The organism is Mangrovimonas sp. ST2L15, from assembly GCF_001280515.1.
Classification (GTDB): Bacteria; Bacteroidota; Bacteroidia; order Flavobacteriales; family Flavobacteriaceae; genus Mangrovimonas; species Mangrovimonas futianensis.
This window is the reverse complement of record NZ_LBIQ01000035.1, coordinates 346,029-403,699: the sequence shown is the minus strand read 5'-3', so window position 1 is coordinate 403,699 and position 57,671 is coordinate 346,029. Positions and strand designations below refer to the sequence as shown.

General features: G+C 37.4%; 54 protein-coding genes. 23 read left to right on the top strand and 31 right to left on the bottom strand.

Annotated features, from left to right (window positions below):
* The first annotated feature begins 90 nt into the window (after positions 1 to 90).
* Both ZA07_RS14895 and rlmH read left to right on the top strand, forming a co-directional pair.
* Positions 91 to 894, top strand: a complete 804-nt coding sequence (locus ZA07_RS14895; RefSeq protein ID WP_157492164.1) for a hypothetical protein — start codon at positions 91 to 93, stop codon at positions 892 to 894.
* A gap of 16 nt (positions 895 to 910) precedes the next feature.
* Positions 911 to 1,384 (top strand): 23S rRNA (pseudouridine(1915)-N(3))-methyltransferase RlmH, encoded by a 474-nt coding sequence (gene rlmH / locus ZA07_RS14890; RefSeq protein WP_053972548.1) that lies wholly within the window; start codon positions 911 to 913, stop codon positions 1,382 to 1,384.
* Position 1,385: 1 nt separating this feature from the next.
* On the opposite strand, the gene hpf is transcribed toward rlmH, so the two are convergent.
* On the bottom strand, positions 1,386 to 1,685 hold the full coding sequence (gene hpf, locus ZA07_RS14885) for a ribosome hibernation-promoting factor, HPF/YfiA family (RefSeq protein WP_053972547.1): 300 nt from the start codon (positions 1,683 to 1,685) through the stop codon (positions 1,386 to 1,388).
* A 160-nt stretch (positions 1,686 to 1,845) separates the two neighbouring features.
* On the opposite strand from hpf, the gene ZA07_RS14880 reads away from it, so the two are divergent.
* The 3 genes from ZA07_RS14880 (at position 1,846) to ZA07_RS14870 (ending at position 5,174) form a co-directional block, all read left to right on the top strand.
* Complete coding sequence (locus ZA07_RS14880; protein ID WP_053972546.1) at positions 1,846 to 2,430, top strand: non-canonical purine NTP diphosphatase; 585 nt, start codon at positions 1,846 to 1,848, stop codon at positions 2,428 to 2,430.
* Between the two features lie 119 nt (positions 2,431 to 2,549).
* Positions 2,550 to 4,307, top strand: a complete 1,758-nt coding sequence (locus tag ZA07_RS14875; RefSeq protein WP_053972545.1) for a DEAD/DEAH box helicase — start codon at positions 2,550 to 2,552, stop codon at positions 4,305 to 4,307.
* An 87-nt stretch (positions 4,308 to 4,394) separates the two neighbouring features.
* Positions 4,395 to 5,174, top strand: coding sequence for a carboxypeptidase-like regulatory domain-containing protein (locus tag ZA07_RS14870; RefSeq protein ID WP_053972544.1), 780 nt, complete (start codon positions 4,395 to 4,397; stop codon positions 5,172 to 5,174).
* 34 nt (positions 5,175 to 5,208) lie between these two features.
* On the opposite strand, the gene ZA07_RS14865 is transcribed toward ZA07_RS14870, so the two are convergent.
* Together ZA07_RS14865 and ZA07_RS14860 are read right to left on the bottom strand one after the other, a co-directional pair.
* Positions 5,209 to 5,583: a VOC family protein gene (locus ZA07_RS14865; RefSeq protein WP_053972543.1), complete on the bottom strand. Its 375-nt coding sequence runs from the start codon at positions 5,581 to 5,583 to the stop codon at positions 5,209 to 5,211.
* Positions 5,584 to 5,607: 24 nt separating this feature from the next.
* Positions 5,608 to 6,276 carry an RNA methyltransferase gene (locus tag ZA07_RS14860; RefSeq protein ID WP_053972542.1) on the bottom strand — a complete coding sequence of 223 codons (669 nt, stop codon included), beginning with the start codon at positions 6,274 to 6,276 and terminating at the stop codon, positions 5,608 to 5,610.
* 57 nt (positions 6,277 to 6,333) lie between these two features.
* Here ZA07_RS14860 and ZA07_RS14855 point away from each other — a divergent pair, with 57 nt between their 5' ends.
* Positions 6,334 to 7,011: an NAD-dependent deacylase gene (locus ZA07_RS14855; RefSeq protein WP_053972541.1), complete on the top strand. Its 678-nt coding sequence runs from the start codon at positions 6,334 to 6,336 to the stop codon at positions 7,009 to 7,011.
* Position 7,012: 1 nt separating this feature from the next.
* Here the strand turns inward: ZA07_RS14855 and ZA07_RS14850 are convergent, their stop codons facing one another.
* Positions 7,013 to 7,657 (bottom strand): sterol desaturase family protein, encoded by a 645-nt coding sequence (locus tag ZA07_RS14850; RefSeq protein WP_053972540.1) that lies wholly within the window; start codon positions 7,655 to 7,657, stop codon positions 7,013 to 7,015.
* 172 nt (positions 7,658 to 7,829) lie between these two features.
* On the opposite strand from ZA07_RS14850, the gene ZA07_RS14845 reads away from it, so the two are divergent.
* Positions 7,830 to 8,912 (top strand): endonuclease/exonuclease/phosphatase family protein, encoded by a 1,083-nt coding sequence (locus ZA07_RS14845; RefSeq protein WP_053972539.1) that lies wholly within the window; start codon positions 7,830 to 7,832, stop codon positions 8,910 to 8,912.
* On the opposite strand, the gene guaB is transcribed toward ZA07_RS14845, so the two are convergent.
* From guaB to ZA07_RS14810, 7 genes are all read right to left on the bottom strand, one after another.
* Positions 8,896 to 10,368 carry an IMP dehydrogenase gene (guaB, locus tag ZA07_RS14840; RefSeq protein WP_053972538.1) on the bottom strand — a complete coding sequence of 491 codons (1,473 nt, stop codon included), beginning with the start codon at positions 10,366 to 10,368 and terminating at the stop codon, positions 8,896 to 8,898. The genes ZA07_RS14845 and guaB overlap by 17 nt on opposite strands.
* A 92-nt stretch (positions 10,369 to 10,460) precedes the next feature.
* Positions 10,461 to 11,180, bottom strand: coding sequence for a hypothetical protein (locus tag ZA07_RS14835; protein ID WP_053972537.1), 720 nt, complete (start codon positions 11,178 to 11,180; stop codon positions 10,461 to 10,463).
* A gap of 92 nt (positions 11,181 to 11,272) precedes the next feature.
* Positions 11,273 to 13,693, bottom strand: coding sequence for a TonB-dependent receptor domain-containing protein (locus ZA07_RS14830; protein WP_053972536.1), 2,421 nt, complete (start codon positions 13,691 to 13,693; stop codon positions 11,273 to 11,275).
* Positions 13,674 to 15,044, bottom strand: a complete 1,371-nt coding sequence (locus ZA07_RS14825) for an HTTM domain-containing protein (RefSeq protein ID WP_053972535.1) — start codon at positions 15,042 to 15,044, stop codon at positions 13,674 to 13,676. The genes ZA07_RS14830 and ZA07_RS14825 overlap by 20 nt, the downstream gene beginning before the upstream one ends.
* Positions 15,045 to 15,104: 60 nt before the next feature.
* The gene (locus ZA07_RS14820) at positions 15,105 to 16,223 is read right to left on the bottom strand and encodes an imelysin family protein (RefSeq protein ID WP_053972534.1); all 1,119 of its coding nucleotides are present in this window, start codon (positions 16,221 to 16,223) and stop codon (positions 15,105 to 15,107) included.
* Positions 16,224 to 16,286: 63 nt separating this feature from the next.
* Positions 16,287 to 17,492 carry a DUF4856 domain-containing protein gene (locus ZA07_RS14815; protein ID WP_053972533.1) on the bottom strand — a complete coding sequence of 402 codons (1,206 nt, stop codon included), beginning with the start codon at positions 17,490 to 17,492 and terminating at the stop codon, positions 16,287 to 16,289.
* Between the two features lie 134 nt (positions 17,493 to 17,626).
* Complete coding sequence (locus ZA07_RS14810) at positions 17,627 to 18,490, bottom strand: hydroxymethylglutaryl-CoA lyase (protein WP_053972532.1); 864 nt, start codon at positions 18,488 to 18,490, stop codon at positions 17,627 to 17,629.
* 89 nt (positions 18,491 to 18,579) lie between these two features.
* Between ZA07_RS14810 and ZA07_RS14805 the strand changes: the two genes are divergently transcribed.
* Positions 18,580 to 19,071, top strand: coding sequence for a GNAT family N-acetyltransferase (locus ZA07_RS14805; RefSeq protein WP_197276753.1), 492 nt, complete (start codon positions 18,580 to 18,582; stop codon positions 19,069 to 19,071).
* Here the strand turns inward: ZA07_RS14805 and ZA07_RS14800 are convergent.
* Positions 19,068 to 20,102: a quinone-dependent dihydroorotate dehydrogenase gene (locus tag ZA07_RS14800; protein ID WP_053972530.1), complete on the bottom strand. Its 1,035-nt coding sequence runs from the start codon at positions 20,100 to 20,102 to the stop codon at positions 19,068 to 19,070. The two genes, ZA07_RS14805 and ZA07_RS14800, sit on opposite strands and share 4 nt — an antisense overlap.
* Positions 20,103 to 20,175: 73 nt before the next feature.
* Between ZA07_RS14800 and pepT the strand changes: the two genes are divergently transcribed.
* Positions 20,176 to 21,417, top strand: a complete 1,242-nt coding sequence (gene pepT, locus ZA07_RS14795) for a peptidase T (protein ID WP_053972587.1) — start codon at positions 20,176 to 20,178, stop codon at positions 21,415 to 21,417.
* 64 nt (positions 21,418 to 21,481) lie between these two features.
* On the opposite strand, the gene ZA07_RS14790 is transcribed toward pepT, so the two are convergent.
* Positions 21,482 to 23,857, bottom strand: a complete 2,376-nt coding sequence (locus ZA07_RS14790) for a TonB-dependent receptor (protein ID WP_053972529.1) — start codon at positions 23,855 to 23,857, stop codon at positions 21,482 to 21,484.
* Positions 23,858 to 24,023: 166 nt separating this feature from the next.
* Here ZA07_RS14790 and ZA07_RS14785 point away from each other — a divergent pair, with 166 nt between their 5' ends.
* Positions 24,024 to 24,629 carry a YdeI family protein gene (locus ZA07_RS14785; RefSeq protein WP_053972528.1) on the top strand — a complete coding sequence of 202 codons (606 nt, stop codon included), beginning with the start codon at positions 24,024 to 24,026 and terminating at the stop codon, positions 24,627 to 24,629.
* 53 nt (positions 24,630 to 24,682) lie between these two features.
* Here the strand turns inward: ZA07_RS14785 and yajC are convergent, their stop codons facing one another.
* From yajC to ZA07_RS14765, 4 genes are all read right to left on the bottom strand, one after another.
* Positions 24,683 to 24,973 carry a preprotein translocase subunit YajC gene (gene yajC, locus ZA07_RS14780; protein ID WP_053972527.1) on the bottom strand — a complete coding sequence of 97 codons (291 nt, stop codon included), beginning with the start codon at positions 24,971 to 24,973 and terminating at the stop codon, positions 24,683 to 24,685.
* A gap of 4 nt (positions 24,974 to 24,977) precedes the next feature.
* A complete protein-coding gene (locus ZA07_RS14775) occupies positions 24,978 to 25,469 on the bottom strand; it encodes a DUF1573 domain-containing protein (protein WP_053972586.1) in 492 nt (163 codons plus the stop codon).
* A 49-nt stretch (positions 25,470 to 25,518) separates the two neighbouring features.
* On the bottom strand, positions 25,519 to 26,430 hold the full coding sequence (nusB, locus tag ZA07_RS14770; protein WP_053972585.1) for a transcription antitermination factor NusB: 912 nt from the start codon (positions 26,428 to 26,430) through the stop codon (positions 25,519 to 25,521).
* 116 nt (positions 26,431 to 26,546) lie between these two features.
* Positions 26,547 to 27,650 carry a Glu/Leu/Phe/Val dehydrogenase gene (locus tag ZA07_RS14765; protein WP_053972526.1) on the bottom strand — a complete coding sequence of 368 codons (1,104 nt, stop codon included), beginning with the start codon at positions 27,648 to 27,650 and terminating at the stop codon, positions 26,547 to 26,549.
* A 149-nt stretch (positions 27,651 to 27,799) separates the two neighbouring features.
* Between ZA07_RS14765 and ZA07_RS14760 the strand changes: the two genes are divergently transcribed.
* Together ZA07_RS14760 and ZA07_RS14755 are read left to right on the top strand one after the other, a co-directional pair.
* Positions 27,800 to 29,554 (top strand): ABC transporter ATP-binding protein, encoded by a 1,755-nt coding sequence (locus ZA07_RS14760; protein WP_053972525.1) that lies wholly within the window; start codon positions 27,800 to 27,802, stop codon positions 29,552 to 29,554.
* A 120-nt stretch (positions 29,555 to 29,674) separates the two neighbouring features.
* On the top strand, positions 29,675 to 30,049 hold the full coding sequence (locus tag ZA07_RS14755) for a PUR family DNA/RNA-binding protein (RefSeq protein ID WP_053972524.1): 375 nt from the start codon (positions 29,675 to 29,677) through the stop codon (positions 30,047 to 30,049).
* Between the two features lie 63 nt (positions 30,050 to 30,112).
* Here ZA07_RS14755 and ZA07_RS14750 read toward each other — a convergent pair whose 3' ends face one another.
* Complete coding sequence (locus ZA07_RS14750; protein WP_053972523.1) at positions 30,113 to 30,448, bottom strand: tRNA-binding protein; 336 nt, start codon at positions 30,446 to 30,448, stop codon at positions 30,113 to 30,115.
* 48 nt (positions 30,449 to 30,496) lie between these two features.
* Between ZA07_RS14750 and ZA07_RS14745 the strand changes: the two genes are divergently transcribed.
* Positions 30,497 to 31,054 carry a thioredoxin family protein gene (locus tag ZA07_RS14745; RefSeq protein WP_053972522.1) on the top strand — a complete coding sequence of 186 codons (558 nt, stop codon included), beginning with the start codon at positions 30,497 to 30,499 and terminating at the stop codon, positions 31,052 to 31,054.
* Here the strand turns inward: ZA07_RS14745 and ZA07_RS14740 are convergent, their stop codons facing one another.
* Positions 31,055 to 31,600, bottom strand: a complete 546-nt coding sequence (locus tag ZA07_RS14740; protein WP_053972521.1) for a YfiT family bacillithiol transferase — start codon at positions 31,598 to 31,600, stop codon at positions 31,055 to 31,057.
* 67 nt (positions 31,601 to 31,667) lie between these two features.
* Positions 31,668 to 32,600: a peptidylprolyl isomerase gene (locus ZA07_RS14735; protein ID WP_053972520.1), complete on the bottom strand. Its 933-nt coding sequence runs from the start codon at positions 32,598 to 32,600 to the stop codon at positions 31,668 to 31,670.
* Positions 32,601 to 33,370: 770 nt separating this feature from the next.
* Here ZA07_RS14735 and ZA07_RS14725 point away from each other — a divergent pair.
* The 4 genes from ZA07_RS14725 (at position 33,371) to ZA07_RS14710 (ending at position 36,384) form a co-directional block, all read left to right on the top strand.
* A complete protein-coding gene (locus tag ZA07_RS14725) occupies positions 33,371 to 33,862 on the top strand; it encodes a hypothetical protein (RefSeq protein ID WP_053972518.1) in 492 nt (163 codons plus the stop codon).
* A gap of 278 nt (positions 33,863 to 34,140) precedes the next feature.
* A complete protein-coding gene (locus tag ZA07_RS14720; RefSeq protein ID WP_053972517.1) occupies positions 34,141 to 34,656 on the top strand; it encodes a RidA family protein in 516 nt (171 codons plus the stop codon).
* A gap of 240 nt (positions 34,657 to 34,896) precedes the next feature.
* The gene (locus tag ZA07_RS14715; protein ID WP_053972516.1) at positions 34,897 to 35,337 is read left to right on the top strand and encodes a protein-disulfide reductase DsbD domain-containing protein; all 441 of its coding nucleotides are present in this window, start codon (positions 34,897 to 34,899) and stop codon (positions 35,335 to 35,337) included.
* Between the two features lie 141 nt (positions 35,338 to 35,478).
* Complete coding sequence (locus ZA07_RS14710; protein WP_053972515.1) at positions 35,479 to 36,384, top strand: pirin family protein; 906 nt, start codon at positions 35,479 to 35,481, stop codon at positions 36,382 to 36,384.
* 201 nt (positions 36,385 to 36,585) lie between these two features.
* Here ZA07_RS14710 and recQ read toward each other — a convergent pair whose 3' ends face one another.
* Positions 36,586 to 38,787 (bottom strand): DNA helicase RecQ, encoded by a 2,202-nt coding sequence (gene recQ, locus ZA07_RS14705; protein ID WP_053972514.1) that lies wholly within the window; start codon positions 38,785 to 38,787, stop codon positions 36,586 to 36,588.
* 231 nt (positions 38,788 to 39,018) lie between these two features.
* Between recQ and ZA07_RS14700 the strand changes: the two genes are divergently transcribed.
* The 4 genes from ZA07_RS14700 to lptB all read left to right on the top strand — a co-directional run bounded on the left by ZA07_RS14700 (position 39,019) and on the right by lptB (position 41,915).
* Positions 39,019 to 39,936: an SIS domain-containing protein gene (locus tag ZA07_RS14700; RefSeq protein WP_053972584.1), complete on the top strand. Its 918-nt coding sequence runs from the start codon at positions 39,019 to 39,021 to the stop codon at positions 39,934 to 39,936.
* Complete coding sequence (gene tatC / locus ZA07_RS14695) at positions 39,936 to 40,748, top strand: twin-arginine translocase subunit TatC (protein WP_053972513.1); 813 nt, start codon at positions 39,936 to 39,938, stop codon at positions 40,746 to 40,748. The genes ZA07_RS14700 and tatC overlap by 1 nt, the downstream gene beginning before the upstream one ends.
* Before the next feature lie 3 nt (positions 40,749 to 40,751).
* Positions 40,752 to 41,099, top strand: a complete 348-nt coding sequence (locus ZA07_RS14690; RefSeq protein WP_053972512.1) for a carboxymuconolactone decarboxylase family protein — start codon at positions 40,752 to 40,754, stop codon at positions 41,097 to 41,099.
* Positions 41,100 to 41,174: 75 nt separating this feature from the next.
* Positions 41,175 to 41,915 (top strand): LPS export ABC transporter ATP-binding protein, encoded by a 741-nt coding sequence (lptB, locus tag ZA07_RS14685; protein WP_053972511.1) that lies wholly within the window; start codon positions 41,175 to 41,177, stop codon positions 41,913 to 41,915.
* A gap of 259 nt (positions 41,916 to 42,174) precedes the next feature.
* Here lptB and ZA07_RS14680 read toward each other — a convergent pair whose 3' ends face one another.
* Positions 42,175 to 43,047, bottom strand: a complete 873-nt coding sequence (locus ZA07_RS14680) for a DUF808 domain-containing protein (protein WP_053972510.1) — start codon at positions 43,045 to 43,047, stop codon at positions 42,175 to 42,177.
* 188 nt (positions 43,048 to 43,235) lie between these two features.
* A complete protein-coding gene (locus ZA07_RS14675) occupies positions 43,236 to 43,988 on the bottom strand; it encodes a phosphatidylcholine/phosphatidylserine synthase (protein ID WP_053972509.1) in 753 nt (250 codons plus the stop codon).
* A 129-nt stretch (positions 43,989 to 44,117) separates the two neighbouring features.
* Between ZA07_RS14675 and ZA07_RS14670 the strand changes: the two genes are divergently transcribed.
* Both ZA07_RS14670 and ZA07_RS14665 read left to right on the top strand, forming a co-directional pair.
* Positions 44,118 to 45,188 carry a PorV/PorQ family protein gene (locus tag ZA07_RS14670; protein ID WP_082316632.1) on the top strand — a complete coding sequence of 357 codons (1,071 nt, stop codon included), beginning with the start codon at positions 44,118 to 44,120 and terminating at the stop codon, positions 45,186 to 45,188.
* A gap of 12 nt (positions 45,189 to 45,200) precedes the next feature.
* Positions 45,201 to 46,355 (top strand): DUF4105 domain-containing protein, encoded by a 1,155-nt coding sequence (locus ZA07_RS14665; protein ID WP_053972507.1) that lies wholly within the window; start codon positions 45,201 to 45,203, stop codon positions 46,353 to 46,355.
* Positions 46,356 to 46,528: 173 nt separating this feature from the next.
* Here ZA07_RS14665 and ZA07_RS14660 read toward each other — a convergent pair whose 3' ends face one another.
* The 8 genes from ZA07_RS14660 to ZA07_RS14625 all read right to left on the bottom strand — a co-directional run bounded on the left by ZA07_RS14660 (position 46,529) and on the right by ZA07_RS14625 (position 57,477).
* Entirely contained in the window at positions 46,529 to 47,920 is a 1,392-nt protein-coding gene (locus ZA07_RS14660) for an exopolysaccharide biosynthesis polyprenyl glycosylphosphotransferase (protein ID WP_053972506.1), read from the bottom strand.
* 1,177 nt (positions 47,921 to 49,097) lie between these two features.
* The gene (locus ZA07_RS14655; protein WP_053972505.1) at positions 49,098 to 50,105 is read right to left on the bottom strand and encodes a glycosyltransferase family 4 protein; all 1,008 of its coding nucleotides are present in this window, start codon (positions 50,103 to 50,105) and stop codon (positions 49,098 to 49,100) included.
* Entirely contained in the window at positions 50,056 to 51,423 is a 1,368-nt protein-coding gene (locus ZA07_RS14650) for an O-antigen ligase (protein WP_231628691.1), read from the bottom strand. The genes ZA07_RS14655 and ZA07_RS14650 overlap by 50 nt, the downstream gene beginning before the upstream one ends.
* 24 nt (positions 51,424 to 51,447) lie before the next feature.
* Complete coding sequence (locus ZA07_RS14645; protein WP_157492163.1) at positions 51,448 to 52,158, bottom strand: hypothetical protein; 711 nt, start codon at positions 52,156 to 52,158, stop codon at positions 51,448 to 51,450.
* A gap of 191 nt (positions 52,159 to 52,349) precedes the next feature.
* Complete coding sequence (locus ZA07_RS14640) at positions 52,350 to 53,468, bottom strand: glycosyltransferase family 4 protein (RefSeq protein ID WP_053972503.1); 1,119 nt, start codon at positions 53,466 to 53,468, stop codon at positions 52,350 to 52,352.
* 268 nt (positions 53,469 to 53,736) lie between these two features.
* Positions 53,737 to 54,849, bottom strand: a complete 1,113-nt coding sequence (locus tag ZA07_RS14635) for a glycosyltransferase family 4 protein (RefSeq protein ID WP_197276752.1) — start codon at positions 54,847 to 54,849, stop codon at positions 53,737 to 53,739.
* 457 nt (positions 54,850 to 55,306) lie between these two features.
* Positions 55,307 to 56,641, bottom strand: a complete 1,335-nt coding sequence (locus ZA07_RS14630; RefSeq protein ID WP_053972501.1) for a glycosyltransferase family 2 protein — start codon at positions 56,639 to 56,641, stop codon at positions 55,307 to 55,309.
* Positions 56,641 to 57,477, bottom strand: coding sequence for an FkbM family methyltransferase (locus tag ZA07_RS14625; protein ID WP_197276751.1), 837 nt, complete (start codon positions 57,475 to 57,477; stop codon positions 56,641 to 56,643). Before ZA07_RS14625 ends, ZA07_RS14630 begins: the two co-directional genes overlap by 1 nt.
* Positions 57,478 to 57,671 lie beyond the last annotated feature (194 nt).

Below are 57,671 nucleotides of genomic sequence, written 5' to 3'. Positions count from 1 at the left end.
ACCACAAAGTTTAATTTTTAAAAATGTATCTTAGATTAATTTGAAAAATCAAATTACCTTTAGCTACCTCAAAATCTATCAACTTATAAAATGAAATTTTTCTTTAAATTATCCATTCTATTTTTGTCAATACTTTTTACGCGGAATAGCATCTTGCTAGCCCAAACCAACTCAAAAACAATAATTTACCTTGATGAAAATCAAAATCAAACCAATGAATCCATATTTGTAACAAAACGCAAAAACTTTCTATACACTTCCACAACATATAAATCAGACTCTTTAGACATACATCTGTTGGTGAATGCCTATGAATTTGGAAAGTTAAATCAGCAAGAAAACAAGCAAATAAGAAACCTCATCTCAAGAGACAAGGCTCAAGAAATCAATGAGGATAAAAATATCATAATAAGCTACATGGATACCCTGAGAGGGTATAAGCCTTATTATAAAGGAAATTCAAATCAACTGGTTACATCAGAAAAAAAACACACTAATAGATTAGTAAAATTTGATAATAGGCAAGAAAAATGTAAAGAACAATTTAATGTATTTAATACAGAAGTAATATACTATTTCGGGTCAAAAGAAAACTTCAACTATAAGCCCAAACATTTTGAATGGAAACCCATACCGCAACCAATTTTTGACATCTGTTTTCAAACTCATTTTTCTAGACACATCTTATTAAAACCCAATGGAGAATATTTTATTTACCGATATATGCCAGAAAAAATATTGAAAAAGTTAATAGGTACTCCGTGGGATTCTTACTTTAATGATTTTGAAACAGCAAAAAAAACAGGCACCTATAATCGTCCCGGAATTTTCAGTAAAATTGTACCTTCTTACTACCATTCAAATAAAGAATGTTATCGGGATTCCTATTTTTAATTAACTGAAAACTAATATGACTATCAAACTCATTGCCATAGGAAAAACAGACAATAAGAACCTCCAAACTTTAATGGACGATTACCAGAAGAGATTGGGGTTTTATATCAAGTTTGAGTTTGAAATTATTCCCGATATCAAAAATTCTAAAAACCTGAGTGAGGACCAACAAAAGCAAAAGGAAGGAGAACAAATCCTTTCTAGGGTGACTAACTCAGATATTTTGGTTTTACTTGATGAAGGAGGCAAACAAATGGATTCGGTAGGGTTTTCTGAATATTTACAGAAACACATGAATTCCGGCATCAAACAATTGGTATTTGTCATAGGCGGCCCCTATGGGTTTTCACCTGAAGTATATGCCAAAAGCAATGGGAAACTGTCACTTTCAAAAATGACCTTTTCCCATCAAATGATTCGTCTATTTTTTATAGAACAATTATATCGAGGATTCACCATTTTAAGGAATGAACCCTATCATCATAGATAAATTAATGCGTTGAAAACGTATGCTTCCGTTTTTTTAATTGTTTATCCAAATCGCTAATAGTTTCTTTAACGGCCGATTCAAAGTTTTTCTCATTAGATGTAGCAAAAATTCGTGGCCCAGGTAGGCTTAATTCCATATTACAAATATGCCCTTGCTCCTTTTGGTTGTTATCCAACTTGAAAGACACATCGCATTTAATTAACCAATCGTATTTGTCAAAGATAGATCTTAATTTCTTCTCAGTATAAGCAGAAAGAGCTTCACTGGCATCCATATTAACGTATTGAATATGTACAGTCATAATTAATAGTTTTAAAATTATTACTTAATAAAAATACAACCTATTTCACAGAAATCAGCTGATGAAAATCACAATTTAATGATAAAATTCCTTTCTAGAATCAGGAATCTTTAGGTACCTCACTAAATGTCATTATCTTTACTTCAAGAAACATGTTTTTATGAAAATTGTCTTTGCTACCCATAATCTCAACAAACTAAAAGAAGTCCAAAAAATAGTACCTGAGGGCATTGAGTTACTCAGCTTGAACGATATCAATTGCTTTGAAGAAGTACCAGAAACCCAATTAACCATAAAGGGGAACGCACTTCAAAAGGCAGAATTTATTAAACAACACTATCATGTAGATTGTTTTGCTGACGATACAGGTCTTGAAGTTGATGCGCTTAATGGCGAACCTGGTGTTTTCTCTGCTAGATATGCTGGCCCACAAAGAGATTCTGAGGACAACATCCAAAAGCTATTGACAAACCTCCAGGACCAAACCAATAGAAAAGCTCAATTTAAAACAGTGATCGCCCTAAGCCTCGGAGGTGAGATGCACACCTTCACCGGAATCTGCGAAGGAGAGATCACCAAAGAAAAACATGGAGACGGCGGTTTTGGTTATGATCCTGTGTTTAAGGCTACTGGTTATTCACAAACCTTTGCTGAAATCTCTATGGAAGAAAAAAACAAAATTGGACACCGCGGAAAAGCCATCCAACAATTAGTTTCTTTCCTTAAATCATTAGAAGTCAAATAAAAGTGTATCTTTGCGCCTTAATTCCTCAGGGTGAGGATGTGTTACAAGAAGTTTTGGTTATAAGTATGTCGATTCGCTTCTAGGTAACACCTGTTAATAAATCGCATACTTATTATTAAATGAACGCATTCCAAAAACTTGGTCTTGAGGAACCTATTCTTCATGCCATCAATGACATGGGCTTTAAAACCCCAAGTGAAGTACAAGAAAAAGCCATTCCTATTTTATTATCTGAAGACAGAGACCTTGTAGCTCTAGCTCAAACAGGAACAGGTAAAACGGCAGCTTTTGGGTTTCCCATGTTACAAAAAATCAATGTTGATAGTCGTACGACCCAAGGACTTATTTTATCACCAACACGTGAATTATGTCTTCAAATCACTAACGAACTGCAACAATACGGAAAGTACTATAAGGGCCTTAACGTTACAGCTGTTTATGGTGGAGCCAGTATTACCGAGCAAGCCAAACAACTTAAACGAGGATCTCAAATTGTGGTAGCCACTCCGGGAAGAATGAAAGATATGATCAGTCGTAAAATGATTGACATTTCAAAAATTGAATATGCCGTTTTGGATGAAGCCGATGAGATGTTAAACATGGGCTTCTATGAAGATATCAATGATATTTTATCACATACGCCAATAGAAAAGAATACCTGGTTATTTTCAGCTACCATGCCTAAAGAGGTTCACGTTATTGCACAGAAATTCATGGTTAATCCACTGGAAGTAACTGTGGGTAGCAAGAACGTTGGTAGTTCTCAAGTAAGCCATGAATACTATGTAGTAAACGGACGAGATAGATATTTGGCTTTAAAAAGATTGGCCGATGCCAATCCAGATATTTTCTCTGTAGTGTTCTGTAGAACCAAAAGAGACACTCAAAAAGTAGCTGAAAAACTAATTGAAGATGGATACAATGCTGGTGCACTTCACGGGGACTTAAGTCAAAATCAACGTGACCTCGTTATGAAGGCATTCAGAAACAACCAAATCCAAATGTTGGTTGCTACCGATGTTGCTGCAAGGGGAATTGATGTTGATGATATTACCCACGTTATCAACTACCAATTACCAGATGAGATTGAAACCTACACACACAGAAGTGGTAGAACAGGTCGTGCTGGTAAAACAGGTGTTTCTATGGTTATTGTTCCTAAAAGTGAACTTAGGAAGATAAAAGCCATTGAAAAAGTCATCAAAAAAGAGTTCGTTAAAAAAGACATTCCAAGCGGAATGGAAATTTGCGAAGTTCAATTGATGTCCTTAGCTAATAAAGTGCACAACACAGAAATTAATCATGAAATTGATGGTTACTTAGATACCATCAACGATTTGTTTCAAGATACAACCAAGGAAGACTTGATTAAAAAGTTCTTCTCTGTTGAGTTTACAAGATTCTTTGAATATTATAAAGGTTCCAAAGACCTCAATTCCGAAGCAAAACATAGTTCTGAAAGAGACACCAGTAATGAACAATCCACAAGATTTTTCATCAATGTTGGAAAGAAAGATGGCTACAGCTGGACCAGTTTAAAAGATTTCTTACGTGAAATTCTTCAAATGGGACAAGATGATATCTTTAAGGTAGATGTTATGGATAGCTTCTCCTTCTTCAACACGGAATCCCATTTAGAAAAGCAGGTATTGGATTTCTTTACCGACTTTAAATACAACGGTAGATTTGTTAATGTAGAAGTCTCTGATAACAAAGGCGGCGGAGGCGGAAGAGACCGTAAAAGAGGGCGTGGTAAGAGACGTGATGGCAAAGGATTCAAATCTGAAGGAAGAGGTTTTAAATCTGATAAAGGATTTAAAAAAGGAAAAGGGGCCAAAAGCTCTGGATCATCTAGACCAAGACGTTCCAGACGTTAAACCTTTCTGTTAATTTTTAGTCAAAAATAAACAGGAAATTAACGGTTTTCTTTTAGTTTAGTATTTTTATGGCTAACTTATGATAGAATGAAACAACTCATCCTCCTAATAACTTTATGCTTTTGCTCTGTTGTTGTGTTTGCACAAGAACCTACAACGGTGCTGGGTAAAGTAATTAATGCTACTGACGGTTCCACCATGGAAAAGGTTAATATTGTAAATATCAACCAAGTGAAAGGAACAGCCACCAATGGCGAGGGGAAGTTTGAAATACAAGCCAAAGCAAACGATACGCTTTATTTTTCATATTTAGGTTTTAAATCTATCAAGGTGCGCGTTACCAATGACTGGTTGAAATATGGTGAGTCCACCATTGAAATGACAGAATTGGCCTTCGCTCTGGAAGAGGTGGTCATCAATCAGTTTAATCTGACTGGTGTCCTGGAAGTCGATATCAAACAGGTACCAATCAATAATAATTACAGGTACAGCATTTCTGGGTTGCCATCAACAGGATATGAAGCAGGTCGTTCTTCTAATGCGGTAACACGTGTTTTAGGAGCCGTATTTAATCCAGCCGATTTTCTTTATAGCGTCTTTGGGAAAGAACCCAACGAAATGAAAAAGCTAAAGAAAATGAAGCAGGATGATGAAATCAGAAACCTGTTGGCCAACCGTTTTGACAGAGAAATGTTGACAGCTCTTTTACAAGTCGATCGTGTGGATTTAGACGAAATTGTAAGACAATGTAATTATTCCAAAGGCTTTATAGAAACGGCCAACGATTTGCAAATTTTGGATGCCATCAGTCAGTGTTATGAAGAATACAAAGTTCTAAGCCGAACGAAACGTTCGGGACGTTTATAAAAAATAAAAAGGCGAAGTAATTACTTCGCCTTTTTTATGCCCTAGAATGTAAGGCTATTCGATTACCTTCACTATCTATAAATGCTGCCATATATCCATGTTCAGGGGATATTTGTGTCTTTGGTTGGTATATCTTTCCTCCTGCAGATTCGATTCGATCCAATTCTATTTGCACATCATCACTCATAAAATAAATCAACGTACCTTTTTCACTGGGAATGTAGGTGTCCTGCTTGATTAAGGTTCCTTGAGCACCTATAACTTCTCCTCGATCGGGAAACCAGCCCATTAAAAGCCCTCCAAAATCATGTACTGCAATTTCAACGTTAAAAACCGTTTCGTAAAATGTTTTGGCGCGCTCCATATCAGTTACTGGAATTTCAAACCAACCTACCATATTTCGATTCATGACATTTCGTTTAAATTAAGATACTTAAGTTACGGAATTTTTGGATGCCTCGTAACGTTTTAAAATCTCGTCAAAAGTTTTAATGGACTTTTTAGCCCAATCAAAACGCTTCTCTAATTTTTCTTGTTCAGACAATTGCCAAGGAATAGCACTTAATTTTAATTGGGTGGTAACATGTTGCAAAATAATAGCAGCCGAAACCGATATGTTTAAACTTTCAGTAAAACCTACCATAGGAATTTTTAAATAGCAATCGGCCTCATCCAAAACTTCCTGAGACAAACCTTGTTGTTCTCTTCCAAAGAAAAAGCAGGACTTTTTGGTCGCGTCAAACTCATGCAACAAACAATCATTGGTATGTGGCGTGGTTGCTACAATTTGATATCCCTGCTGTTTCATTTCTTTTAAACAGTCCTTTACTGAATGATACCTATGAATATCAACCCACTTTTGGGCACCCATCGCAATTTCCCTATCGATGCGTTTAGCATTTTGCTCCTCAATCACCTGAACATCCTGAATCCCAAATACGTCACAACTCCTTATAACCGCGCTGGTATTGTGTAATTGATAAACATCTTCCGTAGCAACTGTAAAATGTCTCGTTCGTCCTTCCAAAACCTCCAAAAAACGATCTCTTCGAGATTCGGTCATAAAGGATTCTAAATATTCAATAAGTTTTAAATCGGTCATTTTTCAAAGATAATTGAAATTCATAATTTGCAAGGACAATACGCAATAGGAATCATAATGAAACATTTGGTAGTATTAACTGGAGCTGGTATGAGTGCCGAAAGCGGCATTAAAACATTTAGAGATGCAGATGGCCTCTGGGAAGGACATGATGTTATGCAAGTGGCCTCTCCTCAAGGATTTTCACAAAATCCAGAATTGGTCCTAGACTTTTACAATCAAAGAAGAAAACAACTTCTAGAAGTTTCACCTAATGATGCCCATCTAGCTTTAGCTGCACTAGAAAATAATTTCAAAATGTCCATCATCACTCAAAATATTGATGATTTGCATGAACGTGCTGGAAGTTCAAACGTGTTGCATTTGCATGGAGAATTACTGAAAGCCAAAAGCACCAAGGATGAATCCCATATTGTTTCTTGGACCAAGGATATAAACCTAGGTGATCTTTGCCCAAATGGGTATCAAATGAGACCACATGTTGTTTGGTTTGGAGAAGCGGTTCCAATGATAGAAAAAGCGGTAGATATTTGTTTAACGGCAGACATCCTTCTGATAATAGGAACTTCCATGCAAGTCTACCCTGCTGCTAGCTTAATGCATTATGTGGCAGATGATATTCCTATTTATTTTATTGATCCCAATCCAGCCATGACATCCAATAACAAAATTACCGTAATACCTGAAAAAGCATCAACAGGCATGAAACTATTTGAAAAACTGGTAACCTCTTGATTTACCTTTTTTGAGGTTTAGGGGGCATGGTTCCAAATACTTTGTCCCAAAACGTATTAGAAACCCCATAAGCCTTGTCTGGGTATTGGAAATGGTGTAAGTTATGATGATGCCATAAATGCTTAAAACGCTTTGGTGGACGCTTTACATGTATAGCACGGTGCACAAAGGAGTACATTAAATATCCTAAAAAGAAACCTGGAAAGTATCCCCATGTTAAATTAGGAAATCCAAAAATCCAAAATAGCAGATAAAAAATACCAAACAATAAGGAAGCTAAAATCAATCCTGGAACTGGAGGCATCAATAAACGCTCTTCATCTTTAGGATATTGATGGTGTGACCCATGCATGATAAAGTGAAACCTTTTGGTCCATTTCCATTCATTATACCAATGAAACAGGTATCTATGAAGCAAATATTCGGCTAAAGTCCACGACGCAAATCCAATGGCAAATAAACCTAAAAATCCAAGTACAGAAATACCCTTCATAGCAATAGCTACATAGGCTATGGCCGCAATGGTAATTCCATAAACAATGATATTGGAAATGGGATTGGTTTTGGTCAAGCTTTCCAAAAATGGATTTTTAAAAATCTGAGCTTGTCCAGTTTGAAAATCGGTGGTGACCCTATGTGGTTTCATATAAGATGAAATTTTAAGGTGTAAAGATAAAAAAGATGCTTGATACTCAAAAGTAGAATAAGCTAAACCCCTAAAAAAAAACAGATTCTTAAAAGAAATCCGAGATATGGGATATTATGGCATTAAATCGACGAGATTTTGTATTTTACAGCAAAATTAATCCTGTATAGTATTGAATTTAAAATCCTTCTTATACACATTTGGCACATTAGCTGTTGTTATGACATGCCTGCCTTTACTACCTTTAGACGCTTGGTGGATTAGAATGTTTGATTTTCCTCATGTACAACTAACGGTTTTCACCTTAATCGCCTTGGTGTCCTTTGTTACCAAATTTAAAATAGATGATTGGAAAGAATATGTCTTTGTTGGAGCATTGATAAGTTGTTTTATTTATCAAGGCATCAAAGTATATCCTTACACACCTACAGCCTCTTTAGAAGTTCAGGACAGCTCCAAAACTCAAAAAAATCAAGTTTTAAAACTGTACACAGCCAATGTCCTTCAAAAAAACAAGCACTATGATACCATAAACCAACAGATTCACACCTTAAAACCTGATATCATCTTATTGACCGAAACCAACAAAAAATGGCGAAATGCTATAGTTTCTCAACTACCGAGTGACTATAAATACCGAAAGGAGGCTCCGTTGGACAATACATATGGTATGGTGCTTTATTCTAAATTGGAATTAAAAAATCCAGAAACCCATTTTTTGGTAAATGATAGCATCCCCTCTATGAGTAGTGAGGTAAAACTGCCTGATGGAAGTTGGATTCAATTATACACCATCCATCCTACTCCTCCCATGCCACAAGAAAATCCCATGTCAACTGATCGGGATGCTGAAATGATGATTGTGGCAGAAAAATGTAGAAATTCAAAACTACCTGTCGTCGTTTTGGGAGATTTTAATGATGTAGCATGGTCAAAAACCACCAACCTTTTCCAACGTACAGGTGAATTACTGGATTTGAGAAAAGGTCGCGGATTTTATTGTTCCTATGATGCCAATAACATGATTTTTAGATGGCCTTTGGACCATCTTTTCATTTCTGACGAATTCAGACTGAAAAAAGTCATGCTTTGCGATAAAACAGGATCTGATCATTTTCCTTTTTACACAGAGTTAACCTATGAACCCAATTTGGCACATGAACAAACTCCTGAACCTCCAACAGAATTAGAGTTAAAACAAGCTAATGATCAGATTAAACGACTTAGGAAAAAAAGACCTATCGCGAATAATTAGGTGATTCCTTAGTGATGGTCACATCATGTGGATGACTTTCATTGATTCCCGATGCCGTAATTTTCACAAAACGACCATTTTCTTTTAAGGTCTCAATATCCTTAGCACCACAATAACCCATTCCAGCTCGTAAACCACCTACAAATTGGTGAATGCTCTCAAACAACTCACCTTTATATGGCACACGACCAACAATTCCTTCTGGAACCAATTTTTTAATATCGTCTTCTACATCTTGGAAATAACGATCTTTACTTCCTTTCTCCATGGCTTCCAAAGATCCCATTCCTCGGTAAGATTTAAATTTTCTTCCTTCATAGATAATGGTCTCACCCGGAGATTCTTTTGTTCCGGCCAATAGAGAACCTAACATCACACTATCAGCACCAGCAGCAATGGCCTTTGGAATATCCCCTGTATAACGAATACCACCATCAGCAATAACTGGAACACCTGAACCTTTGATAGATGCAGCTACTTCCAATACAGCAGAAAATTGAGGGAACCCAACCCCTGCTACTACTCTAGTAGTACAAATAGAACCAGGACCTATACCCACTTTGACAGCATCAGCACCTGCTTCAACCAAATACTTGGCTGCTTCTGGAGTGGCAATGTTTCCAACGACCACATCTAATTGCGGAAATTTGGTTTTTACTTCTTTCAATACAGCAACCACACCTTTGGTATGTCCGTGAGCGGTATCAATAATAACCGCGTCTACTCCTGCATGAACCAAAGCTTCAACACGTTCAACAGCATCACCTGTAACACCTACAGCCGCTGCTACTCTCAAACGACCAAACTGATCTTTATTAGCCTTTGGTTTTTGAGTCAATTTGGTAATATCTCTAAACGTAATCAAGCCTACCAATTTGAAATCCTTATCAACAACCGGAAGTTTTTCTATTTTGTTTTCTTGTAAAATGACCTCAGCATCCATCAAAGAAGTACCTTCCCCAGCCGTCACCAAGTTTTCAGAAGTCATGACCTCAACAATGGGACGTTGGTTGTTTCTTTCAAAACGCAAATCGCGATTAGTAACAATTCCTTTTAAAACCCCTTGATCGTCAACAATAGGAATTCCTCCAATGCTATGCTCAGCCATGTTTTGTTTGGCATCAACCACCTTAGCACTTAAAGGCAATGTCACAGGGTCTATAATCATCCCACTTTCAGCACGCTTAACACGTCTTACTTTGTTGGCTTGCTGTTCAATAGTCATGTTTTTATGCAACACACCAATTCCTCCTTCCCTAGCAATAGCAATAGCCATCCTACTTTCTGTCACCGTATCCATAGCGGCAGAAACAATAGGGGTATTTAAAGTAATATTTCTTGAAAATTTAGTCTCTATACTAACTTCGCGAGGAAGAACTTCAGAATAAGCTGGAACTAAAAGGACGTCATCATAGGTTAAACCTTCACCTAGAATCTTGTTTTGATGTGCAGTCATGTTGCAATTACGTTTATAATTGCGGGCAAATTTACATATTTTTTTTCACTTTAAATCCCATGGAAATTATAAATGAACGTTAAGTTTCATATTTATTCCTCGTTAGTGTAAATTTTCTTTTTAAAATGAGGCCTTAGCGTTTCTAAGGCATATTGGTAGCGTACATCTGCATTGGTTATATCTCCTTGAAAACGAATATCTTTAGGAACCATCAATCCATAAAAGCCTTTCCCTTTTGCCATTTTTTCAATGGTATGTAAAGTCTTTTCGTCCACCTCACTATAAATGGGTCCCAACCATTGAAATTGTTCCATTTTCAACATGTCCTGATCCCAAGAGAGCGCTTCATCTCCTTTAATAACTTCTCCTTTCAGCAATTTATCGACGGGATCAAAACAAGCATTAAAGACGGTAACACTCCCCATCTCTGCATAAGTTTTTATATCCTTACTGGTAAAAATGGAATATGGAAATACCTTTATCAAAGCCAATTTTTTAGAAATATAATGAGCCATAGTAGGCCAAACAATCTCATACCCCCTTGCCACTAAAGTCTCATTGAGCCACACATAAAAATCACGACGTTGTTTGATGGTGGTATACTCCTGAGGTAATTGATGTTCTAAATTATAGAAATTCGCCTTTTCCCAAACCAGAGTGTTTTGCTTTCTATCTTTTTTCAACCAGTCTGAGGGACCTAATTCTTTCAGATTTGTAGTCTTTTGATAGGTTTTTAGACATGACCACTCCTTGGAATATATAGGGTGAGCTAAAAGAAAACAGAATAATCCTAAAATATATAGTTGCTTCATATGCCAATAAGCGAAACACTAAAATAAAGATTTAAAAGAAATCTCAAAATTTTAGGCATAAATTGGTTTCTTACCCCTCTAATATTTCTTTCCTAAATTTTTATTTGTAGGGTGGCATACCAATTTCTAGGTGCCGAAGGAATAATTCCTGGACCAGGATATCCAGTTGCTCGTCTAGTAAAATAAGCGTTATCCAATAAATTATTGATTCCTGTTTCCAACTTAAATCGGTTGTAAGTATAAGACAAGGACACATCTAAAATATCGTAACTTGGAATCTGACCTACAACCCCGCTTATATTTCCACCCACTGAATTGGTAGCATCTGTAAATTGTTCTGATAAATAAGTATATTGAATACTTGAGGATAGGTTTTTATATCCAAACTTTAAACCTGTTTTTAAATTAACATCTGGCACAAACTCTACTTTATTCCCTTCAACACCCACTGCCTCAGAAGCAATGTATTCCGAATTGATAAATGAGGTGTTGATAAAGTAATTTAACCTAAAATCATTTGTCAAACCAAATACCTGTTTTAAGTTAAAATCAAATAGCGATTCGACTCCATACATGACTGCATCACCTATATTACCACGTTCACTTTTAATTCCTTGATCTGTTTCTATTTGTTTGAATCCAATTCGTCCATTATAAAAAAGTCCAAAAACACCTAAATCATAGGAAACTATATTTTTCACATTTCCACGAATTCCCAAGTCCGAGGTAAAACCTTTTTCATCAGTAATATCTGGGTTGATTATAAAAGCAGGATTATTAATATTTATATCTGAAAAGGTTACCGATCGATAGTTTTGAGATATGTTTCCATACATCTCTAGGCTACTAGTGGGCTTATAACTGACACCTAAACCAAACAAGACAAAAGCACGATCAAAGTCTCTCTGGTCTGGGACTATTTCCTCAAAAATGACATTCCCTGCTCCATCTGTGTTAATATTCTTGTAAAAACCTTCACTTTGCGTTCTAATGTATTCAAAACGGAAACCTGGTGTTATTGATAGTTTTTCATTTAGATAAAAGATATTTTCACCAAATACCGCCACGTTCAAATTTGGTAAATCAAACTGTGATTGACTAGGGTAATTAGGGAATTCCTCTGTATAAAAATTAAAATTAGGATCCATTCCATCGCTTCCCGGCCCCTGTTGTTGATAATTATTGGCTTTATAAAACTTTCCTCCTATTAAGAAAGTAGCATCCTTTTTTAATAGTTTATATTCACTCAATAAACGGGTTTCAAAACCAAAATTTTTAAAATCCCCTTTTATTAGATCGCGTTCTTTGAAAGGGTCTACTTGATCTACTCGGTTAGTTCTAAACCCTAAAGCATTTCTTGAAGCATTTAGACCGAAAAAATTAAAGGTGAAATGCGTTTGCTCTGAAAACTTATGATCCAAATTCAAATTGTATAAGAACCAATCGACCTGGAACCAGTTTCGCTCCCGATTGCTTTGATAGGGATCCGCATTAAACATAGCATCTGTTAAGCCTCCTCCTTGTTGTGCCAAATATCTTAAGTAAGTAATTTCTCCAGAAATTTTGGTCTGTTCATTAAACTGATATCCCAAGTGAGCAAAGACATTTTTGGACTCAAACTCTGAAAAGGGTCGAAAACCATCTCCTTTTTTATAATTGAAATAACCGTAGTAACTAAACTTATCCGAGGTTCCGCTTACACTGGTGAAATTGGTGTAGAGACCAAAACTACCTAAAGTATTTCTGGTAATCAATTCCAAAGGCTTATTGGGATTGGGTTCCTTCATTTTAAAGTTAATCAACCCACCAAACTGGGTTCCGTATTGCAAAGATGCCGCCCCTCTTATAACTTGTAATTCTTGTAATCCCTCAGACGCCGGGGTATAATAACTTTCTGGATATCCCAAGACATCGGCACTAATGTCATAACCATTTTGACGAGTATTGAAATTGGCTGTTCTATTAGGGTCCAATCCCCGACCTCCAACATTTAACTGAAGTCCAGCATCATCATTTTGATAAATATTCAATCCTGCTACCTGACTGAAAATCTGACGGGCATTGTTAGAGGCCAAGTTGGCTAATGATTGATCTACCAACACGACTTCCGTCTTTTTCCCAGCATATATAGCTGTTCCTTCAACATCTTTTAAACGAGATAATTCAAATAACTTAGCTTTTCTAGCGGTTAGTTCTACTTCAGAAAGTGTGCCTCCCAAACTTTGTAAAACAACATCCACAGTTTTGTTTTCATTGACCTCCAAAACTATTTCAGTCACCTCATACTCATATGCAAAAAAAGACAAAGTGAGCCACTCTTTTTCGGTTATAAATTCATAAAATCCCTGCTCATTAGTGGTTGCCAATAAACCAGATGCCTTATCATATACTTGCACATTCCCTAAGGGCGATTGATTGCTAGAATTGGTAACAATTCCTGAAATCTTGTATTGACCACTCATAACTGTAGTGATCAATAAAGCAACCAATAAATTAAAATCCTTTAATCTCATCATTAAATGGTAAAATCCACGTTTTATGTTTAAATGATTCTTTTTCTTGATATAAATCGACTGTTTGGTCGATATACGACTGACTCAGCCTACCGTTAAGCCCCACATAACTTTCAGCGAATACTTGAACTTCTTCAACACCTTCTTGAGAATAATGGTCTCCTAGAAAATGTGCATATTCCAAAATAAAATCTGGTTGGAAGCTCATCTGCTTTTCCTGAAATGGAGTTAAAAACTGAGAGTTATCCACTGTAAAAACAGCTCCAGTTTGGGCACTCTTTATTTTGAATGTGGTATAACCCATCTTTTCCATGAGCATAACACGCCATGAAAACCGATATCCTTCCTCGGTCCAAAACAATTCTCCGGGATAGGATAAATAACGAAATGGAAATACCAATTGAATTACAAAAAAGATAACAATAATGGGCATAACAAAACCTCGGTGTTTTGGATTCAAATGCTCTTTAACTGTAATGGTTTCTATGTTTTTTTTGAACAATGCATTGATTATCCTATCAATCCCCAATATGATTTTTTTATGAAAATCAGCTTCAAAGAAAATCAAGGTGGAGACTATCATTATAAACGGGAACATTCCTATTGGAAATAAAATGCGTGTAAACACATGGAAGAAAACCACAAATCCGAAGGCTATCCATCTTGTGCGTTTATAAAGCAATAAAAAAGGAATACTTAGATCGTACAGCATGCCACCCCAACTCATAGCAAAATGAAACCATTCTTGCTGCATGATATTTTCACCCAAAATAGGCAAATCATACTTTGAAGGCAGCCAAATTTTTAACGGCATTGCCCTAAATAACCAATCCGAATTAAGTTTGGCCAAACCGGCATAGAAATAAACAATTCCCAATAAAAGTTTGATGCTATCAATAGTCCACCTGGGAATGTTTTTATAAGTTTTTTTCTTTAAATAGGCATCTATGGATGTACAGGCATTAGCTGGTAAAAATATGAGTAAAAAACTCAAAATACTTATAAAGTAATAATGGTTTAAATAGGTAGTTTTATCCATCAACTCGATATAAGTAAAACTTAAAAAAAAGGTTATAATAGCCAATCGATACTTGTATCCTAGGGCTACCAACAAGGCAGACAAACCACAAATAATAAACAACAAATAGGTAAACTCTCCTAAGGGTTTAACCCACTCAAATCCAAAATAGGTAAAGTGAAATTGTGGTTCAACATATAGTTTTTTTATCCATCCATTGTTCCAAAAACGCACAATACTTAGGACCATCATGGACCCAAATAAAATGCGAAAAACAGCCAGTGGGGCCGCCGATGTTTGTTTACCTATATATGTTCTATAACCAAACCTCATATAACAAAAAAAGATTCTCTAATATATTAGAGAATCTTCATTGCTTTATATTAAATTTTTCTAATCGCCATCTGCATCAATATAATCCACACTGATGTTTAGAGCCTGTACCATATCCAATTTTAAGAGCACTACTACTTTTTGAAGCTCATCATAAGCTTCGGTCATTTTGGAATTATCAGAATTGATTTGAGTGACAAAATTGCCGTCCAAAACTTGAATTTTACTTCTGGCTAGATTAATTTGATTATTTATTAAATCACTTAGATTTTCACCATTTTTAACGACATTCAAATAATCTAAATAGGCTTTATAACTATTGGCAATACTGCTTCCGTCATATGCCGTCCCATTGAAAAAATCTTGGGTCGCTCTTAATGCTTCCAAGGTCAACTCTTTGGATATCTCTTGATGGTAATAAGCCTCTACTTTATCAGGCAACGGCATTGTAGAAAAGACTCCGGCGGGAATTCCCACTTTGTTAGCCCTTAAACCCTTTTCGAAATAATATATAAAATCATTTGTCAGCTTGTTAACAGAACTAGTTGTTGTATTTCCCGTACTAGCATTAAAAACACCTTGGTATACCGTGGTCCAATCGTTTAGAACAGTCCCTGTTAATAGTTGCATACGATCAATCACATCAGATAAATATGCTTTGTAACCACTGGCATTGTCGTTAGTTGTATAGGTTTCTATTATGGCTGAATCATCGGCTCCTACACCGTATAAAAGATAATCAACAGCAGGAAAACCAACAGCATCGTTATTGTTGACATGACTTAAATCGTAGGTGCCATTGGCAATGTTGGTTTCTATATCGGTTACAGAAGTTGGAAATATGTTCATTTGTTCATAATACATGACTTGCTCAGCCTTTCCAATATTGAACATTTCAACATACTGCCATACTTTATAAGCATCTATCCAAGCTACCCGAAAAGCATCTAAATTTGCTTGGTTTGGAGTAGTTAAAAACTCGTCCTTAACACCAACTAGAGTATTCAATTTATCATCCAAATCTTGAAAAGCTGGAATGATAATATTACTTGACCAATTGGTTACCAAAGTGCTCCTATCAAAAGAATCCGTAGCACTTCCAGTTTCGGAATCATCCGAGCTTGAACAAGCCAACAAACTCACCAAAACAATTACAGAAAGAAAAAACTTTTTAATCATACCATATCTATTTAAATCACCTGAACAAACAAGCTAAAATGTAATTCTGAAAATGTATCCTTTTTAGTTGGCAGCTGCTTCTACTGAAAAATTGAATCGTGCCGCCACTTCTGCGGAAATGGTATCTAAAGTTTCAGAAGAAACTTCCCAAAAACCATTACCTGATGTAAGTTCAGTAACATATGCCATCACTTCTTCATGTGAAAAATAAGGAGCATCTGTATTAGGGTCTCTTGTGAATTGCAAACTATATAAAAAACCAAAACCTTCTGATAACTCGTGGAATGCCAAAGCCATATCGCCATCTGCGATTGCTCCTTTTCCACCTTGCAAATAGTGAACCGCTCTCACAGCCAACACCTTTGATAATTGGGTTCTAATAATATCTGCCTGTGTATCTCTAAGGTCATAATCCTTTGCTACCAATGCGGCTCTACCCAATGCAAAAGCATCAAAAACGGTTTGTGCAATTCCAGCAAAATCAGCATCGCTATTAACTACAGCCAAATACTCATTCAAGAAGCTATCAGCTTCCAAAACCGGACTTGCAGGATTCGCTTCAGCCCCATAAAGGTAACCGTAAGCTTCATCCCATTTATGCTCCATTGTCGTAAAGTTCTCGCCTTCCTCAACAACGCCATTGTTATTATCGGCAACGTTTGAAGCTTCATCCAATATGGCCGTACTTAAATAATTATTGGCAATTTGGTCCAACATTAATCCTCCTATCAATCCTTTGGCTACAACTTGGTTGATTTCCAAACCTTGCGCATTCACATAGCGGGTAGATCCTCCTCCTGCTTGTTGTAAGTTTCCAGCGTTACCCGCGGTTGCTGTTGTTAACCAATTAGGAAATACGTTAGTGGCTTGATCTGCAATCCATGTATCAAAATCGGCCTTTATTGTATTTGAAAGCGTGGTATTGGTTGAAAAATAATCGTAAGAAGCAGCTACTTTACTACGGATATTCTTTCCTGAAGCATTTAAATCGGCATCAGAAAAATTACTTTCTCCTTCTACATGAGCAAACATACCATCCAAATCTGCTTCTGTTTTAGAAGGATCGACCAAAGCCGATTTCAATTCGGTAGCCATTGCAATCCGGGTCGTTTGCCCTCCAAAATAAACGGTAGACTCACCATTTCTTGTGAATTCGTAGGTTGTAGGTGTTTGTAATTGGTTGTCTTCAATAACGAATTGGTCATCATCACTGGAACAAGATGTGATTAATCCTGTTATTATTGCAGCTCGAAATAAAATTTGCTTCATGTTTATTTAGACTTATTTCAAATAGTTGTTAATTTCAAGTGCAAAATTACAAGACAATCTTAAAGTACCAAAAACTATTTAGATTAAATTAAAATTAAATTCTCTAAATATTATTTTTCTTATAAAACAGAGGATTAATAATAAATACTGAAAATTTTGGTGGCCTCGTTGTGGGCACTTTCAAAACTGAAGGCATTCAAACCTGAAGCTTTTTTTGTGGTAAAATAAGAAAGTAATTTTTCAGTTGGCATATTACCAATGAGTTCATCTTTGGCCATAGGACAACCTCCAAACCCCTGAATGGCTCCATCAAACCGGACACATCCAGCTTTATAAGCAGCATCTACCTTTTCAAACCAAGTGGTTGGTGTGGTGTGTAAATGAGCTCCAAATTCGATATGTGGGTATTTAGGTATTAAATTGGAAAAAAGGTAGTCTATTGTCTCTGGATCTGAAGTACCTACGGTATCACTCAAGGACAGTATTTTAACACCCATGTTGGCTAACCTTTCGGTCCACTCCCCTACTATATCCACATTCCATGGATCGCCATAAGGATTTCCAAATCCCATAGAAATATAAACCACGACTTCCTTATCAGACTTATTAGCTATTTCCAAAATCTCGCTTAAAGTGTCAACCGATTGGCCTATGGTTTTGTGAGTGTTCCGCATTTGAAAGTTCTCTGAAATTGAAAACGGATATCCCAAATAATCTATTTCTGAATGTATAGAAGCATCTTGGGCACCACGGGTATTGGCAACAATGGCCAATAATTTACTTTTGGTAGCACTTAAATCCAGTTGTGACAATACCTCTGCCGTATCAACCATTTGAGGGATGGCTTTAGGTGATACAAAACTACCAAAATCTATAGTATCAAACCCCACCCTTAAAAGGGATTGAATGTATTGAACTTTCTTTTCGGTTGGAATAAATGCCTTGATACCTTGCATTGCATCTCTGGGGCATTCAATGATTTTTACGGTGTCACTCATAGAAGCTCAAAGATAAGAAAGATTCACATCTGCGAAAACGTTTTCTTATCCCTAAATTTTCTTATTTTGAATTTTCTAATTATTACATTTTGATTAAAGCAGTAACCAAACCTAAAGAAATAAAAAGAATAGCCCAATTAGCTCACCGCATTTGGAACCAACATTATGTGCCCATTATTGGTCAAGCACAAGTAGATTATATGGTTGATAAATTTCAAAGTGAAGCAGCCATAACTGCCCAAATAGATAACGGCTATCTCTATTATTTAATCTATTGTGAAGATTTGCCTGCTGGTTATTTGGCACTTGTTCCGGACTTAACAGCTAAGAAATTAATGATTAGTAAAATTTATATAGCACAAGAGTTTAGAGGAAAACACCTCGGTCAGCAACTTATAAATTTTTCGGTAAGTCAAGCAATTGAACTTTACGCCTCCTTCCTATGGTTAACCGTAAACAAAGACAATCTGAAATCCATAGAATGGTACCAAGCCCAAGGTTTTAAAATCAAAGAAAAAGTGGAGTTTGATATTGGCAATGGCTTTATAATGGACGATTACCTCATGGAAAAGAAGCTTTAAGCCTTCTTCAATACCGCTTTATTAATAGCCTTCACTAACTTTGGACCTTCGTAAATAAACCCGGTATAAACTTGAACTAAATCGGCACCTGCCTCAAGCTTCTCTAAGGCATCTTCTGCAGAGTGAATACCACCCACACCAATAATGGGGAATGCTTTTCCACTTTTATCTGCGAGATACTTTATGGTTTGGGTACTCTTTTTCTTAATGGGTTGTCCACTTAATCCGCCATTTCCAATCTCTTGCAAACGTTCTGATGAAGTCGTTAGACCACTTCGATCCACACTCGTATTACTGGCAATGACACCATCCAACTTCGTTTGCGCCATAATTTCTATGATTTCATCCAACTGAAATTCATTCAAATCTGGAGCAATTTTTAAAAGGATGGGCTTCTGCTTTGAAAAAGATGTATTACAGTTTTGCACCGCTTCAATCAATTCAATCAAATAATCCTTATCGCTTAATTTAGCATGACTTCCTACATTGGGACAGCTTACATTCAGTACAAAATAATCGACATAAGGATGTAGCGCTTCAAAACAAGCTAGATAATCTGCGGTATAATGCTCGGGAGCAGTCTGGGTGTTTTTCCCGATGTTCCCGCCAATAATCATTCGGTGTTTGTTTTTCTTCAGCTGGGAGATAGCAGCCTCCAGCCCCTTATTGTTAAAACCCATTCGGTTAATCAGTCCCTGATCCTCTTTAAGTCGAAACAGGCGTTTTTTCGGATTCCCTGCTTGCGCCTTGGGAGTTACCGTTCCTATTTCTACAAATCCGAAACCAAAAGACCCCAATTCGTTATATAATTCGGCATTTTTATCAAATCCAGCAGCCAATCCCACTGGGTTTTTAAAAGTAAGACCAAACAGATTGCGCTCCAATCGTTTATCCTCTAAGTGATACATCGATTTAACCAAGGCTCCCATACCAGGCACCTTATGTAGTGCTTTTATAAAACTAAAGGTAAAATGATGGATGCGTTCTGGATCGAAGGAGAATAATAGAGGCCGAATAAAAGCTTTGTACATATTGGCAGAATTGTGGTGCAAAAATAGTATTTTTGAAGGTCTTTTTATAGCGAACACAAACAAAACTTATTTCATGTTAAATAAACAGCATATAATCGACAGGTTTACGAAGTATGTTACCATCGATACGGAATCAGATCCAGATTCTAAAACAACTCCTAGCACTGAAAAACAATGGGACTTAGCCAATTTATTGGCCGAGGAATTAAAGGCCATAGGCATGACCAATGTGTCCATAGATGAAAATGCCTATATCATGGCTACCTTACCAAGTAATGTTGATCATGAGGTACCTTCCATTGGATTTATTTCCCATTTTGATACCTCCCCTGACTTTACTGGGGCGAATGTGAAACCTAGAATCATTGAAAATTATGATGGAAAGGATATCACGCTCAATGAGGAAGAAAATATCATTTTGTCTCCAGACTATTTTGATGATCTGTTACAATATAAAGGTCAGACCCTAATTGTAACTGATGGAACAACCCTTTTAGGTGCTGATGACAAAGCAGGTATTTGTGAAATTGTTTCTGCAATGGAGTACTTAATCAATCATCCTGAAATTAAGCACGGGGATATTAAAGTAGGATTTACCCCAGATGAAGAAATTGGTCGTGGTGCCCACAAGTTTGATGTAGAAAAATTTGGAGCCGATTGGGCCTACACCATGGATGGAAGCCAAATTGGTGAATTGGAATACGAAAACTTTAATGCTGCTGGAGCCACTGTAAAAGTGAAAGGAAAAATTGTACACCCTGGATATGCCAAGGGCAAATTGGTCAACTCCATGTATATAGCGACCGAGTTTATCAATTCCCTACCAAGGCTTGAAACACCTGAGCATACTGAAGGTTACCAAGGCTTTTTCCATTTGCATGACATGGAAGGCCATGTAGAAGAAACCGTTTTGAAATATATCATACGAGATCACGATAAAAATCATTTTGAGGCTAGAAAGGAAGTGATGTCCAAACTGGCTACTGAAATCAATCAGCAATACGGTAAAGAAGTGATTGAAATTGAGATCAAAGACCAATACTTCAATATGAAGGAAAAGGTAGAGCCTGTGATGCATATTGTGGATATTGCAGAAGAAGCGATGAAGCAACTCAATATCACCCCCATCATCAAACCTATTCGTGGAGGGACCGATGGGTCGCAATTAAGCTACATGGGATTACCTTGTCCTAATATTTTTGCTGGAGGACATAATTTTCACGGACGTTATGAGTATGTGCCTGTAGAGAGCATTATGAAGGCTACGGAAGTTATTTGTAAAATTGCCAAAATAACAGCTGAAAAACACAAATAATAAAACACTATTATAACAAAAAAAGCAGTCTAAATGACTGCTTTTTTTATTGTTTGAATGTTTCTTAGAACTGATAAGTTAACACACCTGAGAAATTTCGAGGGTCAGTTTGATTGATAAAACTTGTTCTGTAAGCATTATATCCTATTTCATTAAACACATTGTTTAATAGCAACCTAACGTTCCAATGGTTATTGATTCGGTATCCCGCTTGTAGATTTACAAGCGTATACGCATCCACATTAAATGGCTTTTGGCCAGGAACAATTCCTTCATGGGTCACAGCCCCAGAACTCCAGTCATTGATAGGTCTTTCACCTGTATAATAGGCTCCTGCTCCAATTGAAAATCCTTCCAAAGCACCTCTAAATTGGTAGTTTCCATATAGGTTTGCTGTGTGCTTGGGTGTATTTAAAGGCGATGAACCACTTACATAGGCTGTATGCTCCTTGTACTGGGCATCTATGTAACTATACCCTGCAATCACCTCTAGGTTTTCCAATATTCTTCCAGTCAATTCTACTTCAACCCCTTGACGTTGGTCATTTCCTCCTTTTTGATAATATAAAATGGTAGTCCACGTATCATCATAAACAGGCAAGTTGATGTCCTTGTTATTAATTCGGAATAGAGTTAAGTTAAACCTAAGACGGTCTTCCAACCAAGTGGTTTTAACACCTGCTTCCAATTGGTCGTAACGCTCATTACCCAGTTCTTCGCCATTTTCTCCCAATCGGGCAGCTGTTCGTGGATAAGAACTGTTGGTATAGGAGGCAAAAATATTGATGTTCTTTGTAGGTGAAACCACAATACCTCCCAGAGGATTAAAGGCATCACTCATCGTATTTTCTACCTCGCCTATGGTCTCCGTGGTACTGTATCTCAAGCCCACAAAAGTTTGGAACCAATCAGTCCAGGATACTACATCTTGGGCTACAAAGCCAAGAGACCTTGTTTTACCACCTCCCAATCGGGCATCTCCTAAGGACAAATTAGGTAACTTATTGCTCACACTACCAAAAACATCAATAGTATCAACCGTTGAAACCGACTGACTTGAAGTGCTGTATTTAGTAGTTCGGTAATCAAAACCTACTTGTAAAGTGTGTTTCACCTTCCCGGTATAGATGTCTTGTCCTATAAGGTCAAATTGTAACACGCTGTTGTCATCGGTTCTATTGGAAACCGAATACCCACGTCTTTTCAAGTTGTAAATGGTCTCTCCATCCTGTTCGATGGCACTTCCCAAACTAGCTCCTTTATCATCCAACTGTAAATGGGATTTATAAAAGGCTGCCTTTAAGGTTAATTGGTCACTTAACTCCCTGTCAAATCTGATGGAATAGGTACTGTTTTGAGTAATGGAACGGTCATTGGCAAACCCTAGAAATTGATCATAAGGCAAATCATAAATGGCATTGGTGTCATTTTCAGCCAAATTGATGGTTCCTACATCTGGCGTACGGCTGTCATCAAAATAATCCATTTCTACTGTGAAACGAGACTTGTCATCTACCTTCCACTGAAAGGAAGGGTTGATATAAAACCTTTCTGAAGAAATTCCATCACGGTAACTATTGGCTCGCTCAAGAGCACCATTGATTCTATAGGCTACCTTATCATTGCTATCCATAGGTCCATAGACATCAAAGGTGGGACGTACTTGTCCAAAACTACCCACCCTCATAGAGGCTTGTCCACCAAACTCATATTTTGGTGTTTTGGTCACAATATTGATTACACCTCCCGGACTTCCTAAATCGGTGGCTACACCCTGAGTAACGGAGGCAGATCCTTTTAAAACTTGGATGTTATCTACCCCTTGCATGTCGGTAAGGATACCAACACCTCTAAAATCGGAATGCACCCTGACACCGTTTTTCAAAATCGGAATTCCCCTAAACCCTCTGGAAGACATACTTTCACGTTTGTTACCATAAGTAGCGAAAGTATAAACCCCAGGCACATTTTTAGTGACTTCAGAAATACTTAGTCCACCTTGGTTCTCAATTAACTTCTCCCCAATAACCGAAATACTTTGAATTTGTTTATAGGGTTCTAGTGGCAATCTGGTAAGCGCCTCAATCTTATCTGGATTTTTAAGACGTCTTCCAAAAACCTCAACGGCATTTAAATCGTTGTTAAACTCCAAGCTAACATTTAAGCTATAAACCTTAGTTTCTGAAAAGTCTATAGTCTGACTTTGGGTTTCAAACCCCATATTGAATACCATTACCTCATATCTCCCAAAAGGAATATCCTTAATAAGGAATTCTCCTTCATCATTGGTCATCGTTCCTATGGATGTCCCTTGAAGGGTCACATAGGCATTGGGAATAGGTTCTTGATTGGTTTCTGTAATAATTCCTTGCAAACTGGCTTGTGCAAAAGAAAATTGTATGAATACTAACGCTAGTAAAATAAGTGTAAATTGGCGCATGAACTATCAGTGTTTTTATTTAGATTTATTTAAAATAACGATGCAAATATACTTCCCTTCATATATCTCACCAACTTATTTAGAATGATTTTAAACAAAAATCTATAAGTGACTAAGCCAATGAAAATTAGAAGTTGTATTTTTATACATAAACAAAAAAATACCCATGAAAAAAGCCACTTCCGTTGAAGAATACATTGAGAACAATGCCCATTTCAAAGAGGAATTGACTCTGTTAAGAGACCTTTTATTGCAAACAGAATTAGAAGAAACCCTCAAATGGAGTGCGCCTGTTTACACTATAAATGGAAAAAATGTTGTGGGTTTAGGAGCCTTTAAAAACCACTTTGGCATTTGGTTTTTTAATGGCGTGTTTCTAAAGGATGAACAAGGTTTGTTAATTAATGCCCAAGAGGACAAAACCAAAGCCTTGAGACAAATGAGATTTGAAAACCTTACAGAAATCAAAAAAGAAGCTGTTCTCTCCTATGTCAAGGAAGCAATAGACAATCAAAAATTGGGTAAAACTGTGAAACCAGCCAAAAAGGTTACCAAGGATACCTTAGAGATCCCAACCGAACTATCCCAATTTTTAAAGCAAGATAAGAATCTTTTAAAATCTTTTGAAGCACTTACCCCTTTCAAGCAAAAGGAATATGCCGAGTATATTGCCACCGCTAAAAGAGAAGCCACCAAAACGTCCAGATTGGAAAAAATAAAGCCCATGATAGAAAACGGGCAAGGTCTTAATGACAAATACCGGAATTGTTAGCATAAAAAAAGCCACTTAAAAAGTGGCTTTCCTTATATTGTACTAAACTGAAACTATTTGGCTTTAGCAGGTTCGTTAAGCTTTCTACTTCCTTCCATAGAGATGGCAGAACGATCAAACTTAATTTTTCCAGCTAAGGTTTCAATGACACAGCTACTGTCTTTCTCATTCAATTCAACAATTTTACCGTGCATACCACTTTTGGTAATCACCTTATCCCCTTTTTTAATTTCAGCGAGGTATTTCTTTTCTTGTTTTTGACGCTTAATTTGAGGGGCTATCATGAAAAAATAGACCACAGCAAACATCAAAATAAGCGGCAAAAAACTTCCAATTCCTTCCATATTCTTATTTTACAGCAGGTGCTTTAGAAATTGCTTTTGAAGGAGCGTTAGGATCTTCTTTTACAAAAGCTTTGATCTTTACCATTTCCTTACCTTTTTCAGTGTTGGCAGTAACAGTAATTGTTTTACTTACGTTTCCTTTACCAGAACCGTTGTACTTAACAGTAAACTGTCCAGACTCTCCAGCAGCTAAAGGCTCTTTACTCCAGTCTTTAGGAACTGTACATCCGCAAGAACTTTTTATATCTGTGATAACCAAAGGAGCTTCTCCTGTGTTAGTATATTTAAATACAGTCTCAACAGATTGCTTTGATTCAATTTGACCAAAATCATGTTCAGTCTTATCGAAAGAAATTTCAGGATACTTGGTAGCCTGAGCATCTCTTGCAGAAGCTTCTGCTACGTTTTCTTCACTAATTTTTTTTGAAGCATCCTCCTTACAAGAAGTAAATGCCACTAAGCATAAGGCAGATAAGCCTAATATTACTTTTTTCATAATCATTTATTTTTTGAGTTCGGGTGGTAAATGTAACAATAAATTCTTATTACATCAACCCTCGCCCTATTTTATTTAGGTTCCCTTGGTCTTCATATTCCTTTACCAACTTGTCCAAAATACCATTAATAAAGATGCTACTTTTAGGCGTAGAATATTCTTTGGCTATCTCTAAATACTCATTAATAGTAACTTTAACAGGTATCGTAGGAAACTTTTGCAATTCACACATGGCCATTTTCAACAAAACAGTATCAATGATGGCAATTCGGTCTGCATCCCAATTTTGGGTTTTCTCCTCTATGATTTTGGCATAAGAAGATTGGTTCAACAAAGTTTTTTTAAACAAAGCAACCGCATAATCCTTATCATCCAAATCCTTGAATAAAGGCGGTAAAAAGAATTCGTCATTCGATTTAGCCTTTACCTTTCTCAATAATTTTAAAATCACCGTATTCACCAAGGGTAAATCATCTAACCAAGTTAGGTTTTTGTCCTCTAGATAATCGTAAAGCTTTTCGTTAGGTGCAATAATTTCCTTGAAAAGGTCAATAACAAACTCCTTATCTTCCTGGAATGTGGAAGTCTTGGTTTTCATGTAATCCTTATAAAGATCACTCTTCATAAGCTCCTTAAACAACACATCAATGTACTCGTCGTCCAATTCCCAATTGCGAATGTGACGATCTGCCATGGCTTCCTGAAAAGGTTCATTATTGATTAATTTTTGTAGAACTTCATTGTTTACCAGCTTTCGGTTGGGATTTTTGTCCTCAGAGGTAGCCAAATACTTTTTACTAGACCTGTCTAAATGGTCATCGGCTTTCTTTTGCAATTCAATTAAAATGGATAGCAATAATAAATACAAGTTATACATGTTATCCATACTTTGAAGAAGAAACTTTTGTTCCTTTCCAAAATCATCTCCTTCTCCACCTTGGAAGGAATAAATGGTTTGCATGACCTTAATTCTAATTTGTCTCCTGTTAAGCATATAAACAAAGAACTTTTATAACATTAAAAAGGGCAAAAGCTGCTTGAACTTTTGCCCGACAAAATTAATATTATTTTGAAGAATTACTTCTTGTTTTCTTTTTTTCTTGTCTCAATTCGATCTTGAGCCATCTTTAAAGCCGCTTGGTGGGTTGTGATATCCTCATTTTCAGCTTTATTCAAAATATCTAAAGTGGTATTATAGATGTTTTCGGTTTTACGGATGATTTCATCTTTACCATAACCTTCCAATTCTGCATACACATTGATGATACCTCCCGCATTAATCAAGAAATCAGGAGCATATACAATCCCCTTCTCTCTTAATATGCGTCCGTGTTTTTGCTCTTCAGCCAATTGGTTATTAGCAGCACCAGCAATTACTTTTGCTTGAATTTGGTTGATGGTAGCATCATTGATGGTTGCTCCCAAAGCACAAGGTGCATAGATATCCATAGCTTCTTGGTACATGTTATCTCCCGTATAAATAGTAGCACCATAAGTTTTGGCAACTTCAAATAAGCGATCTTGATTGATGTCAACGATGGTTACTTGCGCTCCTTCTTCGGTTAAATGTTTTACCAAAGTTTCACCCACATGGCCAATACCTTGCACAAACACTTTTTTACCTTCCAACTTGTCTGTTCCAAATTGGTATTTAGTAGCTGCCTTTAATCCCATAAATACCCCATAGGCTGTTATAGGTGACGGATTACCTGAACCTCCTTTGGCTTCAGAAATACCGGTAACGTAGGGTGTCGTTTCTCTTACCAAATCCATGTCTGCTGTTTCCATTCCAACATCTTCGGCAGTAATATATTTTCCACCTAAAGAATGTACAAACTCAGCAAAGCGAGTCATTAATTCAGGCTTTTTTTGGGTTTTGGCATCTCCAATAATAACGGCCTTTCCACCTCCTAAGTTCAAACCAGTAATAGCCGACTTAAAAGTCATCCCTCTCGAAAGACGTAAAACGTCATTTAGGGCTTCCCATTCATTGTTGTAATTCCACATTCTAGTACCGCCAAGGGCTGGTCCTAAGGTCGTATTATGGATACCGATTATTGCTTTTAAACCTGTATCTTTGTCGTTGCAAAAAACAACTTGTTCATGATTGTCAAAAGAAAGTTGACCAAAAACAGGGTCTACTTTTTTTAACTCTTGTGGGTTTAGGACGTCTGAAATCATTTAATGAAATATTAGGTTAAACGTTTACGTGATTTAAAAATCATTAAAATCACCGCGCAAAATTAAATCAAAATTATCAATATGTCAAAATTAACGTATCAAAAATAACAAATCGTTAATTTGATGAGTAATTTCTGTTAAATCAATATATGAAGGAACTTCGCCATCTCAATAAATATTTCCTAAAATATAAAGGCAAATTGCTTTTAGGAATCATCATTACCATCATTGCCAGAATCTTTCTATTGTTTACCCCAAGACTCATCAGGGAATCGGTGAATGTGGTAGATGAATTTCGAAAAGGCGGACTCTCTATGCAAGAAGTGCAGGATGAATTGCTTCAGGACATCATTTATATCATCATAGCGGCTGTGATTGCAGGAATTTTCACGTTTTTAATGAGGCAAACCATTATCAATGTGTCCCGGTTCATTGAATATGACCTAAAAAATGAGGTCTACCAACAATACCAGAAACTATCTCTTAACTTTTACAAGCAAAATCGAACTGGGGATTTAATGAACCGGATCAGTGAAGATGTGGGACGAGTAAGAATGTATGCAGGTCCAGCTATAATGTATAGCATCAACACGGTGACCCTGTTTGTGATTGCGCTTATCTATATGTTTAATGAGGCTCCTAAACTAACCCTGTATACGGTGTTGCCATTGCCTATCCTTTCTGTAGCTATTTATAAACTGAGTAAGGAAATCCATAAACGCAGTACTATTGTTCAGGAGTTTCTTTCCAAATTATCCTCTTCCACTCAGGAAAGTTTTAGTGGTATTGCCATTATAAAGGCGTATGGTTTGGAACCCATGACTTCAAATTCTTTTAATGAATTGGCTTCAGAAAGCCGTGACAAGCAAATGGATTTAGTCAAAGTTAGATCCCTATTCTTCCCTATGATGATCCTATTAATAGGTGTCAGCAATTTAATGGTGATATATATAGGAGGAAAACAATACATAGATGGTGAGATAGAAACCTTAGGGACTATTGCCGAGTTTATTATTTATGTCAATATGTTGACCTGGCCAGTAGCCACGGTAGGTTGGGTGACTTCTATTGTACAACAGGCAGAAGCCTCACAAAAACGCATCAATGAGTTTTTAAAAATCCAACCGGAAATAAACAATAACAATACAGAGCCAACTAACATCGTTGGCGATATCGAATTTAAAGATGTGTCTTTTACCTATGATGACACCAACATTCAGGCATTGAAGCATGTATCCTTTAAACTTAATCATGGTGAAACTTTGGCGATTATTGGCAAAACAGGATCTGGGAAGTCTACCGTTTTAGATTTAATAGGACGCCTATATGATGTGACTGATGGAACCATCCTTATAGACAACAAACCCGTTGAAGATATTAACCTAACCTCTTTAAGAGACCATATAGGTTATGTCCCTCAAGATGCCTTTTTGTTTTCTGATTCCATCAGCAACAACATAAAATTTGGTAAAGAAGAGGCTACCGAGGAGGAAGTCATTCAAGCGGCGAAATATGCCCAAGTTCATAAAAACATTATGGGCTTTAGTAAGGGATATGAAACCGTATTGGGTGAAAGGGGGATTACCCTTTCTGGCGGACAAAAACAAAGGGTATCTATTGCCAGAGCCATTGTCAAAAATCCGAATATCTTACTATTAGATGATTCCCTTTCAGCAGTGGATACAGAAACTGAAGAAAAAATCCTAAGACACCTAAAGGAAATAGCTAAAAACAAAACTACTATTATCGTGAGCCATCGAGTGTCATCGGCTAAAAATGCAGATAAAATACTCGTTTTGGAAGATGGAAAAATCATCCAACAAGGAAACCACCAAACCTTGTCTGCACAAGATGGATATTATAAGAAATTGTATTTGGAACAACTGAGTGAAACTCATTCTTAAGAGGATTCCTATTAAAATTTCTTAAAATCAGCCAAAAAAGAAATAACACAAATTGTTGGTTAATATGGTTTTTTTTTAGATTTTTGGACTTCTTAAAATTGATAATTTAACAATTAGACTATGAGTAATAATGATATGATGGAGAAAGAGGAAATATTCTCTAAAGTGCTAAGGGCAGGTAGAAGAACCTATTTCTTTGATGTAAGATCTACTAAGGCTGGAGACTACTACCTAACGATTACTGAGAGCAAGAAATTTACCAATGACGATGGTTCATTTCACTACAAAAAGCACAAAATTTATCTATACAAAGAGGACTTTACTGACTTCAATGAAATCATGCAAGAGATGACTGAATACATTATTGATGAAAAAGGCAATGAGGTAATCAGTGAGCGTCACCAAAAGGATTTCAAAAAGGAGTATGAAGAGGAAACTGTAGGAGAAACCAGTTCTGCAGACAAGTTTACCGATATTGATTTTGATGATATTTAATCATTAATCTTACTAAAAGACTAACAAAGAAAAAGCCATTACAATGTAATGGCTTTTTTATTTTTAAGATACTGTGCTTCCGTTAGGAACTACCTGCGATGGATGCAACAACAAGACGTCTTTTTCCTTGACCGCACCCATGACCAAACATTCACTCATGAACTGAGCTATTTGTTTTCTCGGAAAATTGACAACAGCCACAATTTGCCTTCCTAATAAATCTTCTTTTGTGTACAATTGAGTGATTTGCGCCGAAGTTTTACGAATCCCCAACGCTCCAAAATCAATGCGCATTTGATAAGCCGGTTTTCGGGCTTCAGGAAAATCATTTACCTCAATTATCGTCCCTACTCTGAGGTCTACTTTAACAAACGCTTCAAAATTTATTTCTGGTTTCATTCCTCAAAAGTATCATTTTTTGCGTTATTTTGAAGTAAATAAAATACGATGGCAAATACACCTTCAAACATGCTTCCCCTAGGAACCAAAGCTCCAGATTTCACATTACGAGATGTGGTTTCAAACGATGAGATTTCGCTAGATGATGCCAAAGGACTTAAAGGCACCTTGATTATGTTTATTTGCAACCACTGTCCGTTTGTAAAACATGTGAATGAACAGATCAGCCTTTTGGCCAAAGATTATAAATCAAAGGGTATTACATGTGTTGCTATTTCCAGTAACGATGTGGAAAACTATCCACAGGATGGACCGGAAGAAATGAAAGTTAATGCCATAGAACAAGACTTTATCTTTCCTTATTTATATGATCAAACCCAAGAAGTAGCCAGAAACTATGACGCTGCCTGCACGCCAGACTTTTTTCTATTTGACGACCAGCTCACTTTGGTGTATCGTGGACAATTAGATGATTCGAGACCTGGAAATAGTGTTCCCGTGACAGGAAAAGACTTAAGACACGCTATGGATTGCCTGCTTGAGAATGAAACCAATACTTGGAACCAAAAACCAAGCATTGGGTGCAACATTAAGTGGAAGTCTTAATTAGTGCCAGTGGTTTCTAATGATTAAGTGCTCAATATGGGCATAGTGATGCAAACTGTGCCACGAGTACATACCTAGATTGACTTTTAAAGGAATCTCACTGTGGGTTTCTGGATGAATAAAGGATTTCTCAAAATCTTCGGGAGACAAACCTTTTAATAGATATACCAACCTGCCATGGACTGCCGTCAAGTGATCGAGTGACAATTGTATGGGTGCTGTTTTTGAATCAAACAAATCAGCCCATCGGTCTTCATAATAAGCCTTTATGACCGGCTTGTTTTCGGTGAGTGCCCATTTAAATCGAGCGTAGCTGTGGTGGTGACTGTCTGCGATGTGGTGAATCAATTGCCTAACCGTCCAACCATAAGGTCGGTATGGCGTTTCTAGTTGCTCGTCTGTTAACGGACGTACCAAAAGTGTCAATCTTTTGGGAAAGGTCTCCAATACATCTATCCATTCCTCGATATGTGCCGGGGTAATCGTGCTAGGTAGCTCAAAGTTACCTATGGGATATTTCAGTTTTTCCAGTTGCGCTTCGGTCATACCTAAAATTAAAAAAAGCTGTTCATTTGGAACAGCTTTTTAACGTTTTATATAAGGCGCGAGCTTCTTATTTCACATCCACAAGTTCGACATCAAATACCAAAGTAGCATGAGGAGGAATAACACCTCCAGCACCTCTGGCACCATAACCCAAGTCACTTGGGATCACCAAACGAGCCTTATCACCTACCTTCAATAGACCGATACCTTCATCCCATCCTGGAATCACTTGTCCTACCCCTAATGGAAAATCAATAGGTGCATTTCTTTTGTATGAGGAGTCAAATACAGTACCATCGGCCAATTGCCCTTTGTAGTGTACTGAAACAGTTTGTCCTTTTTGGGCTGCTTTACCAGAACCTTCTTGTAATATTTGGTAACGTAGACCACTATCTGTTCTTTTGAAACCTGCTGCCAACTTATCCAACTCGGCTTCTCTAGCAGCTTGTTCTTCTAAAAGTCTTTTTTCACGAGCCCCTTCAAAGGTTCTAAAAGCCTCTACGGCGTGGAACTTTTCTGCAGCTTCACCTTGACGAATGATCTCAACGTGGTCTATGGTATCACCTTGTGCAATGGCATCTACTACGTCTTGACCTTCTACCACTTTCCCAAAAACGGTATGATTGTTATCCAACCAAGGGGTTTCTACGTGGGTGATAAAAAATTGGCTTCCGTTGGTTCCCGGTCCCGCATTGGCCATAGAAAGTACCCCTGGGCCATCGTGTTTTAAATCGGGGTGGAACTCGTCATCAAACTGGTATCCTGGGTTACCAGAACCGGTGCCTTGAGGGCAACCGCCTTGAATCATAAAATCTGGAATGACGCGGTGAAATTTCAAGCCATCATAATAAGGTTTTCCTTGCGGTCTGGCTTCGTTTTCCAAATTTCCTTCTGCCAAGGCCACAAAGTTTCCTACGGTGCCTGGGGTTTTTTCATATTCCAAGTTAACTAGGATATCTCCCTTTGGGGTTTGGAATTTTGCATATAATCCGTCTTGCATGTTCTTGTTTTTAAATGAGGTGCAAAGATACATGTTTTGAACTTAAGAAGGAAGTGTGTAGGCTGTTTGGTTGGGAGTGTTTTTTGTGATGGTATACATGGTTTGGTCATGCTGGAATTAATGCCTGTAAAAAGTGAGGAATGGGTATTTAATTTATTTAATTTTGAATTCATAAGGTGCTAAGCTCTAGCCCTTGATATTTCAAATTTAAGAATTCTAGATGCCATTAAAAAATTTGACATATAATCCTAAAAAGAATTCGATTCTAATACTTGGAATTTGCCTGACAGGAATGTTAGTTGGAAATTACGTTCAACGATTTCGAATTTCTGACCACCATTGGATTTATCAATATGGTAGTTATATAAATATGGCTATGGTTCTTGTTTCTATAACTTGGTCAATGTTTCATCCATTAATAATATTTACCGAGCATAAAATTATCTGGAGAGAAAATATATTATGGATTTTTATAGGGCTTATTCCTTCCTTGTATTTTGGAATTGGAACATTATTTTCATAAATAAAACAATTGAATAAATAGGATACTTCTTAGCGTTCATAATTACAAATAGTTTTGAAAGCATTAGCTGCTTCTGTCATGCTGAGCTTGTTTAAGCATCTTGTTATTATGAACACCATTTAAAGACAGGCCCTGAAATGAATTCAGGGTGATTGGAGCTGGTGTATTGTAGGAATTTATCTATTTTAGGGGAAAATCTAATAAAATTTAACTCATTGACGTGTATATTTGCTCATAGTACCCAATTTTGAAAAATCCCAAGAACATAAAAGAATTATTACAAATTGATATTGATTTCCTTTATCAAAATTCTCTATTCAAATCGGACTCAAAAAATGACCAAAATGATACTCTGAATTTTTTACTTTTCCATTTGGAGTCAAAATTTTTAGATTTATTTGACCAATTTCAAATAACACTATTTGACGGAAATGCTCGTCATTTGGAGTTAATTTCCAAAGATATCAATTCCGATAAGATGAAAGAGATTATTGAATTGATAATAAGTCAATATGGAGTTGACGAAAATAATCAAACCATATCAGATTGGAATACTTCAAAATATCTGTCGTGGTGGTTTAAAAATTCCAATCATCAACAAACAATTGATGAACCAGAAAACTCAGACGAATTGTATTACGGCATAGTGATTGACGGAATGAAAAATAACCAATTAAATATAGTATTGCTTGACTATATAAATATTGACCCAAAACTGAATAATAAAAACTGGTTATAACGTCGTGTCCAATAAAAAGCCTTCTGTCATGCTAGACGTGTTTCAGTATCTCGTGGTGAAGAATTAAGATTGACGTTTAGCTCCTGAAATAAATTTAGGGTGACATCGTGCTTGCACGATGTTTTTGAACGTAAGAAGTTAAAATAAAAATAGTTACCTTTAGACGAACCCGATTCTACCCTGCATAAAACTGTTAGGCATTTTACCGAGAACCCAAACTTCGCATGAAAACGGGATAGCCGAAAACCGACCAAAGTAGGCACTAAACCATTTGAATTATGAAAAAAGCAACCAACCAACTGCCTTTATTTGCTACCCTTATCATTCTAATCTTAAACCTTCAAAGTTGCGAGCAAAAACAAAAAGAAGCTACAAAAGAAATGGAAAAAGAAATAATCGTAAAATCGGAAAAACCAGAATATTTCCTGTTGCGACCTGAGGTAGAAAAAGCATATGGCTATTCTCATGCCGTAAAAATTGGAAATGATATAAAAATTTCTGGAGCAGTCAGTATGGACGATGAGGGAAATCCTACTGCTATTGGCGATTTGGAGCAACAAATGAAAAACTGCTACTCCGATTTAGAAAAGATTTTAAAGCACTATGGCTGTAAATTTGATGATGTAGTAGTTGAAAACATTTTTACAACAAACATGCCCTTAATGCTGGAAAAATCTGCATATCGAGCTGAAATTTACAAAAATGGTTTCCCCACAGGTTCTTGGCTTGGGGTTAAGGAATTGGCACTTCCTGAATTTATGATTGAAATTGAGTTGGAAGTGCATAAACCTTAAAAATTAAAAAGGAGGTTTTGAACTCTCAAGGAAAGTTTGCAGTGGGTTTCGGGTAACAAAGGTCTGTAGTAGTAGGATCTTATGACTTATAACATGTTAAATCAAAATTCATTACCTTTAGTTTGATTCGATTCCGAATTTGAAAATCTAGGTGAACTAACCTAATGAAACCGTAGTTTGACTTTTGTGTTCTGAATTATTTCTAAATACCTTTTTGTTAATAAAATTACCTGAAGACGCATGAAAAAAATACTTCCTATTTTATTATTTATTACGACCATGGGGTATTCTCATATATTAAAACCAGTAAAATGGACTACTGCAACCAAAAAGATATCTGAAACCGAATACGATTTGATTTTTACCGCAGATATTGAAGCTACTTACCACCTATACTCCCAAAAAATCCCTGACAATGGTCCAAGACCAACAGCATTTATTTTTGAGGAAAGCAATTTTTTTGAGTTAATAGGAAATGTAAAAGAAGATAATGGACATACTGTGTATGATCCTACTTTTAAAATGAAGATTAAATATTTTGATACGAAGGCAACCTTAAAGCAAAGAATAAAAATCAAGAATGAGAGTAACTCGACAGTTAATTGTGAAATTGAGTTTATGACTTGCAATAATTCTAATTGTGTTTTGGGTTATGAAGATGTTGAATTGACTGTCAATTGATTCTGAAATTCTGCTGCTTCTATTAACGTTAGTACAAAGGACGAGGCAAGCACAAAAGAAAATAAAGCTCATCTTCACCATAGGTTTATCAATACGATTACAGTATTTTTATGGTGTCACTTTCAAAAGGAAAACCAAGGTATGCAATCTAACGTCGGACTCATTTTAGAAGAAAAAGCAGCTGATATTGGCAATTTTATGGTGGGAAGACTACTCCCCTTCAGACAAAAACGAGCCGTTGGTCCGTTTGTGTTTATTGACCACATGGGACCAGCCTGTTTGGAGTCTTATCAAAATCTAGACGTGCCGCCACACCCCCATATAGGCCTCTCTACACTTACCTATCTATTTGAAGGAGCCATTTTCCACAGAGACAGTTTGGGCAATGCCATAGAAATCAAACCAGAAGAAGTCAACTGGATGACAGCCGGCAAAGGTGTGGTGCATTCAGAGCGAACACCAGAATACCTGAGACAAAAAGACAAATTTCTTCACGGACTCCAAATTTGGATTGGATTACCTAAAGATTTAGAGCAATCAGAACCCTCCTTCTACCATATCAGCAAAGAAGATATTCCAACGTGGAACGTCCATGACGTTTCCTATAAGTTGATTGCAGGTAAGCTCGGTGATAAAAAATCGCCTGTTCCAGTACATAGTCCGTTATATTTTTTGGAAATAAAAACCCAATCAGCGCAAAAAATTAAGATTGGCGACCAACTTTATGGTGAGGTGGGCATGTATGTTTTAGAGGGTAATGTCACTATTGAAAACAACACCTATGGCACCAAACAATTGTTGATTGCCAAAGAAGCAACTTTATGTGAATTTGAAACCAATGGGGAAACCACTTTGTATCTTTTTGGTGGCGAACCCTTTGAAGAGGAACGCTTCATGTTTTGGAATTTCGTAAACTCCGATAAAGCGATTTTGGAGCATGCTAAAGCCAACTGGAAAGAACAAAACTTAGAAGCCTTCCCAAAAATACCTGGTGACTCAGAAGAATATGTGCCCCTACCTGAGTATAAGTTTAAAAGGAACAACTAAAAAGGATATTTCAAAATTATCAAGATCACATGGAACAAGAAAAATAGCTCATTGCCAAAAAACTTCTCGGTTCACGATTCACCCTCTTTCAGTAGACATCAACCAAATAATACAATGTTAACCTGAGACTTACCATAAGAAGCCAAACAGGATCAAAAAGCCACCAAAAACCAACAACTAAAAACAAAAAACCAGCAACAACTAATTAGCCACCTCACTGATAAATTTGATGCGGTACAATCGCAATTCCTCATCGTCATAATCGCCATCAAACTCATCTATAGCCGTTGAAATCTTATCAGATTCTGATTCCATAAAATATTCATGAATTTCTTCCTGTTGATCATCATCCAGAACATCATCAATCCAATAATCAATGTTCAGTTTGGTCCCTGAATACACAATTGCCTCCATCTCCTTGATGAAATCTGGCATATCCATCCCTTTAGCAGCAGCAATGTCGTCTAAAGGTAATTTTCGATCGATACTCTGAATGATATAGAGTTTTAGAGCAGAATTGGTCCCCGTAGATTTCACAATCATGTCATCGGGACGCGTGATATCGTTATCTTCCACATATTGGGCTATCAAACTCACAAAATCCCGACCATATTTTTTGGCTTTTCCTTCTCCTACGCCATGAACATTTCCAAGCTCCTCCAAAGAAGTGGGATATTTCAATGCCATATCCTCAAGGGACGGATCTTGAAAAATCACAAACGGAGGAACTCCCAATTTCTTGGCATTTCGCTTTCTTAGGTCTTTCAACATACCCAACAAAACTTCATCTGTAGAGGCACCACCGCCTTTGGCCGCGGTTACAACCGTTTCATCACTGGAATCATCAAACACATGATCCTCAGTCATCATAAAACTCTCAGGAGATTTTAAAAAGGCCCTTCCTTCTGGACTCATTTTAATAACCCCATAAGTCTCAATATCTTTATTTAGGTAACCGGCCACCAAAATTTGACGTACCAAAGCCATCCAATAGGACTTCTCCTTGTCTTTCCCCATTCCAAAGAAAGACTGCTCATCTGTTCTATGGGATTTAATCATCGCATTGGCTTTACCCACAATGACATTAACCAAATCTTTGGCTTTATACTTTTCATTTGTTTTTGAGACAGTTTCCAAAACCACCACCACATCATCCTGGGCTTCATGTTTCTTTTTGGGATGACGCACATTGTCATCCATATCACCGCCTTCTCCAGTTTCGTTGTCAAACTCTTCCCCAAAATAATGTAGGATGAATTTTCTTCTGGACATGGAGGTTTCTGCATAAGCCACCACTTCCTGCAATAAGGCATGCCCTATTTCCTGTTCGGCGACAGGTTTGCCGGACATGAATTTCTCTAGTTTCTCAATGTCCTTATAGGAATAAAACGCCAAACAATGACCTTCTCCACCGTCCCGTCCAGCTCTACCAGTCTCTTGATAATAACTTTCGATACTTTTTGGAATATCGTGATGGATCACAAACCGTACATCGGGCTTGTCAATACCCATTCCAAAAGCAATCGTTGCAACCACCACATCCACATCTTCCATCAAAAACATATCCTGATGATTGGCTCTGGTCTTGGCATCCAAACCAGCATGATAAGGCACCGCCTTAATCCCATTTACTTGCAATACTTGCGCTAACTCCTCTACCCGCTTTCTACTCAAGCAATAAATAATACCCGATTTTCCAGGGTGCTGTCTCACATACCTTATGATATCGGCATCTACTTGCTTGGTCTTGGGTCTAACTTCATAATACAAATTAGGCCTGTTAAAAGACGCCTTAAAAGTATTAGCATCGGTCATTCCCAAATTCTTCAGAATATCTTCTTGAACCTTGGGGGTGGCCGTAGCCGTTAAAGCAATCATAGGAATGTTTTCCCCTATACGCTTGATGATGTGTCTTAAATTTCGGTATTCTGGTCTAAAATCGTGCCCCCATTCACTAATACAGTGGGCTTCATCTATGGCGACAAATGAAATGGAAACCGATCTTAAAAAATCGACATTTTCTTCCTTGGTCAAGGATTCTGGTGCCACATAAAGTAACTTGGTCACTCCATTGACCACATCGGCCTTCACATTTTTGATTTCGGTTTTGGTAAGGGATGAATTCAGTACATGGGCTACGCCATTATCATTAGAGACACCCCGTATGGCATCTACCTGATTTTTCATCAGGGCTATCAAAGGCGAAACAACAATTGCCGTTCCCTCTTGCATGAGAGCAGGTAATTGATAACACAGGGATTTACCACCACCTGTGGGCATGATTACAAAAGTGTTTTGTTTAGAAAGGATGCTATTAACTACTTGTTCTTGTAAACCTTTAAACTGGCTAAACCCAAAATACTTCTTTAAAGCAGATCGCAAATCTTGCTCAACTATCGACATGTATCACTATTGTTTAATTTACACTAAAAGAGAATTTACACTAATCCAAAGATAGTTTAGTTATAGAAACTCCAAGCAATTTTTTCGTTAGCTTTGCAGCACAAAAAATGCAATTAGAGTTTACTCATTAACTTTAAAGATAAAAAAATCTTTAGAAGCATCAACCCAAAAAATATTAAAATTTTGAATAATCATTCAACCATTTTAGAAAATGCACGCCAAACCATTGAAATGGAAACAGAAGCCATTTCTAATTTGAGTCAACTATTGGATCAAGATTTTGCCGAAGCGGTTCAACTAATCTATAATTCCAAAGGAAGAGTCATTATTACTGGGGTTGGTAAAAGTGCTATCATTGCCACAAAAATTGTGGCCACTTTAAATTCTACAGGAACACCTTCAGTTTTTATGCATGCCGCCGATGCCATTCATGGCGATTTGGGGCTCATTCTTGAAGATGATGTTGTGATTTGCATTTCAAAAAGTGGTAACACACCAGAAATAAAGGTTTTGGTTCCATTGATAAAAAATGCCCAAAACAAAATGATTGCCATTACGGGTAAAAAGGATTCCTTTTTAGGGCAACAAGCCGATTTTGTATTGAATGCCTATGTAGAAAAAGAAGCTTGCCCAAACAATCTAGCACCAACCACCAGCACTACCGCCCAATTGGTTTTAGGTGATGCCCTAGCAGTTTGCTTGTTAAAGCTAAGAGGTTTTTCCAGCAAAGATTTTGCTAAATACCACCCAGGTGGTTCACTAGGTAAAAAACTATACTTAAGAGTTAAAGATTTATCAGAAGTGAATCTAAAACCTCAAGTAAGCCCAGAAACCTCTTTAAAGGATGTGATCATTGAAATTTCAGAAAAAATGTTGGGGGTGACTGCTGTTTTGGAAAACGATGAGATCATTGGGATTATTACCGATGGGGATTTAAGACGAATGCTCTCCAAGGCAGAAGATTTTAATACCTTAACAGCTAAGGATATCATGAGTAAAAATCCCAAACGAATCCAAGGAGATGCCATGGCTGTCGATGCTATGGAGTTGATGGAAGAAAACAACATCTCCCAATTATTGGTTGAAAAAGACGGTAAATACGCTGGAGTGGTTCATATTCATGATTTAGTTAAAGAGGGTATTTTATAATGGCAACTAAGAATGTAAACGACATGTCCTTCCTAGACCATTTGGAGGACTTGAGATGGCACATCATAAGAGCTGTTCTGGCCATAGTGGTGGGCGGAATTATCGCTTTTATTTTCAAGAGCTTTATTTTTGACACCATCATTTTGGGGCCCAAGCACATGGACTTCCCAACTTACAAATGGCTGTGCAAAATGGCGCAGACCTTAAGCATGGATACCACCTTTTGTGCCGATGAATTTCCGTTTATTATTCAAAACAGAACCATGGCCGGTCAGTTTACGGCACACATCTGGACTTCTATCTATGCCGGATTAGTCATTGCCTTCCCCTATGTTATCTATCAAATGTGGAAGTTCATTAGCCCAGGGATGCATAGCAGTGAAAAAAAATATTCCAGAGGATTTATCATAATTTGCTCCCTGCTGTTCTTTACGGGAGTACTTTTTGGATATTACATTGTCACCCCACTTTCAATCAATTTCTTGGGTACTTACAGCGTGAGTAATGAGATTTCAAATCAAATAGATATTAGCTCCTACATTTCGTTAGTTAGGTCTTCAGCTTTGGCCTCAGGTATTATTTTTGAATTGCCAATACTCATTTATTTCCTCACAAAAATTGGATTGGTAAACCCAACCATGCTTCGCAAATACCGAAAATTTGCTTTGGTTATTGTTTTAGTCGTGTCTGCAGTAATTACACCGCCAGATATTGCCAGCCAGATTATTGTAGCAATCCCAGTATTAATTCTATATGAAGTAAGTATTTATATCTCGGCGTTTATTTTAAAAAGAAACAAATCTAAAGCCTAAGCTATGTCACAAATAGTAGATGATTTCAACAGTTACCGTTCCAAGATGAACGAAAAGATTTTGTCAGACAATAACAAAATCATTAAAAGAATCTTCAACTTAGATACCAATGCCTTCCAGGAAGGAGCTTTGGATGTAAAAACCAAAGAATTACTCGGTTTGGTAGCTTCGGCGGTACTGCGTTGTGATGATTGTGTCAAGTATCATTTGGAAAAATGCCATGAGGAAGGACTTACCAAGCCGCAAATTGTTGAAGCGCTTTCTATAGCTACATTGATTGGTGGAACCATTGTTATTCCACATTTAAGAAGAGCCTACGAGTATCTGGAAGCCTTAGAAGAGACGCGTTAAACTTTTAATAAACTCCTTAGGCCTCCTTCGGTCTCTGGGATTATTTTTTATTTTAGCAACAAGTATTATAATATCATGAAGTTAGTAGCAACCAATTTAATGAAGTCCTACAGTGGACGAAAAGTGGTAAAGGATGTTTCATTGGAAGTGAACCAAGGTGAAATCGTTGGATTACTTGGACCCAATGGAGCGGGAAAAACAACTTCATTCTACATGATTGTGGGACTAATCAAACCCAATGGGGGTACCATCTTCATGGATAATACAGATATTACCAAATTCCCCATGTACAAAAGAGCACAAAACGGAATTGGGTACTTGGCACAAGAAGCTTCGGTTTTTAGAAAGTTAAGTATTGAAGACAATATTTTGAGTGTGCTGCAATTGACCAAATTAAGCAAGAAGGAACAACTTCATAAAATGGAATCCTTGATAGAAGAATTTGGTTTAAACCACATTCGTAAAAACCGAGGAGATTTATTGTCTGGAGGGGAAAGAAGACGTACCGAAATAGCAAGAGCTCTTGCTACCGACCCCAACTTCATTCTATTGGATGAACCATTTGCAGGAGTAGATCCCGTGGCCGTGGAAGACATCCAGCGCATTGTAGCCCAATTGACCAAAAAGAACATTGGAATCCTAATTACAGACCACAACGTACAGGAAACCTTAGCTATTACAGACAGAACCTATTTGATGTTTGAAGGAAGCATCCTAAAAGCAGGAGTTCCAGAGGAATTGGCCAATGATCAAATGGTAAGAAAAGTGTACTTGGGTCAAAACTTCGAATTACGTAAAAAGAAAATCAGAACTTAGAAGTGAGTAGTGAGTAGTGAGTAGTGAGTAGTGAAAAAAAGCCTCAATGTATAACTCATAACTTTTATTTAATTTATTTTTTTAAAAAAGATCAGCCTTTATAAAAACTCTTGACTCAAGACCCTATTCAAATCTATTTTCTATATTCTATTCTCTATATTCTATCTTCTTTACTCTCACAATTAGTCTTGACTCCTGACTCCTGACTCTTGAATCTTGGCTCTTGACTATTGGTTCTCCTATTTCAGGCACCAAAAAACTATTCCTTCTTAAATAACTTTTTAATAAGCATCACGACACCTAGAACGACAAATCCAATCACCAATCCCATCAAAAAATCACGGATAAAGGATGGCCAAGTGTCCAATAAATGATGAAAGAAAGGAACGTTATGGGTAAAAATACCTCCAGCAACCAAAACTAGGGCTATGGTTCCTACAAAGGATAAACCTTTGACGATTTTAGGAAGCACCCATACCAAGAAATTTCCAATGGTATCGGTAAAACTTTCATCGCGATCGTTAAAATTAATCAATCGCAAGCCCAAGTCATCCAGTCTTACAATCATGGCAACAATACCATAAACCCCAACAGTTGCAAGTATCGCGACAATAGAAACAACCATGATTTGCACAGATATGGGTTGGTCCATAACCGTTCCTAAGGCAATGATGACAATCTCAACCGAAAGAATAAAATCAGTGACAATGGCCGATTTTATTTTTTGCTTTTCCAATGCCAAAACCGCTTCCTTATCAACAGTTTCAGACAAGTCTACGGCCGCATGATTTTCCTTATGTTTGGAAAAATAGTGAAAGATTTTTTCGGCACCTTCATAAGACAAATAAAGCCCCCCAATAACCAAAATGATGGTTACGGCAATAGGCACAAAAGCACTTAACAAAAAGGCGATAGGTAAAATAATAAGTTTATTCAGGAACGAACCTTTAGTGATGGCCCATAATACAGGGAGTTCCCTAGAAGATACAAATCCCGAGGCCTTTTCAGCATTCACAGCTAAATCATCTCCCAGAATACCTGCTGTTTTTTTGGTACTTACTTTGGCCATCACAGCCACATCATCCATTAGGGAAGCGATATCATCTAAAAGTGCAAAAAATCCGGATGCCATATTGTTTTAATGTTTGGTTTTTAGTGTTTGGTTGTTGGTACTTGGTTGTTGGTTGCAAGATTGAGCATTTTGGTCTCATGTCAAGCGCTGTCCAGACATCTCTTAATCATACCTCTAATTATTATCTACTGTTTACTGATTACTAATTACTGTTTACTGACTACTGGTTACTGTTTACTGACTACTGTCTACGACTTCACAAACCAATAGCGCTTAAATACCACAGAGACTAAGACATATCCTATAATGATCATGGGAATAGCAGCAAATTGAAAAAATACAATAGCCAAAATACAGAACAGCAAAAACCCATAGCGCACTAAATTATCCTTTAAGGCATATGTTTTTACTTTCAACGAGAACAGCTTGATAGGCGACACCAATAAATAGGAACTTAAAAAGGTTAATCCAATCAAAAACCAGGGATTCAGTATCAAATTGGTTAGCCATATTTGTTGTTGAAATTCCGCTGCCAATGGCAAAGAAACGATTAATAAGGCATTGGCTGGGGTAGGCAATCCTTTAAAATAAGTCTGCTGATCCTCATCCAAATTAAACTTGGCCAACCGATAACAGGAAGCCAACGTAATCACAAACCCAAGCAAAGCATAGGGCACAAAGGAAACATCAAACCAAGACAAGGCATATTGCCAGTTCTCAAGTCCGTTTTCTGGTTCCGCGACGGCGGTTAATAACCTAAACATGACCATCCCGGGAACCAAGCCACTAGTTACCAAATCGGCCAAAGAATCCAATTGAATCCCCAACGGACTCTGAACGCCCAATATCCGAGCCAGAAAACCATCAAAAAAATCAAATAAAATTCCTAAAGCCAAAAACAAGGCAGCCATTGTAAAATTGTTTTGGGAAGCCAAAGTGACAGCCAAACAACCACAAAATAAATTTAGAAGGGTAACCAGATTAGGTATGTGTCTAATCATTAAAAAAAGATTTACAACGTAAAAATAGCAAACTATTTCCGTCTAATCCAAACCAGGCACAATATCTTAAAATAAATCAAGTTTATTATATTGAAAAATAAGTGCATCTTTGCACAAAGAATGAGCTATTTGAAAAAGATTTTAACCGCTATTTGCTTAGTTATTTCTTACGGTGCCGTTGCGCAAACGGCGCGCAAGTACTCCAATGAATTTATGAATATAGGAGTCGATGCAGCCGCTATGGGAATGGCCAATGCAGTGACTGCTTATTCGGCCGATGTCAATTCGGGGTATTGGAATCCTGCCGGTTTAGTCCATTTGGAAGATAACCAATTGGCCCTGATGCACTCCAGCTATTTTGCTAACATTGCCAATTACGATTATATTGGATTTGCGATGCCTTTAGACGACCGAAGTGCCATGGGAATTTCTATTATTCGTTTTGCTGTTGATGACATTTTGGATACCACCCAATTAATTGATGATGAAGGAAACATCAATTATGATCGCATCAGCCAATTTTCTACGGCAGATTATGGAGTTACCTTTTCCTATTCAAGACACCTCCTATTTGAAGGTTTAAACTACGGTATCAATGCCAAGGTCATCAGACGAATTATTGGTGATTTTGCATCTGCATGGGGGTTTGGATTGGATGCTGCCATTCAGTTTCAAACCAAGAACGACTGGAAGTTCGGAATCATGGCAAGAGATATCACTACCACCTACAATGCGTGGAGCATCAACGAAGAGGAGTTCGCAAAAATTCAAAATGCTGTTGAAGGACAAAACCAAGAACTGCCAGAATCCACAGAAATTACCATTCCGAAATTACAAATTGGAGCCGCTAAAAAGTTTGTCATCCGTCACGATTACTCCCTTTTGGCTGAAATAGATCTAAATGTTCGTTTTGCTGAAACCAATGATGTGATCTCTACCTCTTTTGCCAGCATCAATCCGGCTTTGGGATTGGAGTTTGGATACATAGACATGATTTATTTAAGAGGCGGATTGGGCAATTTTCAAAACGAGTTGCAATTAGATAACTCCAAAAGAGTAGGTTTCCAACCCAGTATGGGAGTGGGCTTTAAATACAAAGGCATTCAGGTAGATTATGCCTTTACCGATATTGGGGATCAAAGTGTCGCGCTTTATTCCAATGTCTTTTCCCTAAAACTCGATTTTAGTATCTTTAGATAAAATTCCCAACCCATGCTTAAAAAGCTTTTAGTTTCCATTTTCTTTGTACCGCTATTAGCATTTTCTCAAGAAATTTTATCTCCAGAAGCTGAAATAAGTGTGCTTACTGTCGGCCCTGGAAACAACCTCAACGATGCCTTTGGCCACAATGCCTTCCGAGTCAAAGACCCCAGCCAAGGCTTGGATGTCACCTTTGACTATGGCCGTTATGATTTTAATGCACCTAATTTTTATCTTAAGTTCGCACAAGGAAAACTGGACTATGCCATTGGCAAGACCAATTACTCAGACTTTTTAGGCTTTTACATTTGGCAAAAAAGAACGGTTAGAGAACAAGTTTTAAACCTAAAACCCTTTCAAAAAGAAGCACTTTATAAGTTTCTGGAACACAATTACCAACCAGAAAACCGCAATTACAAATACGATTTCTTTTACGACAACTGCGCCACCAAAATCAAAGATGTTTTAGTAAAGGCGCAACCAGAAAAAATCAAATTTGAAAAACCAACCAACTACGAACCTCAAACTTTCAGAACCCTTATTCAAAGAGAATTGCATTGGAACACCTGGGGTAGTTTGGGCATAGATATCGCTTTAGGTTCGGTCATTGACCAAATGGCTACAACAGAAGAACAGATGTTTTTACCAAAATACATTCATGCCTATTTTGAAAAGGCTCAAATAGGAAGCCAACCCCTGGTAAAAGAGGAAAAAACAGTTTATCAAGCTCCAGACAAAGTATTAAGCACGTCCTTCTGGATGAGTCCCATGTTTATTTTTTCCATCATAGCACTTTTCATTTTATTCCAAACATATAAGAACTATACGAACCAATCCCGAAGCCGCTATTTAGACTCCATTATTTTTGTTCTTACAGGATTTATTGGCTTGGTACTACTGTTACTTTGGTTAGCTACAGATCATTCAGCTACAGCGGCTAATTACAACCTCCTATGGGCATTCCCCTTGAACCTTCTGATATGGCCGCAGCTATTTTCAAAACAACCCAAACCATGGTTGAACCGCTATCTTAAATTTTTGGTTATTATGCTTTGCCTTATGGGGCTTCATTGGATTATTGGGGTGCAACGCTTTGCTCCTAGCCTGATACCATTAGTTTTCGCCTTAGGCATCAGATATATGTATTTGATAAAAAAGATGAAATAGGGATTAGGAGTTAGGAGAAAAAATAATAGTCACTTGGACCTTTGTCACTATTGAAAATACAGATCTTTTGCATCTGAACATTAATCGACGGGATAATTCCAGCTAGAAAAGCGTATCGAGAATTAGTCTATATTCTTTGTTCTATTCTCTATTCTCTTTTAATTTTTCTCTTTTCACTGCCCCCTGTAAAAAATAATGGTACTTAAAGTTTTCACAAGTATATTGGCATCCAAAAAGAAACTACGGTGTTTGATATAATATAAATCATACTGAAGTTTAAGAAGGCTATCCTCCACGGTTTCTCCATAACGAACCTTTACTTGAGCCCAACCGGTAAGCCCAGGTTTAATTACATGACGCGTTTCATAAAACGGAATGACTTGAGAGAGATCTTGAACAAAAATAGGACGTTCGGGTCTGGGTCCTATCAAACTCATATCTCCTTTTAGAACATTCCAAAATTGAGGAAACTCATCCAAACGGGAACGTCTTAAAAACTTTCCAAAGTATGTGATGCGAACATCATCTTTACTGGCCATTTGAGCTCCTGAGGCCTCAGCATCCTTAACCATGGTTCGAAATTTAAGAATTTGAAACGTCTTGCCATTCTGTCCAACCCGTTCCTGTCGGTAAAACAGAGAGCCTCGATTACCAAATACATTTCCTATAAGAATAAGGGGTAGTAAACAAAATCCCACGAATAAACCTATCACAGAAATGAACCAATCAAACAGACTATGAAAAAACAGATAAAACTTATTTCTATTGCTACGACTAAAAGGAAAATAACGGTAAAAATCTTTCCCCACATAGTGCACGGGAATACGGTGAACCATCTCCTCAAATACTTGACTATATTCCCTAATAGACACCCCTTTTTCCAAAAGACCGATCAAACCTTGGTATAGTTCTGGGGTAATATGATCGGCATTATAAGCGGATACCACAATTTCAGTCACCTTTTTTTCATTTACTAAGCGCGTTAAATCAGACACGCCAAATTCAGACACCCCACCATAACGAGAAGCTTCTTTGTGGTTTCCCGCACTGTTAATAATTCCAACAATATAGAAATTAGGATCGGCCTTTCTAAAAGCCGTGACAATCTGCTCCATTTGATCGACTTCCCCTACTAAAAGGACACGTCTGTAAAACCGAGGCCTAGTAACGACCATCAAATAAAAGACCCGCCATAAAAGGATTGGCAACAGGATAGAAAAGAAAAAATAAAGAATCTGCATCCGGTTGGATGGCAGCAGGGGGGTTAAAAAGGGTGTTAACAAATAGAATAATACCGTTACCGAAACCGTAATGCCCACATTGGGGATCACTCGGTGCAACATGGCAGAGCCCTGTATATCATAAATTTCAAAAATGGTCCCAAAAACCATAAGATACAAGCCCAGGACCCCAACCCACATCCAATTCTTGGAAGAAATGGTAAAATAGTCAAAATCAAAATACGAAGACACCAACATAAGCGTAAAGAAAACCACCCCCAAATCGATAACTCGCAAAAGGATTTTACGCTCCGAAATATTAAAATGAATATCTAAGGCTGACACAAATGTTGGTTAATAGCACCCTAAAGATATAAAGAATGCAAACCACTCCAAGCCAAATCGATAAAATCGTATGAAATTTGTTTAATAGAACGTGTTTTTATAAAGTCAACCCTTAAAAAAGAGGACCTCAATCCTTGTAGACTTCCAAATCCCATAAAACGAATTCAATTAAATCGACCTAACTTTTTACTCATAACCAAAGTCAAACCAAATTTCGGTAAAGCCGAAAACAATCGACCTAATTTTTAGGCCGTAGTAAAATCAAAAACCTGCTTTGCTTGGACAGCGAAGCGCCGGACTAGCGAAGCGATTGTGGCGCGCACGATAAAGCTGGTTTGCTAGATTTTCAAGGTATAGAAAGTAAGTCTAGAATTTTTTGTTACTTTTTTGGGCAATGCAAAAAAGTAAATTAATCCAAGCTTTTTCATAACTCATCTACAAAAAATTCAAATCAAAACCTATGGTAGCTATCGAAAGATAGCTAATGGCATCAGAACATCAAGGACTTTTTGGTTCGTTTTTGGTCCTTCAAAAATGAACAAATAATTGAAACAATAAAAAAGAAAAAAATCTCTAATCTTCTAACAAACCAACACTCTAAAGACTCCCCTCTTTAGACAAAGAGGGGTGAACATTACAAAATACACTTGGGGCTGAACGGGGTGTTTGATCCATTTTTGTAGATTCTTTACCATGTCCAATAAACAAACCCTCCGACCAGACCTAAAAAGTTCTCGATACACCGCCCTACGGTCGGCAATCGAACTGACATCAACTTTTCTTTGTCACTTCGAGCTTGTACAGACCGTAGCGTCTGGAGATATTATAAAGCTTAGGAAAAAAATCGCATCGAAAAGTCTTCAACAACCAGCAACGAACAACCATCTATTCATTCATTAGATCTAACCTTCTAAAAACTAACCACTCTATACTTCTGAATACTAATTAAGTAAAGGACTCATCTTAAATCTACTATCCCTTTAAATGGACCTATTTTTTAAGACGTAGAAAATCAAAAACCTTCCTTGCTCGGGCAGAGGAGCGCCGGACGAGCGCAGCGGTTGTGGCGCACATGATAAAGGAAGTTTGCCAGATTTTCAAGACTTAAAAAGTAAGTCTTGATGTTTTGGTTCGTTTTACATCAAGGTAAAATGAACATGAAAACTAAATTAACTTATCATTTCAACAAACCAACCCACTGTTTCTTCACCACTTCCCAATCAAACCCCTCCACCTTCTTCCTAGCCTCCAAAGCAATGGAGCTAGCCACCTCTGGATGCTCAAATAAATAGATTAAAGTCTCTACAAAAGCCTTGGTGTCATTAGGTGGCACCAACCACCCATCTTTCTCATGTGAAACTAAATAAGGCATCCCTCCTACATGGGTAGACACCACGGGTAATCCTAAGGCCATGGCTTCAATAACACTTAAGGGCATGTTATCAAAATTGGTGGTATTGATAAAAAAGTTGTGGGATTTGGAAAGTTCATGCCAGTTTGTCTTGGACAATTTTCCTGTAAATGTTACGGTCACCTCCAATTGGTTTGCCAAATCCTGCACCTTCTTCAAACTCCCATCACTATCGGGACCTACCATCGTCAAAGAAGCGTCATAGCCCAAGTCTTGCAAGCGTTTTAAAATTTGAACCGCTAAACTTGGATGGTAAATTTCAGAAAAGGAACGTACCCACAACAAGCGAATGGATTCAAAGGAGCGTTGATCAAAAGGATATTTAGAAATTTGAATGCTATTGGGAATATAAACTGATGGATACCCATAGGTTTCAAAGGTGTCTTTCATAAAAAGCGAAGGTGACACCAAAGTATGTGCATGCCCAAACACGCAGATCGATAATTTAGGATTTCTTTGTAGTCGCTTTTCCAAATTCCCGCCATGAAGTATGGGAATATAAGGCAAGTGTAACAAACGACACAATTGACTCACTGCCAAAGCATAATAAAAATTAGTAGTGCTATAGGTATCGATCAAAACCACATCAGCCCACCGTCGTTTCACTAAAACACACCAACACATATCAAGCAAACGCAACCATTTATGGCGTATACTAGAGGTATACCACAACTTAAAACCAAAAGCTTCCAGTCTAGCCCCTAAAACATGGATACTGGAAACGTTACTCTTTGATTGCTGCAGGTTGTTGCCTACGTAAAGGACGTTTTTCATAAGTAACATTTAATAAGGCCAAGGCATATACAAAAGCAGGGGCCGCAATACGCATACTAGAATGATTAACGGTCGCAAACCAAAAAGCCAAAAAGGCATAAAAGAACACATTGCGCTTATTCCGACTTCGAATGGACACAGGTTTAAACAATAAAATCACCAACATGGCAATCCCAAAAATCCCATGTTCAGCCAGGGTTCGACTCACCTCATTGTGGGAGGTCACTCCTTGCCCTTCTTCTTCCTTTCTTTGGTCCTTAGATCGACTTGAACCTATACCCAAAAAAGGATGCTCGATAAACCCTTCCAATTCTTCCATAAATAAGGTACTCCTACCAGTAGTTATATCCCCTTTTTCTCGTCCACGTGAATCCTTATTAGCATAACGAAGCTCAATATAACCTGAAGTTTCGGAATTACTGATTACCCAAACCGAAAAACTAATACCAAAAAACAAACATAACATTACAGCTAATTCAGTCCGTCGTTTCAAATTACTAGATTTAAAATAATAAAATAAAAATATTATCAAAGTAAGATAAGCTGCAATAACGCCACCCCGACTAAAGGTGACCAAAGCACGATACCCAATCAATCCAAACAAAAGGAGATTAAACAACTTCATAAAAAGGTTTGGAGACTTCATAAAAAAACGAATGGCTACCAAAAACATACCCAAACCTAAAGTAGTCGCAACTTGATTAGCTCCAAAACCTCCAGAAGCGGCTCTGTTAGACGCATTAGATGAAAGGACCTCTTCAATACTTGGATTATAAAAATAGATATACATAGTATGAGATATAATAGGCAACAACATTAAAAACAAGATTTCATAAAGCTGATTTTGAGTAATACGTTTGTCATAGGTAAATAATGCAGCAAGTCCTAAACAAACGGGCCCACTCAACACAAAGGCGATATTGGTTCGAAAATGGGCATCAAAACTCAAGGTCGTAGAGGCCACAAAGATAGAGGGAATCATACATAAAAGGTAGATAAAATAGGGGTACCCCTTCCCTGAAACACCTTTATAAAACATCCCCAAGACACAGAAGGCAATAACCAGATATTTTCCCGCTTCATAAGATATCCCTCCTCTAGTTGTTCTGAATAATACTTCTGCCCCAACAAAATAACCACAAGCTTTTAAAACCTCAAATACACGTTCGTTATTGCTACTTGTGATTATCCTGTAAAGAAAAATTATTAAAGCTATAAGAAAATAAACCCTAGCTATGGGTTCATATAAATACAAGACAATGCCAATCAATGCATGTAAAATCACTAAACCAAAAAATGATTGATTTCTAAAATCCAAAAAATAATACTTTTTTTGAGAAAGTTAGGAAAATATTCTTTGAAACCGATCCAATGGAAATAGGTAATAGTAGCTCTTTCGCAATAAATAAATCCAAAAGTGAATGACAAACACAGGAACAATTTTAGGCGCCAATTTTAAACACCGATCGTAAGTTCGATTAGAATAATTACAAATCAAAAAAGGTATCGTTGATTTTTGAAAATAATTTCGTTCCAGGGCCATATCATCTACACGCATACCTTCCTTAAAGCATTCAACCGAAATAGAATTTCCGCGCCTCTGAGCATCGAAAAATTCCATGACCGACAGAGGCTTCTGAGTTTCTGAATAAAATAACAGACAATAATAAACATCCACCATGACCCATTGATCCAATTCCTTGCAAAAAACCTCATTAAAACTATGACCGCCATAAACAGGATCAAAAGGAGCCCGCGTTGTTCCCCACTCCCGTATTTCTAGGTCATTAAGCACACAAAAATTGTTAAAAATTTGAGCCATATCACTACATACCCCACCTTTGCCAGCCAACATCAACCTCAAAGCTTCTTCTGATGGTTTGCTTAAACCTGGACCTCCCGGAATATGGTCATGCAACCAAACACTCAACTTTTTTAAATTGTCTAAATCGTCAGTAAAAGTACCTCCCATAAAAATAATATCATTGATAACCTTAAAATAAGCAGGAATCTCCGTTTTGGGATTATTAGAGTTAAAATTTATGTCCGCCATACTTTGCTCATTTCCATTTTGAGATAATAAACGAAATCGAGTTAAATAAAAAAATGGGTGGCGCTTAATGAACCGCGTAAAACTCTTTTTGGGCATTTTAAACTTCCTTTAACACCTCTAAAATAGATTAATTTTGTAAAACACAACAATTTTCACTCAATTGTCTGAATAAAATTCTAGAACTTAAACCTTTATAAAATGACCTCTTTTAAATGTTCACCATAGGAGGCATAGGAGAACTTCTTAACGCCATCCAAACATTGCTTACCCATATTTTGATAGGTCTCTGTAGTCAAATCCAAAAAAGATGATAAAATTTTCACCAAGGTTTCAATTTTCAAATCATCCAACAAAAAGCCTTTATCAACAGTCACATACTGACCAATAGCAGAAACCGAGGAGACCATAGGTACGCACCCATATGCCATAGCTTCAGAAATGACTTTGGGAAAACCTTCCGATTGAGTGGGAAGCACAATACCATGACTTTTGGCATAGATCTTATGGACATCAACCCGAGACAAAAGACCATGAAATAAGACTGGTTTACTAAAACCTGCCATGAAATTTTGATATCGAGCAATCTCAGGGCCGGTGCCTACCACGTGAACCTGGTCCAATTGTTTTAGAAGGGAGTGGGGTAATTCCTTCAAGGCATTCAAAAAAACATCCATGCCTTTGGCTTCTTCCAATCGTCCAACAAAACAGAGAACCACCCCTTCAGCTATAGGTTTTTTAGTTTGGAAGGCGGATACTCCTTTTTCAAGTTCAGTTTCCGTTAAACATGGATTCTCAAAGGTCAAACATTGATTTGGTTGATCGGGCCAATGCCCATTAATGGTCACCTTCCGTTTTTGATGGATCAACAGCCACCGTTGAAAACGGTATGACCAAGGTGCTGCCTCCTGTTTCCAGTTTCCTGCATATTTAAACCAACCTGATTTTTGAATACACATCAAGTAAGGAATCACATATACCCCTATACCCGTAGGAGACCGAAATTGGAACCAGTCACTTTCTGCCACTGCCTTTTTAACCTGACTTAGCACCATAGGAGCTTGCCAAAGCACCCTTAATTTGTCGGTCATTTTTGGTCCTCCTATGGCTGGCATCCTCCGAAACTCAATCCGCTCATCCTGATAAGCCATAGCATGGGCAGGTGGCGTTCCATCGTGTAACATCGCCACATGAACAATCCGATCAAAAAGGTTTAAAAGACTATTGATTTCCATTACGGTTGGCCCAAACCCCACAATCTGGCCATTGGCTGTTTTATAATGTTCCGTATGTGAAATAATGGTCAAAGTCATAAAGAATGGTTTGCCAATCAAATATAGTCCATTACCCCAAACCACCAAATGTATTTGTTAAAGATACTTTCAATTCTAAGACCCACATAATACAAATACCCGTTGTCACTTCGAGTGGTTTTATGAAGCGCAGTGCAATAAAATTGTATCGAGAAGCAACCATCAACTAAAAACTAAAAACAATAAACTAAAATCGTCTTGACCCTTGATTTTTGAATACAACTTTTCACGAACTCCTAAATACCAACTACAGTTTACTGTTTATTGTTTACTGATTCCTAAATCCTTCAATCACCTCCACATATCCTTTAACAACCTGCTCCCAAACATGGGTCTCAGCCCAAGCCTTCGCACCTTCCGAATAAGCTTTATAATGACTCAAAATCTCCTGAATGGCTTCTATTATGGCTTGAGGATCTTCAGAATCCACCAATTTCCCAGAAACCCCATTCTGTATGGCATCTTCCACCCCACTTCCCAAGCCTCCTAAGGCGGGAATCCCAAAACCATTAGCTTCCAAAATCGCAATCCCAAAGCCCTCAACATCACCAGTAGCTGTCTCCTGACTCAGCATCACAAAGATATCGGGGTCTTTTAAATAGGAAGCCACCTCATCTGTAGACAACCTTCCATGAAAACTCACATGTGACTCGACCCCCAACCGTTCGGCCTCTTTTTGAAATTTGGAAACTTCGGTTGGCAGTCCTACACAGTGATAATGTAGGTCTGGAAAAACACGAAGCAATTCAGGCAATAACTTAATAACCTGCAATTGTCCTTTTCGTTCATGAACGTTCCCCACGGTAATCAGTTTAGGGTTCCCTTTCAAAGTAACTGGAATAAGATGGGTGTTTGCCCATTTATCCTTCGCATACCCATTGGGAATCACGCAAACCTTATCCTGGAACTGAGAAACCTTAGAGGCTGTAAAATTGGATACGGCAACCAAACGATCAAATGTTTGCAATGCCTTATCAATACTTTCCTTTAAAGCAGTTTTATGGAAATTGACTTCAAACCCATGCAGAATCCCTATACTAGGCTTTTTATAAAGCCATTTGGTAAAACCCACCAACCACAAAGAAAATTTCCCACTGGCAAGAACCACATCCGTATGGGCTGCCAATTCACGATACTGTTGAATACGCTGAAAATACATCTGCCACCGAGAACTTCGAAGTGCAGTACGAACTACCTGAAACGGGAGAGCTTCGTCAAATTTATGTTCTTCAAGACCTTCCGAAACTCGTTGATCGCTCAAGACGGTGATGTGATAACCTAATCGATGCAGTTGTTTCGCCAATTGGTAAGCATGCTCACCAATCCCCCCTGGCAAGGGCGGAAACTCAGATGTTACGATTAATAAATTTTTATTTTTCAACGATTCAAACATTTTTTAAAATTCGACCAATAGAACTGCTCCCATATCACTTGACATTAAAAATGAAATCGTCTTGTCTCTTGTCTCTTGATTCCAACCACCAACGAACAACCATCAACGAACATTTTTCACTTTTCACTACTCACCGACAACCATCAACTAAATACCATCAACCAACGTGTCACTTCGAGCTTGTCCAGACCGCACCGTCTGGAGATTTTGCGACGGTTGGAGCAAAATAGTATCGAGAAGGCTAACAATAACCCTCCTGAATAACGCATTTCTCACTACTAACTACTGACTACTAACTACTAACTAATGACTACTATTTTCTATTTTCTATTTTCAATTCTCTATTCTCTATTTTCTATTTTCTTTTCTAAATCTACACACCCACTCATCTGCATATCCTCTGATCTACACATTTGCACATCCGCACATCCGCAAATTCCCACATCTACTCATCATTTAACCTCTCAATCTTTGGTCCCTCTTTAAGTTTCAGACGTGCCAAATACCAGGAACGTCCCACCTGAATCAAAACAAGAGGTAACAGCAACAAGCTGATTAAGCCACCTAAAACCATCATCGACTTACTTTTTTTTAACTGATAAGGCATCACCGAAAAAGGTACGGTTCGCAAAAGGCTATATATAGTTGCCTGATTTCCAAAATACCTTCTAAAATAATAAATAACACTAGGAATAGGTCTAGGTGCCAACCAATGCTTGGGTCGAAACGCATCCCAACTCCCCATATCACGTAATCCTCCAACACCAGCCTTCACATCCAAACAAAAAGCCAGCGGATTAGAGACACTTTTAAGGCCTGCCAAATAACACCGTATTCCAAATTCCCCATCACCCATCCGTTGCTTCTCAAACTGACGATCAAATAGACCCACTAGCTTAAAAACATCTTTATGCAACAGAGCGTTACCCGTAGCAAATTGGCTAGCCAAAGTAAAAAACGAACGTTCTTTGGGCATATGTCCACCTTCTGGGTAAAAAACACCGGCAGAAATATCTGCTTTGAAATAGTCCATACATTTTAAATGCTGTTCAATCCAATCCTTGGGAATTCGTACATCATCCTCTGATAAAGCGATGTAAGTTCCGTAAGCAGCTTTGACGGACTGATTTCGAGCCAACCAAAGAGCCTTTTCTTCCTGTCGGATAACACGGATAGTTAAATCAAACCCTTGATAAAACTCCGGTCGAAAGGGTTCGGATTGATCCACCACCAAAATTTCAAAATGGGTATAGGTTTGTGCCTCAAAATCCTTTAAAACATCATGAAGATACGTATAACGATTGAGAGTAGGAATGACCACACTCACCAAAGGAGAGACCTGTATTAAACTGGAATCATAGGCATCATAATCTGGATAGCGTATGTTTTTTTGATCAACAGTTGCCCGCGTATTGGTTTTAGAAGCCTTCCAAGAAGCTATTTCCTTTAGGGGAGCATGCAACTCAAATAGTCGAAGTGCTAGAACATAAAACACCCAAACGGAATGAAATTGCTTTCTCAAAAACCGATACTCATCCACCAAAGGCAACGGGTCAAATACTGCATAAGTAGGGCTATCAACTAAATACCCATATTGAACCGCTTGCCATGATAAATCATATTGGGTTGCCAAATCGGATTCATATCCTAAATCAGGCTGCAACTGGTTAAGGACTTCTTTAGGTAATTCGCTGGCTATAGGAAACACAGATTGACCATTCGTTCGAAAGCGTTGAAAATAATGGGTGGGCTGTAAATACTTTAAAAGTTTAAATAGCATTATAAAGATTCTGGTAATGTACTGGCCTCAGCAATTCCTGTCAAATAGCCTGGATAAGATTTTTCTTCAGGAAGCAATAATAAATGATATTTTCCACGATGCTCTACAGGTTTGGGTGAAGTTAAAAGAGTCCCAGTCTTTAAATACCACGCATTATAGGCTACCGATACACACCAATCCAAAACCATTTGAGTATTATTTACCATGGTAAGTTGGTCATTACAATGCATTTCAATAAAAAAACCACACTTCGACTTGTCTGCAAGCTTTTTAGATCCAGCCAAGACTAGAGCCTCTGCTCCTTCCACATCAATTTTGACCAAATCAGGCAATACCTCATAAAAGCTCATTAGATAATCCAAGGTTACTGACTTCACATTCATAAAGGAGTTCGTTTGTGATGCTGTTTTGGCATGGGAAGCATACATACTGCCTGCTGCTCCTGTTCCTATGGTATAAAATGTAACAGCTTCGTCACAAGTATCACTCACAAAAGCGGAATAATAGTTGGCACGAAACCCTATTTGATTCTCTAAAAACATCTTTGAAGCAGCTTGTAACGCTTTTGGATTAGGATCAACCAACAGGATTTGTCTATTAGGGTTTTGAATAAGAGCAAGCAAGGACATATATCCTACATTACTTCCAATGTCGAATATAATATTATGATGTTTAGTTAAAAAAAACCACCAAGCATCATCCTTGTCTTGTTGCAATCTAATAGAGTTCTTTAAAACCTTTAATGGCACACCACATAAGGAAACATCCACAAAAGAAGACTCTCTTTTCGGAATATATTTTTTTATACCATTTACAAAATATTTCACTTTTAACACTTATTTCCTTTTAACTATTTCTACTCATTCAGGCATTTAAAAATCCTAAATTATTTCAACAACCTTTGATTTTAATTAAACTTTCAAGATACAATTCTTTATATCAAATCTTCAATCCTTTATCCTAAAATCTGATACAATCTTAAGTAGAAATAGCTCACAAAACACTTATTTTTTTGGATCACTCACAAAAT

Coding starts and splice junctions, on each gene's coding strand:
- ZA07_RS14870 (WP_053972544.1), top strand. CDS start 4,395: ATGAAACAACTCATCCTCCTAATAACTTTATGCTTTTGCTCTGTTGTT.
- pepT (WP_053972587.1), top strand. CDS start 20,176: ATGTTAAATAAACAGCATATAATCGACAGGTTTACGAAGTATGTTACC.
- ZA07_RS14865 (WP_053972543.1), bottom strand. CDS start 5,583: ATGAATCGAAATATGGTAGGTTGGTTTGAAATTCCAGTAACTGATATG.
- ZA07_RS14810 (WP_053972532.1), bottom strand. CDS start 18,490: ATGAGTGACACCGTAAAAATCATTGAATGCCCCAGAGATGCAATGCAA.
- ZA07_RS14655 (WP_053972505.1), bottom strand. CDS start 50,105: ATGAAAAACGTCCTTTACGTAGGCAACAACCTGCAGCAATCAAAGAGT.
- ZA07_RS14835 (WP_053972537.1), bottom strand. CDS start 11,180: ATGAAGCAACTATATATTTTAGGATTATTCTGTTTTCTTTTAGCTCAC.
- ZA07_RS14880 (WP_053972546.1), top strand. CDS start 1,846: ATGAAAATTGTCTTTGCTACCCATAATCTCAACAAACTAAAAGAAGTC.
- ZA07_RS14720 (WP_053972517.1), top strand. CDS start 34,141: ATGAAAAAAGCAACCAACCAACTGCCTTTATTTGCTACCCTTATCATT.
- ZA07_RS14645 (WP_157492163.1), bottom strand. CDS start 52,158: ATGGCGGACATAAATTTTAACTCTAATAATCCCAAAACGGAGATTCCT.
- ZA07_RS14710 (WP_053972515.1), top strand. CDS start 35,479: ATGCAATCTAACGTCGGACTCATTTTAGAAGAAAAAGCAGCTGATATT.
- ZA07_RS14735 (WP_053972520.1), bottom strand. CDS start 32,600: ATGCAAGACGGATTATATGCAAAATTCCAAACCCCAAAGGGAGATATC.
- ZA07_RS14765 (WP_053972526.1), bottom strand. CDS start 27,650: ATGATTTCAGACGTCCTAAACCCACAAGAGTTAAAAAAAGTAGACCCT.
- ZA07_RS14675 (WP_053972509.1), bottom strand. CDS start 43,988: ATGATTAGACACATACCTAATCTGGTTACCCTTCTAAATTTATTTTGT.
- ZA07_RS14850 (WP_053972540.1), bottom strand. CDS start 7,657: ATGAAACCACATAGGGTCACCACCGATTTTCAAACTGGACAAGCTCAG.
- ZA07_RS14700 (WP_053972584.1), top strand. CDS start 39,019: ATGGAAACAGAAGCCATTTCTAATTTGAGTCAACTATTGGATCAAGAT.
- ZA07_RS14680 (WP_053972510.1), bottom strand. CDS start 43,047: ATGGCATCCGGATTTTTTGCACTTTTAGATGATATCGCTTCCCTAATG.
- ZA07_RS14665 (WP_053972507.1), top strand. CDS start 45,201: ATGCTTAAAAAGCTTTTAGTTTCCATTTTCTTTGTACCGCTATTAGCA.
- recQ (WP_053972514.1), bottom strand. CDS start 38,787: ATGTCGATAGTTGAGCAAGATTTGCGATCTGCTTTAAAGAAGTATTTT.
- ZA07_RS14830 (WP_053972536.1), bottom strand. CDS start 13,693: ATGAGATTAAAGGATTTTAATTTATTGGTTGCTTTATTGATCACTACA.
- ZA07_RS14690 (WP_053972512.1), top strand. CDS start 40,752: ATGTCACAAATAGTAGATGATTTCAACAGTTACCGTTCCAAGATGAAC.
- ZA07_RS14715 (WP_053972516.1), top strand. CDS start 34,897: ATGAAAAAAATACTTCCTATTTTATTATTTATTACGACCATGGGGTAT.
- ZA07_RS14815 (WP_053972533.1), bottom strand. CDS start 17,492: ATGAAGCAAATTTTATTTCGAGCTGCAATAATAACAGGATTAATCACA.
- guaB (WP_053972538.1), bottom strand. CDS start 10,368: ATGACTGCACATCAAAACAAGATTCTAGGTGAAGGTTTAACCTATGAT.
- ZA07_RS14855 (WP_053972541.1), top strand. CDS start 6,334: ATGAAACATTTGGTAGTATTAACTGGAGCTGGTATGAGTGCCGAAAGC.
- ZA07_RS14745 (WP_053972522.1), top strand. CDS start 30,497: ATGGCAAATACACCTTCAAACATGCTTCCCCTAGGAACCAAAGCTCCA.
- ZA07_RS14825 (WP_053972535.1), bottom strand. CDS start 15,044: ATGAGGTTTGGTTATAGAACATATATAGGTAAACAAACATCGGCGGCC.
- nusB (WP_053972585.1), bottom strand. CDS start 26,430: ATGCAAACCATTTATTCCTTCCAAGGTGGAGAAGGAGATGATTTTGGA.
- ZA07_RS14750 (WP_053972523.1), bottom strand. CDS start 30,448: ATGAAACCAGAAATAAATTTTGAAGCGTTTGTTAAAGTAGACCTCAGA.
- ZA07_RS14630 (WP_053972501.1), bottom strand. CDS start 56,641: ATGCTATTTAAACTTTTAAAGTATTTACAGCCCACCCATTATTTTCAA.
- ZA07_RS14760 (WP_053972525.1), top strand. CDS start 27,800: ATGAAGGAACTTCGCCATCTCAATAAATATTTCCTAAAATATAAAGGC.
- hpf (WP_053972547.1), bottom strand. CDS start 1,685: ATGACTGTACATATTCAATACGTTAATATGGATGCCAGTGAAGCTCTT.
- ZA07_RS14775 (WP_053972586.1), bottom strand. CDS start 25,469: ATGAAAAAAGTAATATTAGGCTTATCTGCCTTATGCTTAGTGGCATTT.
- ZA07_RS14790 (WP_053972529.1), bottom strand. CDS start 23,857: ATGCGCCAATTTACACTTATTTTACTAGCGTTAGTATTCATACAATTT.
- ZA07_RS14875 (WP_053972545.1), top strand. CDS start 2,550: ATGAACGCATTCCAAAAACTTGGTCTTGAGGAACCTATTCTTCATGCC.
- ZA07_RS14860 (WP_053972542.1), bottom strand. CDS start 6,276: ATGACCGATTTAAAACTTATTGAATATTTAGAATCCTTTATGACCGAA.
- yajC (WP_053972527.1), bottom strand. CDS start 24,973: ATGGAAGGAATTGGAAGTTTTTTGCCGCTTATTTTGATGTTTGCTGTG.
- rlmH (WP_053972548.1), top strand. CDS start 911: ATGACTATCAAACTCATTGCCATAGGAAAAACAGACAATAAGAACCTC.
- ZA07_RS14800 (WP_053972530.1), bottom strand. CDS start 20,102: ATGTACAAAGCTTTTATTCGGCCTCTATTATTCTCCTTCGATCCAGAA.
- ZA07_RS14755 (WP_053972524.1), top strand. CDS start 29,675: ATGAGTAATAATGATATGATGGAGAAAGAGGAAATATTCTCTAAAGTG.
- tatC (WP_053972513.1), top strand. CDS start 39,936: ATGGCAACTAAGAATGTAAACGACATGTCCTTCCTAGACCATTTGGAG.
- ZA07_RS14820 (WP_053972534.1), bottom strand. CDS start 16,223: ATGATTAAAAAGTTTTTTCTTTCTGTAATTGTTTTGGTGAGTTTGTTG.
- ZA07_RS14785 (WP_053972528.1), top strand. CDS start 24,024: ATGAAAAAAGCCACTTCCGTTGAAGAATACATTGAGAACAATGCCCAT.
- lptB (WP_053972511.1), top strand. CDS start 41,175: ATGAAGTTAGTAGCAACCAATTTAATGAAGTCCTACAGTGGACGAAAA.
- ZA07_RS14740 (WP_053972521.1), bottom strand. CDS start 31,600: ATGACCGAAGCGCAACTGGAAAAACTGAAATATCCCATAGGTAACTTT.
- ZA07_RS14640 (WP_053972503.1), bottom strand. CDS start 53,468: ATGACTTTGACCATTATTTCACATACGGAACATTATAAAACAGCCAAT.
- ZA07_RS14895 (WP_157492164.1), top strand. CDS start 91: ATGAAATTTTTCTTTAAATTATCCATTCTATTTTTGTCAATACTTTTT.